General features: G+C 67.3%; 56 protein-coding genes (1 of these 56 cut by a window edge). 41 read left to right on the top strand and 15 right to left on the bottom strand.

Annotated elements, in window-relative coordinates:
- The first annotated feature begins 147 nt into the window (after window positions 1-147).
- The gene (locus M2299_RS01050; RefSeq protein ID WP_033831157.1) at window positions 148-888 is read left to right on the top strand and encodes a DNA/RNA non-specific endonuclease; all 741 of its coding nucleotides are present in this window, start codon (window positions 148-150) and stop codon (window positions 886-888) included.
- 81 nt (window positions 889-969) lie between these two features.
- Here the strand turns inward: M2299_RS01050 and M2299_RS01045 are convergent, their stop codons facing one another.
- Genes M2299_RS01045 through M2299_RS01030 form a run of 4 tightly spaced genes read right to left on the bottom strand, consistent with a single transcriptional unit; the run spans window position 970 to window position 3,027 of the window.
- A complete protein-coding gene (locus M2299_RS01045) occupies window positions 970-1,200 on the bottom strand; it encodes a hypothetical protein (protein WP_099842541.1) in 231 nt (76 codons plus the stop codon).
- The gene (locus tag M2299_RS01040) at window positions 1,197-1,628 is read right to left on the bottom strand and encodes a VOC family protein (protein ID WP_032974687.1); all 432 of its coding nucleotides are present in this window, start codon (window positions 1,626-1,628) and stop codon (window positions 1,197-1,199) included. The genes M2299_RS01045 and M2299_RS01040 overlap by 4 nt, the downstream gene beginning before the upstream one ends.
- An 11-nt stretch (window positions 1,629-1,639) precedes the next feature.
- Window positions 1,640-2,101 carry a helix-turn-helix transcriptional regulator gene (locus M2299_RS01035; RefSeq protein ID WP_280883679.1) on the bottom strand — a complete coding sequence of 154 codons (462 nt, stop codon included), beginning with the start codon at window positions 2,099-2,101 and terminating at the stop codon, window positions 1,640-1,642.
- Complete coding sequence (locus M2299_RS01030; protein ID WP_280883678.1) at window positions 2,098-3,027, bottom strand: LysR substrate-binding domain-containing protein; 930 nt, start codon at window positions 3,025-3,027, stop codon at window positions 2,098-2,100. The genes M2299_RS01035 and M2299_RS01030 overlap by 4 nt, the downstream gene beginning before the upstream one ends.
- 88 nt (window positions 3,028-3,115) lie before the next feature.
- Here M2299_RS01030 and M2299_RS01025 point away from each other — a divergent pair, with 88 nt between their 5' ends.
- From M2299_RS01025 to M2299_RS01000, 6 genes are read left to right on the top strand one after another with little or no spacing between them, the layout of a single operon-like run.
- A complete protein-coding gene (locus M2299_RS01025; protein WP_280883677.1) occupies window positions 3,116-3,640 on the top strand; it encodes a hypothetical protein in 525 nt (174 codons plus the stop codon).
- A 9-nt stretch (window positions 3,641-3,649) separates the two neighbouring features.
- Window positions 3,650-4,180, top strand: a complete 531-nt coding sequence (locus tag M2299_RS01020) for a hypothetical protein (RefSeq protein ID WP_280883676.1) — start codon at window positions 3,650-3,652, stop codon at window positions 4,178-4,180.
- The gene (locus M2299_RS01015; protein WP_280883675.1) at window positions 4,177-5,097 is read left to right on the top strand and encodes a hypothetical protein; all 921 of its coding nucleotides are present in this window, start codon (window positions 4,177-4,179) and stop codon (window positions 5,095-5,097) included. The genes M2299_RS01020 and M2299_RS01015 overlap by 4 nt, the downstream gene beginning before the upstream one ends.
- Window positions 5,098-5,125: 28 nt before the next feature.
- Window positions 5,126-5,662 (top strand): hypothetical protein, encoded by a 537-nt coding sequence (locus tag M2299_RS01010; RefSeq protein WP_280883674.1) that lies wholly within the window; start codon window positions 5,126-5,128, stop codon window positions 5,660-5,662.
- A complete protein-coding gene (locus tag M2299_RS01005; RefSeq protein WP_180831112.1) occupies window positions 5,655-5,981 on the top strand; it encodes a hypothetical protein in 327 nt (108 codons plus the stop codon). Before M2299_RS01010 ends, M2299_RS01005 begins: the two co-directional genes overlap by 8 nt.
- Window positions 5,978-6,967 carry an alpha/beta hydrolase gene (locus M2299_RS01000; protein ID WP_280883673.1) on the top strand — a complete coding sequence of 330 codons (990 nt, stop codon included), beginning with the start codon at window positions 5,978-5,980 and terminating at the stop codon, window positions 6,965-6,967. The genes M2299_RS01005 and M2299_RS01000 overlap by 4 nt, the downstream gene beginning before the upstream one ends.
- Window positions 6,968-7,018: 51 nt before the next feature.
- Here M2299_RS01000 and M2299_RS00995 read toward each other — a convergent pair whose 3' ends face one another.
- Entirely contained in the window at window positions 7,019-8,872 is a 1,854-nt protein-coding gene (locus M2299_RS00995; RefSeq protein ID WP_280883672.1) for an XVIPCD domain-containing protein, read from the bottom strand.
- Window positions 8,873-8,992: 120 nt separating this feature from the next.
- Between M2299_RS00995 and M2299_RS00990 the strand changes: the two genes are divergently transcribed.
- Together M2299_RS00990 and M2299_RS00985 are read left to right on the top strand one after the other, a co-directional pair.
- Window positions 8,993-11,188, top strand: coding sequence for a hypothetical protein (locus M2299_RS00990; protein ID WP_032974678.1), 2,196 nt, complete (start codon window positions 8,993-8,995; stop codon window positions 11,186-11,188).
- Window positions 11,189-11,268: 80 nt separating this feature from the next.
- Window positions 11,269-11,754 carry a TspO/MBR family protein gene (locus M2299_RS00985; protein WP_223485628.1) on the top strand — a complete coding sequence of 162 codons (486 nt, stop codon included), beginning with the start codon at window positions 11,269-11,271 and terminating at the stop codon, window positions 11,752-11,754.
- On the opposite strand, the gene M2299_RS00980 is transcribed toward M2299_RS00985, so the two are convergent.
- From M2299_RS00980 to M2299_RS00965, 4 genes are all read right to left on the bottom strand, one after another.
- Window positions 11,751-12,062 carry a hypothetical protein gene (locus tag M2299_RS00980; RefSeq protein ID WP_032974675.1) on the bottom strand — a complete coding sequence of 104 codons (312 nt, stop codon included), beginning with the start codon at window positions 12,060-12,062 and terminating at the stop codon, window positions 11,751-11,753. The two genes, M2299_RS00985 and M2299_RS00980, sit on opposite strands and share 4 nt — an antisense overlap.
- A gap of 71 nt (window positions 12,063-12,133) precedes the next feature.
- The gene (locus M2299_RS00975; RefSeq protein ID WP_099784212.1) at window positions 12,134-12,817 is read right to left on the bottom strand and encodes an NAD(P)H-binding protein; all 684 of its coding nucleotides are present in this window, start codon (window positions 12,815-12,817) and stop codon (window positions 12,134-12,136) included.
- A gap of 19 nt (window positions 12,818-12,836) precedes the next feature.
- Window positions 12,837-13,511 carry a ChrR family anti-sigma-E factor gene (locus M2299_RS00970; protein ID WP_223485630.1) on the bottom strand — a complete coding sequence of 225 codons (675 nt, stop codon included), beginning with the start codon at window positions 13,509-13,511 and terminating at the stop codon, window positions 12,837-12,839.
- A complete protein-coding gene (locus tag M2299_RS00965) occupies window positions 13,508-14,131 on the bottom strand; it encodes a sigma-70 family RNA polymerase sigma factor (RefSeq protein ID WP_223485632.1) in 624 nt (207 codons plus the stop codon). Before M2299_RS00965 ends, M2299_RS00970 begins: the two co-directional genes overlap by 4 nt.
- Before the next feature lie 144 nt (window positions 14,132-14,275).
- Here M2299_RS00965 and M2299_RS00960 point away from each other — a divergent pair, with 144 nt between their 5' ends.
- From M2299_RS00960 to M2299_RS00900, 13 genes are all read left to right on the top strand, one after another.
- The gene (locus M2299_RS00960) at window positions 14,276-15,043 is read left to right on the top strand and encodes a hypothetical protein (RefSeq protein WP_180831107.1); all 768 of its coding nucleotides are present in this window, start codon (window positions 14,276-14,278) and stop codon (window positions 15,041-15,043) included.
- 84 nt (window positions 15,044-15,127) lie between these two features.
- Window positions 15,128-16,084: an acyl-CoA desaturase gene (locus tag M2299_RS00955; protein ID WP_025874472.1), complete on the top strand. Its 957-nt coding sequence runs from the start codon at window positions 15,128-15,130 to the stop codon at window positions 16,082-16,084.
- A 1-nt stretch (window position 16,085) separates the two neighbouring features.
- A complete protein-coding gene (locus M2299_RS00950; protein WP_280883671.1) occupies window positions 16,086-17,363 on the top strand; it encodes an FAD-dependent oxidoreductase in 1,278 nt (425 codons plus the stop codon).
- Window positions 17,360-18,127, top strand: coding sequence for a DUF1365 domain-containing protein (locus tag M2299_RS00945; protein WP_280883670.1), 768 nt, complete (start codon window positions 17,360-17,362; stop codon window positions 18,125-18,127). The genes M2299_RS00950 and M2299_RS00945 overlap by 4 nt, the downstream gene beginning before the upstream one ends.
- Window positions 18,124-19,389, top strand: coding sequence for a cyclopropane-fatty-acyl-phospholipid synthase family protein (locus tag M2299_RS00940; protein ID WP_280883669.1), 1,266 nt, complete (start codon window positions 18,124-18,126; stop codon window positions 19,387-19,389). The genes M2299_RS00945 and M2299_RS00940 overlap by 4 nt, the downstream gene beginning before the upstream one ends.
- 1 nt (window position 19,390) lies before the next feature.
- Window positions 19,391-19,933: a DUF2878 domain-containing protein gene (locus M2299_RS00935; RefSeq protein ID WP_025874468.1), complete on the top strand. Its 543-nt coding sequence runs from the start codon at window positions 19,391-19,393 to the stop codon at window positions 19,931-19,933.
- Entirely contained in the window at window positions 19,933-20,709 is a 777-nt protein-coding gene (locus tag M2299_RS00930) for a DUF1295 domain-containing protein (protein WP_099784220.1), read from the top strand. Before M2299_RS00935 ends, M2299_RS00930 begins: the two co-directional genes overlap by 1 nt.
- Before the next feature lie 5 nt (window positions 20,710-20,714).
- Window positions 20,715-21,791 (top strand): class I SAM-dependent methyltransferase, encoded by a 1,077-nt coding sequence (locus M2299_RS00925; RefSeq protein ID WP_280883668.1) that lies wholly within the window; start codon window positions 20,715-20,717, stop codon window positions 21,789-21,791.
- A 14-nt stretch (window positions 21,792-21,805) separates the two neighbouring features.
- A complete protein-coding gene (locus tag M2299_RS00920; protein WP_032974662.1) occupies window positions 21,806-22,339 on the top strand; it encodes a lipocalin family protein in 534 nt (177 codons plus the stop codon).
- A gap of 201 nt (window positions 22,340-22,540) precedes the next feature.
- Entirely contained in the window at window positions 22,541-24,979 is a 2,439-nt protein-coding gene (locus M2299_RS00915; RefSeq protein ID WP_100436354.1) for an aminotransferase class V-fold PLP-dependent enzyme, read from the top strand.
- A gap of 218 nt (window positions 24,980-25,197) precedes the next feature.
- On the top strand, window positions 25,198-26,346 hold the full coding sequence (locus tag M2299_RS00910) for an SPFH domain-containing protein (protein WP_100436355.1): 1,149 nt from the start codon (window positions 25,198-25,200) through the stop codon (window positions 26,344-26,346).
- A gap of 24 nt (window positions 26,347-26,370) precedes the next feature.
- Entirely contained in the window at window positions 26,371-27,720 is a 1,350-nt protein-coding gene (locus M2299_RS00905; RefSeq protein WP_280883667.1) for a TFIIB-type zinc ribbon-containing protein, read from the top strand.
- On the top strand, window positions 27,717-27,977 hold the full coding sequence (locus M2299_RS00900) for a hypothetical protein (RefSeq protein ID WP_025874461.1): 261 nt from the start codon (window positions 27,717-27,719) through the stop codon (window positions 27,975-27,977). The genes M2299_RS00905 and M2299_RS00900 overlap by 4 nt, the downstream gene beginning before the upstream one ends.
- Window positions 27,978-28,068: 91 nt before the next feature.
- On the opposite strand, the gene M2299_RS00895 is transcribed toward M2299_RS00900, so the two are convergent.
- Complete coding sequence (locus M2299_RS00895; RefSeq protein ID WP_280883666.1) at window positions 28,069-28,851, bottom strand: CHAD domain-containing protein; 783 nt, start codon at window positions 28,849-28,851, stop codon at window positions 28,069-28,071.
- Between the two features lie 158 nt (window positions 28,852-29,009).
- On the opposite strand from M2299_RS00895, the gene M2299_RS00890 reads away from it, so the two are divergent.
- From M2299_RS00890 to M2299_RS00845, 10 genes are all read left to right on the top strand, one after another.
- Window positions 29,010-31,805, top strand: a complete 2,796-nt coding sequence (locus tag M2299_RS00890) for a PAS domain-containing protein (protein ID WP_280883665.1) — start codon at window positions 29,010-29,012, stop codon at window positions 31,803-31,805.
- A 144-nt stretch (window positions 31,806-31,949) separates the two neighbouring features.
- A complete protein-coding gene (gene paoA, locus M2299_RS00885) occupies window positions 31,950-32,594 on the top strand; it encodes an aldehyde dehydrogenase iron-sulfur subunit PaoA (RefSeq protein ID WP_032974655.1) in 645 nt (214 codons plus the stop codon).
- Window positions 32,591-33,547, top strand: a complete 957-nt coding sequence (locus tag M2299_RS00880) for a xanthine dehydrogenase family protein subunit M (RefSeq protein WP_223485648.1) — start codon at window positions 32,591-32,593, stop codon at window positions 33,545-33,547. Before paoA ends, M2299_RS00880 begins: the two co-directional genes overlap by 4 nt.
- Complete coding sequence (paoC, locus tag M2299_RS00875) at window positions 33,544-35,745, top strand: aldehyde oxidoreductase molybdenum-binding subunit PaoC (RefSeq protein ID WP_280883664.1); 2,202 nt, start codon at window positions 33,544-33,546, stop codon at window positions 35,743-35,745. The genes M2299_RS00880 and paoC overlap by 4 nt, the downstream gene beginning before the upstream one ends.
- Complete coding sequence (locus tag M2299_RS00870) at window positions 35,742-36,734, top strand: XdhC/CoxI family protein (protein ID WP_280883663.1); 993 nt, start codon at window positions 35,742-35,744, stop codon at window positions 36,732-36,734. Before paoC ends, M2299_RS00870 begins: the two co-directional genes overlap by 4 nt.
- Complete coding sequence (locus M2299_RS00865; RefSeq protein WP_280883662.1) at window positions 36,731-37,327, top strand: nucleotidyltransferase family protein; 597 nt, start codon at window positions 36,731-36,733, stop codon at window positions 37,325-37,327. Before M2299_RS00870 ends, M2299_RS00865 begins: the two co-directional genes overlap by 4 nt.
- Window positions 37,328-37,441: 114 nt before the next feature.
- Window positions 37,442-38,392: a cation diffusion facilitator family transporter gene (locus M2299_RS00860; protein WP_100436362.1), complete on the top strand. Its 951-nt coding sequence runs from the start codon at window positions 37,442-37,444 to the stop codon at window positions 38,390-38,392.
- Between the two features lie 70 nt (window positions 38,393-38,462).
- A complete protein-coding gene (locus tag M2299_RS00855; RefSeq protein ID WP_033831185.1) occupies window positions 38,463-39,098 on the top strand; it encodes a DNA-3-methyladenine glycosylase in 636 nt (211 codons plus the stop codon).
- Window positions 39,095-39,289, top strand: coding sequence for a hypothetical protein (locus tag M2299_RS00850; protein ID WP_025874451.1), 195 nt, complete (start codon window positions 39,095-39,097; stop codon window positions 39,287-39,289). The genes M2299_RS00855 and M2299_RS00850 overlap by 4 nt, the downstream gene beginning before the upstream one ends.
- 70 nt (window positions 39,290-39,359) lie before the next feature.
- Window positions 39,360-41,078 carry a PAS domain S-box protein gene (locus M2299_RS00845; protein WP_100436365.1) on the top strand — a complete coding sequence of 573 codons (1,719 nt, stop codon included), beginning with the start codon at window positions 39,360-39,362 and terminating at the stop codon, window positions 41,076-41,078.
- Here the strand turns inward: M2299_RS00845 and xth are convergent.
- From xth to M2299_RS00825, 4 genes are all read right to left on the bottom strand, one after another.
- Window positions 41,075-41,866 (bottom strand): exodeoxyribonuclease III, encoded by a 792-nt coding sequence (gene xth / locus M2299_RS00840; RefSeq protein ID WP_100436366.1) that lies wholly within the window; start codon window positions 41,864-41,866, stop codon window positions 41,075-41,077. The two genes, M2299_RS00845 and xth, sit on opposite strands and share 4 nt — an antisense overlap.
- Window positions 41,867-41,944: 78 nt before the next feature.
- Window positions 41,945-43,057 (bottom strand): crosslink repair DNA glycosylase YcaQ family protein, encoded by a 1,113-nt coding sequence (locus tag M2299_RS00835; RefSeq protein ID WP_099842561.1) that lies wholly within the window; start codon window positions 43,055-43,057, stop codon window positions 41,945-41,947.
- 65 nt (window positions 43,058-43,122) lie between these two features.
- The gene (locus M2299_RS00830; protein WP_051501603.1) at window positions 43,123-43,599 is read right to left on the bottom strand and encodes a hypothetical protein; all 477 of its coding nucleotides are present in this window, start codon (window positions 43,597-43,599) and stop codon (window positions 43,123-43,125) included.
- 1 nt (window position 43,600) lies between these two features.
- Window positions 43,601-44,101: a hypothetical protein gene (locus M2299_RS00825; RefSeq protein ID WP_025874446.1), complete on the bottom strand. Its 501-nt coding sequence runs from the start codon at window positions 44,099-44,101 to the stop codon at window positions 43,601-43,603.
- A gap of 268 nt (window positions 44,102-44,369) precedes the next feature.
- Here M2299_RS00825 and M2299_RS00820 point away from each other — a divergent pair, with 268 nt between their 5' ends.
- The 5 genes from M2299_RS00820 to M2299_RS00800 all read left to right on the top strand — a co-directional run bounded on the left by M2299_RS00820 (window position 44,370) and on the right by M2299_RS00800 (window position 50,737).
- Window positions 44,370-45,950, top strand: coding sequence for an AAA family ATPase (locus M2299_RS00820; RefSeq protein WP_280883661.1), 1,581 nt, complete (start codon window positions 44,370-44,372; stop codon window positions 45,948-45,950).
- 2 nt (window positions 45,951-45,952) lie between these two features.
- Window positions 45,953-46,930 carry a hypothetical protein gene (locus M2299_RS00815; protein WP_280883660.1) on the top strand — a complete coding sequence of 326 codons (978 nt, stop codon included), beginning with the start codon at window positions 45,953-45,955 and terminating at the stop codon, window positions 46,928-46,930.
- On the top strand, window positions 46,927-48,723 hold the full coding sequence (locus M2299_RS00810) for a hypothetical protein (RefSeq protein ID WP_280883659.1): 1,797 nt from the start codon (window positions 46,927-46,929) through the stop codon (window positions 48,721-48,723). The genes M2299_RS00815 and M2299_RS00810 overlap by 4 nt, the downstream gene beginning before the upstream one ends.
- A gap of 80 nt (window positions 48,724-48,803) precedes the next feature.
- The gene (locus M2299_RS00805) at window positions 48,804-49,385 is read left to right on the top strand and encodes a hypothetical protein (protein WP_099842564.1); all 582 of its coding nucleotides are present in this window, start codon (window positions 48,804-48,806) and stop codon (window positions 49,383-49,385) included.
- Window positions 49,382-50,737 (top strand): AMP-binding protein, encoded by a 1,356-nt coding sequence (locus tag M2299_RS00800; RefSeq protein WP_202881908.1) that lies wholly within the window; start codon window positions 49,382-49,384, stop codon window positions 50,735-50,737. Before M2299_RS00805 ends, M2299_RS00800 begins: the two co-directional genes overlap by 4 nt.
- A 10-nt stretch (window positions 50,738-50,747) precedes the next feature.
- Here the strand turns inward: M2299_RS00800 and M2299_RS00795 are convergent, their stop codons facing one another.
- Entirely contained in the window at window positions 50,748-51,419 is a 672-nt protein-coding gene (locus M2299_RS00795; RefSeq protein WP_100436630.1) for a TraX family protein, read from the bottom strand.
- Window positions 51,420-51,567: 148 nt separating this feature from the next.
- Between M2299_RS00795 and pip the strand changes: the two genes are divergently transcribed.
- The 4 genes from pip to M2299_RS00775 form a co-directional block, all read left to right on the top strand.
- Complete coding sequence (gene pip / locus M2299_RS00790; RefSeq protein ID WP_280883658.1) at window positions 51,568-52,515, top strand: prolyl aminopeptidase; 948 nt, start codon at window positions 51,568-51,570, stop codon at window positions 52,513-52,515.
- Between the two features lie 265 nt (window positions 52,516-52,780).
- A complete protein-coding gene (locus M2299_RS00785) occupies window positions 52,781-53,080 on the top strand; it encodes a hypothetical protein (RefSeq protein WP_025874438.1) in 300 nt (99 codons plus the stop codon).
- Between the two features lie 60 nt (window positions 53,081-53,140).
- Window positions 53,141-55,900, top strand: coding sequence for a magnesium-translocating P-type ATPase (mgtA, locus tag M2299_RS00780; protein ID WP_280883657.1), 2,760 nt, complete (start codon window positions 53,141-53,143; stop codon window positions 55,898-55,900).
- A gap of 25 nt (window positions 55,901-55,925) precedes the next feature.
- Window positions 55,926-56,404, top strand: the 5' portion of a protein-coding gene (locus M2299_RS00775; protein WP_059064285.1) for an MgtC/SapB family protein. 259 nt of this gene lie beyond the right edge of the window; the window shows 479 of its 738 coding nt (coding positions 1-479); the start codon lies at window positions 55,926-55,928; the stop codon falls past the right edge of the window.

Genomic DNA, 56,404 nt, shown 5'->3' with positions numbered 1-56,404 from the left:
ACGCCAGTGCGCGGTCGAGATCCCAGGCAATACCGGCTACGGCCGGGTCGCATCCCCAATACCTGTCACCGCATCGTCCTTCACACGGAATGGCCTGGCCTGCCGTGGTGGACGGCTGCGCCTTGCCCATATCCATGGAGATCCGCAATGCGCCTTGCCACGTTCTTCCTTGCCCTTGTTTTCAGCACTTTTGCCGGGGCCGCACATGCCCAGGTCGTGACCCTCAACAAGGGTGGGTTCGTATTGACCTATGACTGCAGCATCCACAGCGCGACCCGGTACGAATACACGTTGGTGGCTGACACCGGCTCGGCGGCCCGCCCGTCCAGCTTCTACAAGGACCCGGACCTGCCGGCAGGCTGCCTCGGCCAGACCAGCACCGCCTCCTATGCCAGCGTGCGGTCCGGCTATGACCGGGGACATCTGGTGACGTCCAATCACATGGACTACGACGCTACTTACATCCGCCGCGCCAACTACATGACCAACATCGTGCCGCAGGTGTCCAGCTTCAACCAGGGCATCTGGGTGAAGGCCGAGAACGTGGCCGAGTGCTACCGGGACATCGCCCCGGTCGACGTCTATGGCGGCGTTGTCTATGGCGATGCGTCCAATGACCATTTCCTGGCCAGCCATGGCATTCCGACCCCGGAATTCTTCTGGAAGACGATCATCACCAAGGATCCAAACACCGGCACCGCCAAGGCCATCAGCTGGATCATTCCCAATGAAACGGGTCTGGGCAGCCTGGACAGTTATCTGGTCACCATCGCGGATCTGGAAGAGCTGCTGGGTGCCAGCTACGTGGCGATCAACGCGCCGGCGTCGCTGAAGAACATGCTGCCCAGCGCCAGCTGGCCGCTGCCGAGCGGATGCGATCTGAGCTGAGCGCCGGATGGCCCGGCAGAGCCTTCTCCGCCGGGCCTGCGCTGCGTGAGGACCCTGCCTGATCTGCCTCTGCGCCCCGCGTCAGGGTGCGACGCCGGCGCGCGCGGCATCCGGCCTGCGGCGGTAATGCAACGCAAACAGATACAACCCGGTGAACAGCTGCAGGAACAACGGCGGCAGCGGCGAGTAGGTGAGCCAGTCCGGTGGTTCGCCCTGCCCCATCCAGCGCGCCACGAAGTTGGCGATCACTGTCAGGGTGAAGACGATAGACGTCCAGCGGTGCACCGGACGCGCCCAGCTGCCGGCCCTCACTGCGGCGTCCTCGCGGCAGTCTTCGCAGGGCGCTCGATCATCTTCCAGCCATTGCCGGACGGATCACGGAATCCGGCATCCACTGCACCATAGCGCTCCACCGGCTCCTGGGTGAATTCCACCCCACGTGCCAGCAGCCGCTCGTAGCTGGCGCGGCAATCGTCCACCGCCAGCACCAGCGGCGGCATCGCACCCTTGGCCACCATCTGCTGCAGGGTCAGCGCAGTGGCCGCATCGTGTACCGGCGGCCCCGGTTTGAACAGGCCAAGCTGGAAACCGCCCTCGCCGCCCGAATGCACCGTGAGCCAGCGATAGTCGCCGTTGCCGACATCGGTATGCACCTGGAAGCCGAGTGCGTTGACGTAGAAATCGAGTGCCGCATCCTGGTCGTGCACATACAGGCCGACCACATTCACCATGCCAGTCATAGGATCCTCCCTCAGGTGGGATCTACGCTAACAAGGCCGGTGCGGCGGCGCTTCTCCAAAACTGCGATCTTCAGGTCCGGGCGCCGTGCGGCACGCGCATGGCACTCCGGCACCGGGCCCTGCGCCGGGGCAGCGGTCCGCTCGCTGTCGCGGAGGGCGCCGGGGCTGTCGCCGGTGATGTCACGAAAGATGCGGCCAAAGGTGCCCAGGCTGGTCCACCCGGTCTGCAGTGCGATCTCGGTGATCGGCAGGTCGGTATCGCGCAGCAGGGCGACAGCGCGCTCGATGCGGCGGCTGAGCAGATAGCGGTGCGGCGGCACCCCGAAGGCGTCCTTGAAGGAGCGCGCGAAATGGGCCACGGAAACCGCACTGATCCCGGCCAGCCGCGCCACCGGCCAGTCTTCATGGCTGGCCCGGTCCATGTGGTCTTTTGCACGCAGCAGGCGGCGCAGCAGTTCCGGGCTCTGGGTCATGGCGTGGCCACCCTGCGCAGCAAGGATCGTGCAGCATGCCGGGCCGCCGCTGCCTCGGTGCACAGCCACTCACGGAAGTGCGCGACTTTCGGTGCGTTGCTGCGTCCTGCCGGACTGGCAAACCAGAAGCTGCGGCCATCGCTGGCCACGCCTTCGTGAGCCTGCACCAGGCGGCCCGCATCCAGCTCGGCCTTGAACAGGATCGGCGAGCCGATGGCGATGCCTTGGCCGGCGATCGCTGCGGCTACGTCCAGATGCTCGGCAGCGAAGTTGGTGGCGAAGCGCTCCGCCCCGGGTGCCGGTGTCTGCGCGAATGCCTGGAACCATAGCGCCCACCAGTCCGGACGCCCCAGCAATGGCACATCCGGCAGCCGCGCGCCGCCCAGGCCGGTGGCGGCTTCAAGCAGCGCGGGCGCGCACAGTGGCGTGAACACGCTGGGGAACAGCTCCACGGCGTGCAGCCCCGGCCAGTCGCCGTGACCGTTGCGGATGGCCGCATCGAAGCGCCCGCCTGCCAGGTCCTGCGACTCCGCCGACAGATCAAGCTCCAGCACCTGTTGCGGATGCCGGGCGCGGAAGCCACCCAGCCGCGGCGTCAGCCAACTCGTGCCCAACGTAGGCAGTGCGGTCAGGCGCAGGCGGGTGGCATCCATGTCGGCGGCGCGCATGAAACTGGCACGCAGGGCATCGAAGGCGCGGGTAGCCTCCTTTGCGACGCTGGCACCGGCCTCGGTCAGTTCGACGTGCTGGGCGTGGCGCAGGAACAGTCGTGCACCGGTCTGCTCTTCCAGGCGCCGGACGTGATAGCTGACCGATGCCGCCGTGGTGTCCAGTTCTTCCGCGGCCCGCGCAAAGCTGCCCAGCCGCGCCGCGGCCTCGAAGGCACGGATGGCAACGAGCGACGGCAGGTGGCGGTGGGCGACCATAAGTGTGGCTTAGCCTGAGCCTCGATATCCGCGTAGTCAATCCCCCATACGACGCCGAAGATGAGGCCTCGGACAACGGGGATCAGACATGCAGCGACGTGGATTTCTGGGCGGCCTTGCCGCGTTGTACGGTGCCGGCGCCTTCGGGCTGTGCCTGCCGCTGGGCGCCACCCCTCCCCATGCCGGCAGAGACCATGCCAATGACTGGCGTTGGCTGCAGGGCAACTGGAACGTGCGTCACCACCGGCTGCAGGAACGCCTGGTGGCCGACACGCGCTGGGTGGACTTCACCGGCATCAGTGCGGTCTGGCTGACCCTGGGCGGGCTGGGCACGATCGATGACAACCTGATGCAGCTGCCCGGCGGCGCCTACCGCGGCCTGGGTGTACGTGCCTTCGATCCGGCTTCCGCCACCTGGGCAATCTGGTGGCTGGATGGCCGCGCTCCCAGCCGCTTCGAAGCACCGGTGCGTGGCGGCTTCAGCGGTACAGGCGGCAGCTTCCGTGGTGCGGATTCCTTCAAGGGCCAGCCCATCCAGGTCTGGTTCCGCTGGCACGACATCCACGCTGCGCAGCCGTGGTGGGAGCAGGCATTCTCCGCGGACAACGGCTAGCACTGGGAAGTGAACTGGCGCAACTGGTTCACCCGCACGGCAGCGATACCCTCGCCGTTGCCGCTGCAGTCGGATGCGCCCCGCGACTTCGACTTCCTGGTCGGCCGTTGGACCGTGCAGCATCAGCGACTGCGCGAACGCCTGTCTGGCAGCAACCGCTGGGACCACTTCGATGGCACGCTGCACAACTGGCCGGTGCTGGGCGGCTTCGGCAACGTTGGCGACAACGTCATGAACTTCCCCGCTGCGACCGTACGCGGCATGGGCATCCGCGCATGGGATGCCAGCAGTGGCCAGTGGTCGAGCTGGTGGTTGGATGGCCGCGATCCCACGCGGATCGGCGCACCGGTCCGCGGCGGTTTTGTCGATGGCATCGGCACGTTCATGGGAGACGACCAGCTGCGGGGACAACCGATCAGAACGCGGGTGATCTGGTCGCGGATCACCTCGCGTTCCGCACGCTGGGAACAGGCGGCATCCACAGACGGCGGAGCGACCTGGGAGACCAACTGGATCAGCGATTTCGAGCGGCAGGCATGAATGCGCTTGCCTCACTGGTCGCGCTTGCGGTCGCGGTCGCTGGACTGCTGGGGGGTGATGCCAGCCGGGAGGCGTTGGCACTCGACCCTCACGCAGAGCGTTTCGCACCAGGCATCGCGTCGACCCGATACAGCGAAATCCGCCTGACGCTGAGCCCCGACGGACGCACGGCGCTCTGGTTCAGCCGTGACCGGCCTGGCGGCGAAGGTGGCCATGACATCTGGTTTTCGCATCTGCAGCACGGCCAGTGGAGTCCCGCGCGCCCGGTTCCGTTCAACACACCCGGCCGCGATTTCGACCCTGCGTTCACCGCCGATGGTCGCTTCGTGCTGTTCTGCTCCGATCGCCCCGGTGGCCTGGGCGGCGATGACCTGTACAGGGTGCCCGTGCAGGGCCTGCAGTTCGGTGCCGTTGAGCATCTCGGGTCTGCCGTCAACAGTCCCGCCAACGAGTTTGCGCCGATGCTCGCACCCGACGGTGGCACCCTGCTGTTCTCCAGCGACCGAGCAGGTGGCGCCGGTGGCCACGATCTGTATGTCGCGCGGGTGGACGATGGCCAACTGCAACCTGCGCGGCCGGTGGAAGGCGCGGTCAACACGGCCGCGCAGGAATTCGACGCCACCTTCCTGGGCGATGGCCGGACCATCGTTTTCGCACGCGCACAGGACTTCGGCAGTTCGCGGGTCGAGCAGTTCGCGGCACGCGCGTTCGGTGGCCGCTACGCGCCCGGCATGCGACTGCCCGCACCCGTCAACGACGGTGCGAGCGACAGCTATGGCGCCATGCTCGACTGGTCCCGCCCTGGCACGCTCACCTATTCAGCGCGTCGCGGCGATGGCGCCAGCCTGGACCTGTACCGGGTGAGCTATCGGCTGCCACCGTCCCTGTCGATTCCGGGGCCCCCGGTTCGTCGATAGAAAAAGAGCCCCCGAAGAGAGCATCCACATGCCTTCCGTACAACAGCTTGCCTGCCGCTGTGGCGAAGTGACGTTGAACCTGACCGGCACACCCATCGCCTGCGTCGACTGCTGCTGCAACAGCTGCCGCGCCGCAGGCCTGCGTCTGCAGCGCCTGCCCGGCGCCCAGCGGCTGCTCGGACCGCATGGAACTACCCGTTTCGTCATGTATCGCAAGGACCGGGTGGAGTTCCTGGCAGGAGTGGAGCGCCTGGCCGCGTTCCGCCTCTCAGCCGACGCCGGCACCCGTCGCGTGCTGGCCACCTGCTGCAACACGCCACTGTTTCTTGAACTGACCGGCGGCCACTGGCTTAGCCTGTATGGCGGGCTGTGGCCGGAGGATGCCCGGCCGCCGCTGCAGATGCGCACCATGGTGGGCGATCTGCCCGATCCCTCCGTGCTGCCCGCCGATGTACCCAACCTCAAGCAACACTCGCTGCGCTTCTATGCCCGATTGATGAAGGCCTGGATTGCGATGGGCCTGCGCAGCCCGGATATCCGCATTGAAGGACAGGTCCATGCCTAAGCCAGACAAGATCGAGATCGAGAGCATCACCTCGCCCGGCAGGACCCAGTGGGTCGACCGGGGCAAGTACAGCGCCATGCGCAGCGCCCTGCTCGGCGTGCTGCCGCAGACGCCGCCCGGGGTTTCCGTTGCCATTGCCAAGCAGTCATTGCTGCCGGCGCTGCCTGCAGATCTGTTCCCCGCAGGCGCAACCGCAGGCTGGTGGCTGAAGGCCGTGCAGCTGGATCTGGAAGCCAAGGGCGTGATCGAGCGCGCAGCGGGCAAGCCCGTGCGGTTGTTCAAGCATGCGGTCGTCGGTCGAACGGCGGTGACGTCATGAGCGGTCCATCCAACGATGCGCCTTCATCGTCGCGCAGGTCACTGCTGATCGGTGCTGGACTGTTGCTGGCCATGGGATGGCCGCCCAGCGTGCGCGGCGCCAGCGCGGGCCTGCGCGAGCCCATGGATGCGGCAGCATTCGCCGCCCGCCGGCGCTGGGTCCGCACACCGTTCGGGCGCATCGCCTGCGTGCAACAAGGGAAAGGTCCGGCCGCACTGTTCCTGCACGGGTTCCCGTTGAGCGGCTTCCAGTGGCGGCATGTGATCGCGCAGCTTTCCTCGTCCCGCCGCTGCATTGCACCGGATTTCATGGGCCTGGGCCACAGCGCGGTGGCGGCCACGCAGGACCTGTCTCCGCAGGCACAGAGCGACATGCTGGTTGCGTTGCTTGATGCGCTGTCCGTTGCGATGGTCGACCTGGTTGCCAATGACAGTGGCGGCACCGTGGCCCAGTTGTTCGCTGTGCAGCACCCGAGCCGCGTGCGCACGATGCTGCTGACCAACTGCGACGTGCACCAGAACAGCCCGCCGGTGCAGATGAAGAACTCGCTGGCCGCCGCACGCGCAGGCACCTATCACCAGAAGATTGTGCGCCACCTGCAGGATCGCGGTTACGCGCGATCAGCGGCCGGTATCGGTGGCTCGGCTTATGTGGATCCGGCACATTTCAGCGATGAGGCCATCGAATACAGTTTTCGCCCGCTGGTATCTTCGCCCCTGCGCCAGCAGCAGCTCAATGGCCACCTCGCGGCGTTCGAGCCCAATCCGCTGGTGGCCATCGAAGCCTCGCTGCAACGCAGTACGATTCCCACGCGCATGGTGTGGGGAACGGCCGATCCCCTCTTTCCGGGGCGCTGGGCCGAGTGGCTGCACCAGACGCTGCCGGCATCGCGCGGTATCCGCTGGGTGGAAGGCGGACGCCTGTTCTGGCCTGAGGAACAGCCTGAGCTGCTTGCCGATGAGGCCCGGGCGCTTTGGCGAGTCTGATTGGCCTGCCTGACCCGATGCGCCAGCCCCTGGGCTGGCGCCCCGCCCGACTCAACGCGCCATGGCCCGTGCAGCGTGTTCCTGGGACATCTGCTCCCGCTCCTGCTGCTGGCTCACCTGCTCAGAGCTTGCCGCCAGCGACTGGCCCTGCTGCAGCTCGCGCACGTGCTCGCTGACCGGCGTAGCCACTGCCTGCGCAGTATCGGTGCGGGCGATCTGACGATCGGCGGCGTGCGGCTGGCCCTGCACCGCGAACGCGTACCTGCCGTCGTCACTGAGCACGGCCTCGTCGATCCGCTGCATGCCCTTGGCCTTGGCCGCGACCAGCAGGGCCATGCCCAGCCGTTCGCTCATCTCGTCAGGCTGGCGCCCCATCGCCTGGTCGAGGCTGCTCACCGCGCCTTGGCTCTGCAGCCACATGCCGTGGTCCGGGCTGACGGTGTGCCGTGGGTCCTGCCGGGGCAGCAGCGGTGAGGGCGGCGCGAGCGACTGCAGGTGCTCGCCCTGCACGGCAGCATCGATCTTCTGCAGATCCTTGCCGCCCGCCGCGGCGATATGGAACAGGCGTTCGGCCATGCCATAGGTGGATTGCCCCTGGTTGCGCGCCAGCCCCAAGGCGAAGGCGTCCACATCCTGCTGCGGCCTGCCGTTGCCGTCCTCTGCAAGCACCTGCCACGATGGCCCCAGCATCGGGTTGTCCCCGACCATCGACTGGGTACGCTCCATCAGCATGCGCATCTGGGCCTCGCTGAAGCTCAGGGTAGTGAGCTCACCGGCCTTCACCGGTCCGCGATCACCGCTGGGGTCGCCGGACAGTGCCGCGTTGGCCATTCCGGCAATCTGCTCACCCTGCGCATGGCCGCGCAGGTCGAAGGTGAATTCATAGCGGCGCTGCGCCCTGTCTTCCTGCCCGTCGGCGTCGTAGGCGCTGACCCGGGTTGCCGGCAGGTTGCCGTTGTACTGCACGCTGCGCAGTTCGGTGCGGCTGCCGTCCTCGCGACTGACCTGCACCACGTCGCCGCTGTTGCGTGCACCCGCCAGGTCCAGGCCGTACGTGTCGCCATAGCCGACCTTCAGCCGCGTCTGCGAACTCATGCCCAGCCGCTCGACCGTCGCCAGATCCTGCACGCCCGGGGTCTGGCCGCTCAGGGTGCCGTTGTCGATGAACTGTTCATAGGCCTGGCGGCCTTCGGCTTGATCCAGGTCGAACGTGGCAGTGCGGACGGCAGCGTGACCGAGCGCGTCCTGCCGACCGGCAATCGCGCTGAACCTGCCGGCACTGAATCCCATGCCGTTGAAGGCTTCCACCGCCTCGTTCGGCCCGGTGGTGACGCGCACCCGGCCATCATCCAGGCGATCCACGCGGTAGCTGGCACCGCTCGCCTCGGTCGTCTGGCTCTGCATGGCGATGTTGCGGAAGCTGCCTTCCAGTGCGGTGCCGGTGAACTGCTGGCCATCCAGGGTGACGCTGGCCCCCTTGGGAATGGTCTGCGGATCGAACGGGTTGATGCGGGTGGGATCGACGTCCACCGCCTCGCTGGGCAGGCTGACCCTGTAGCGCCCGCGTACGCCGGTGCTGCTGGTGTCCTGGAAGCCGGCACCTTTCGCGCTTGCCCCGACCACCGACTCCATCGTGAGCAGGTAATCCCTGCCGCCATCGGGCGTCGGGCTGCCGGCCATGTTCAGCGACGTCCCCTGGAACTGCGATGCGAGACTGGACGCTGCGCGCTTGTGCTCGGTACCCACTTTCAACGCGCCGTCGCCCTCGTTCAACGTGACCGAGTAACCACCGGCGGCGGCCCGCACCTCGCTGTTGGCCGAGGTGTAGGTCGGATCGAACGACGCCGAGGCGGCATCGCGCGGCGCATCCTGGGTTGCGCCTTGCTTGCTGGTCTGGGCATTCATGCCGTGACCTCCTTGAACAGTGACGCGCTGATTATAGGACGCGGTGTGCGCAGCACGTTCACATCGCGCCGCAGCCGCATCCACGATAGTGATGGCCATCCCATTCCACGCCGAGGGTCCATGCCCCACTCCCTCGCCCGCCCGCAGCGATGGCGCCGTCACGGCCGCAAGCTGCTGCCATACCTGCTGGGCCTGTATCTGCTGTACCTGTTGGCGGGCAATGTTTTCCTCAATACGCCGCTGTTCGATCAGGTCACCAATCGCAAGCCGCACAAGTTCGTGATGACCACCGGCCCGGCGATCACGCTGCTGCCGGGGCATGTCATCGCCTGGAATGTGCAGATGCGCGGCCACGTCAATCACACGGTGTATGTGCTGCGCGCGGACCGCGCCAGTGCACGCTTGGCATTGCTGCCGCTGTTCCAGCGCGAGGTGCGCGTGCCGTCGCTGCACGCGACCGGGGTGGCCGCCGAGATCGCGCGCGTGGAGGAGGCCATTCCCTCACCACCGCGCGGCGATCGCGGCTGGACGTTGCGGTTCGATGCCATTCATAGCGAAACCATCCGCAGCGTCCGCGTGGGCAAGCTGCTGATCGTTGGCCAGGGCAGCGGCACGGTCGGTTTCGTGAAGCAACTGCGTGGTGGTCCCTCGGAACTGCTGGACTCGGAGGTGGCGTTCGCTGATGCCGACGTCAGCCTTGACGGCACCCAGCTGCTCGGCGACATGCAGTTGAAGACGCAGTTCTCCTACCCACGGCATTACCGCGATCAGGCACCCGGGCTGGCAAAGCTGGGGCTGCTGCATGCCGTGCTGGAGGTGCAGGCGCGCAGCCAGGGCCTGCGCCTGGATACGGACACGCAACGTCCTTCCATTGCCAGCGCCGCCGTGCCGGGGCAGCTGCAGGCCGCGATCACCCTGGACCAGGGCGCGCTTCAGCCCGGCAGCCATGCGGTCTGGCGGGTTCCCCTGCAGATGGGAGCTGGCGCCCCCGACCGCGGAACGCTGGCAGTGCAGCTGGATACCGCCCGCGATATCCGCCTGCAGGCGCGGTTGCCGCAGCGCGAGGGCACAGGCGCTGCGCTGGACGCGGATCTGACCATCACCGGCCGGCACATTCCATTCGCCGAACCCAGCGAGATGCTGGGCCGCACCTCCGGGACGGTCAAGGGCGAATGGACCTTCACCTCGCTCAACTGGATTCCCGCACTGTTCGTGCAGAAACCCTGGTTCCAGCTGCAGGGCGGTGGCGTGCTGCGCGCCGACCTGCGCCTGCAGAACGGCGAGCTGGCCGCTGGCAGCAGCGTCGACATTCCTGCAGCGCGGGCGGTGGCCGAAGTGGCCGGCGTGCACATGCAGGGAACGGCCAGCGCCCATGGCCAACTGCAGGCCGGGACGCCGACGCACGCAGTACTGGCAGTGAAGCTTCCCACGTTCAATGCGCGTGCAGGCGGCGCCAAGGGTGCCACGCTGTTCGATGGGCGCGACCTGGCACTGACACTCACCGGTGACGGTCGCCTGCGCGAGCTGCGCAAGGGCGTGCGCGCGCAGCTGCGCTTCGATGACGCAAGCATTCCAGACCTCACCGCCTACAACCGCTACCTGGGCAACGGCCAGGTGCGGCTGCTGGGAGGCGCTGGCCAGGTGAGCGGCGACGTTGAACTGGATACCCAGGGCCGGGTTGGCAATGGCAGTGTCCGCCTGCGCAGCCAACGCGCACGCCTGCAGGTGGCCGGGCTTGGCCTGCAGGGCGACGCCCGCGTTGATGGCAGGCTGCGGCGTGGCGATTTCAGCCAGCGCCGCTTCGATCTGGGCGGTAGCGTGATCGAGCTGCGCAACGTGCAGGTGGGTGAGCAGCAGCGTTCACAGCCGTGGTGGGGCCGGGTCACCATCGCCCGCGGTGACATCGATGCGCAGTCACCGTTCCAGGTGGACGCACGCGCGGATCTTGCCATGCGCGACGCGGGCCCGCTGCTGGCGTTGTTTGCCGAGCGCAGCGATTACCCGCGCTGGGCATTGTCGCTGCTCGACTCCGGCCAGGTGGATGCACATACGCGCCTGCGCTGGCGCGCCGGGCATCTGGTACTGGATGGACTGCAGGCGGAGAACGAGCGCCTTTCGCTGCGTGCGCGGCTGGATCTGCTGGACCAGCGCAAGCGGGGCGACCTCTACCTTCGCTGGGGCCTGCTGGGTGCCGGCATCGAGCTGGATGGGCAGCGCCGCCAATGGCATCTGGCCGGTGCGCGGGAATGGTTCGACGGTCGGCCTGCGTTGCTGCCCGGTGCTGCAGCGGCCAGCGACGGTGGCACTGCGGACTGACCTGAAGGCTGCATCCAGTCGCGACGCCTTTACGTACAACGCACTACCGCAGTTCGCGATAGTGCAGGAGGAAAGACACCATGAATGTCCGCAGGCAAGCAGTTGGCCTTCTGGGCTGGGCCATCGTCACTTTTCTGGCGGCCGCGCTCGGCGCGCGTGCCTCGATCTCGGCAGCGGATTTCTACACAAGCCTGGCGTTGCCGGCATGGGCACCGCCGGCCAGCGTGTTCGGTCCGGTGTGGACGGTGCTGTACGCATTGATGGCACTGGCGGCGTGGCTGGTGTGGCGCCAGGGCGGATGGCGCGCGGCCGCGCCTGCGCTGGCACTCTATCTGCTGCAGCTGGCCCTCAACGTGCTGTGGAGCTGGCTGTTCTTCGGCTGGAAACAGGGGGCGTCGGCGTTCGCTGACATCGCACTGTTGCTGGCGCTGATCGTGGCCACGATCGTCGCCTTCCATCGCGTGCGTCCGGCGGCGGCATGGCTGCTGCTGCCTTACCTGGCATGGGTGACGTTCGCCAGCGCGCTCAGCTACGCGGTGTGGCAGGCCAATCCGGCCGTGCTTTAGCCGGGCAATGCCTGAGGGCCTTGCGCTGCGGGCCGCCACTGGCGCAGCGCGCTGCCCCTGAAGGCCTGCTCACCGCAGCCGGTCGGGCAGCGCAGTACACGCGCGGCAGACGTGCTGACAAGCCCATCGCCCTCCTGCGCCTTGAATACGACCTCGCAGCACAGGCAGCGCGCCACCAGCGAATACAGATGGACGATGCGGCCGCTGCCGGGATCCTGCAGTGCATTGACATCCAGCAGGTCGAAACGGCCGTTTTCAGGCGCTGGGCGCGATGGGCGAAGCAGGGAAGACGATGGCTGCAGGTTCACGTCGATGCGTCACAGAAGGATGAGCGACGACTGTAGTAGGCGCGATGTGCAGCAGATGTGCACCGCACCCATCAGGCTGCAGCAGCGCCCCCCAGTCGGTTGATCTGCGCGCATTCCAGCACCGGCGGCGGGTCCGGCATCGTCGCCAGCACGATCATCGCGCGGCCGATGGCTTCGTTGCTGGTCACCAGTGAGGGCAGGACGCGGCCCGCCGCCGCCATCAGGGGACCGCCAAAGCGATACAGCGGCTTCAACGCCGCATGACGGGTGCCGGTGCCCGTCACCGGGCGCACCCCGGCGGGACGCAGCATGACGGTGCGCACCGCGAGCTGCGCCAATGCGGCCTCGGTCTCGCCCTTGATGCGCAGGGGCATGATCCGGCTGTGGGGATTGGCATGGGCGCCGGAGACGTACAGGAACCGGCCGTCCGGATTCGCCTCGGCCCATGCTGCAGCCACGGCAAGGGTGGCATCGAGCGTCACCTTCCGATACTCGTCCTCGGCGGTGCCGACCGGCGGTGCTCCGGCACAATAGAAACATGCATCGAATCCGGCCAGCTGCGGGCCCACACCACGGGCGTGTTGGAAATCGGCCAGCACGATCTGCTCGATACGCGCGTCGAGCCGGGCCTTGCCGCGGACCAGGGCAGCGGTGCGCGCCACCTGCGGTGAAGCGAGGCAGGCACGGGCAACGCCCTGCCCGACCAGTCCGGTCGCGCCGGTCAGCAGAATCCGCAGCGGGCGTGTTTCGTACATGCGTTGACCTTGAGGAAGCCTAGAGTTTCACGAAGCGCTGGATCCGGCGGGCCAGCCAACCACTGAATACCAGCGGCGCATCCAGCGCGGAAACGCAGATGCACGGTACGCCCGGCGCCGTTACCGGCTGGTGCTCGACGTCCTCGTCCAGGTCGGCAACATCGCCGGGCGCGAACAGACCCAGCGCATCATTGTAGGAACCCCGCAGGATCTGTGTCAGTTCGCTGCGTCCATGGCTGTGCATCGGCAGGCATTTGCCCGGCGCGATCTTCAGCATGATCAGCGACGGCATCTGCTCGGCACGGATGCAATGCACTCCCGGCGCCATCCAGCGCCAGTTCAGCCGGCCCAGCGAATCGCCGAAGTATGGATGCAGCGACGTCGGCAGATGATCCGGATCCGCCTCGGGGCGTTCGCGCGGCATCGACCGCAGCGGGCCTGGCACCGCGTCGGCCTGGGCCTCGACGAGCTGCGCAAGCATCGCTTCGCGCAGGCCCGCCCGCCGCGCCTCGTCCGCCACCGGCTGGGTCTGCTCCAGCAGTGCGGCACCGATGGCCTCCGCTTCGCGCAGCCGCTGGCGGCAGTGCGGGCACTGCTCCAGATGGGTGCCGGCGACGATGCTCAACGGTGCCGGCAGAGCACCGGCGGCGTAGCTCATCAGCGTCGACTCATGCAGGTGGTGGTGCGGATTCATGGTGCACCCCCGACCTTGGACTGCAACTGCAGGAACGCTCGTCGCAGGTGTGATTTGACCGTACCCAGCGGCATGCCCAGCGCCTGCGCGATCTCGCTGTGGCTCTTGGCCTCGAAGTAGGACATGCGAACCAGACGCGCCTGCGTGGCCGGCAGTTCATTGATGCGCTGGCGCAGGCGGGCATGGTCGGCAAACTGCTCGGCGCTGCTGCGCTCGCCGACGTCGGCGGCAGCGGCGTCTTCCACGGCTTCCTGCACCTGCATCCAGCTGCGTTCGCGACGCACGCGGTCGATGTGCAGGTTGCGGCCGATGCGATACAACCAGGTGCTCAGCGCACCCTGGGCAGGATCGAACTCGGTCGCGCGCAGCCACAGGCGCAGCAGGCATTCCTGGGCCAGCTCTTCGGCCACCGCTGCGGGTGCGCCAAGGCCACGCAGATAAATGCACAGGCGCGGCATGAAATGGTCGTAGATGCGCATGAAGCAGTCACGATCGCGCAGCCGGGCGACGCCATCCATCTCGCCGTTCCAGTTCGTTGGCTCGTTGCTGGGCTGCTGTGAACTGGACACGATCCGCGCGGTGTCGAAGGGATGGGAGGGACTGGCGGGAGGACGGTACATCGGCGGGGGCTGCCGTTGGGTGAAGAGGAGTCCTTCCCTCTACGCACGGTGGCGCCTGTTGGATGCACCCGGGATGGGTGCCAACGTGCATCCAGCCGGCGCCGTCGCGCGTACAGGCCCGCAAGCCTCCCATGGATCGCCCCGATGCGTCTTGCCTGGTTGCTGCTCTGCATGCCCTGCGCCGCTTCGGCCGCGCCGCTGCTGCGTTCGGAGGGCGTGGCCACCCTGGCCAACGGAGTCATTGCCTACCGCGAAGTGCATTGGCAGCGCGGCGCCGGCGATGGCAGCGAACGCTGGGTGGAATACCTTTGCCCTGCGGGCCAACCTTTCGCCCGCAAGCAGATGCCCGCCGCCACCCGGCCGCAGGTGCGGGGCTATGTGCTGCAGGACGCCCGCAGCGGCCAAGAGGCCGATGTGAGGGTCGACCCCGGCGTGGTCCGGGTCGACTGGAAGGAGGACACGTCCACGCCTTCCCGAACCAGGCAGCTGCCGCTGCCCCCGGATGCCGTGATCGACGCCGGCTTCGATGCCGCCGTGCGGGCCCACTGGCGGACGCTGCAGGGTGGAGCACCGGTCAGCCTGCCTTTTCTGGTGCCCGGCCGGCAACGCTTCTACCCCGTGCAGGTGCAGTACCAGGGCCCGGTGCGCTGGCAGGGGCTTTCCGCCCATGCGGTGAATGTCCGCCTTGATACCTGGTTCGGCGCGGTGGCCCCACGTCTGTCGCTGGTCTACGCCGATGCTGATCGCCGCCTGCTCGAGTTCCGTGGTACCAGCAACCTGCGCGATGCACGTGGCGATTATCCGCAGGTGACCGTGCGCTTCGCCGCGCCCGCAACCGAGCAGCCGGAGCAGCGCTGGCGCACTGAGCTGCAGCGACCGCTGGTAGCGAGCTGTGGTGTTACGACCAGGTGAACATGCAGTCTGATGCAATCCACTGCATCCAACCTGCACTGCAACGCGTAGAGGTAGGCAATCGACTCCCTCGGGCTTCCGTCCATGGCATCCGCAGCGCCTCCACTCCGCAGACGTTCGCGCCTGTTGCGCACCTTCCAGCGCTGGTTCGACACCGATGCCGGAAGCGAAGCGGCGATCGACGGCAGCCAGGGTGACCGCATCGACTGGCTGCGCGCCCTACCCTTCGCGCTGCTGCACGTGGCCTGCCTCGGGGTGATCTGGGTGGGCGTGTCCTGGACAGCGGTTGCCGTCGCAGTGTTCCTGTACGCGATCAGGATGTTCGCCATCACCGCGTTCTATCACCGCTACTTCTCGCACCGGACGTTCGAGGCATCGCGCACCGTGCAGTTCGTGTTCGCGGTCATCGGCGCCGCCAGCGTGCAGCGTGGCCCGCTCTGGTGGGCAGCGCACCACCGCCACCACCACCGCCACGCCGATCAACCGCAGGACCCGCATTCCCCGCGCCAGGGCGGGTTCTGGCGCAGCCATATGGGTTGGTTCCTCACCCGTAGTGCCTTTGCCACCGATCTGCAGCGCATTCCCGATCTGGCCCGCTACCCCGAGCTGCGCTGGTTGGACCGGTTCGACACCGTGGTTCCGGTGTTGCTGGCCGCTGCGCTGTATGGCGTGGGTGCGGTGCTCGAGCGTGTGGCGCCAGGCCTGCATACCTCCGGCCCGCAGCTGCTGGTCTGGGGCTTCTTCATCTCCACCGTGGTGTTGTTCCACGCCACGGTCACCATCAATTCGCTGGCGCACCGATTCGGCCGGCGCCGCTTCGAGACCCGTGATGACAGCCGCAACAACCTCTGGCTGGCGCTGCTGACCTTCGGCGAAGGCTGGCACAACAACCATCACTTCTTTCCCGGCACCGCCCGCCAGGGCTTCCGCTGGTGGGAGATCGACATCAGCTGGTATGGCCTGCGCGCAATGGCTGCGCTGGGCCTGGTGAAGGGCCTCAAGCCGATCCCGGCCTGGGTACTGGCCAAGGCGAGGCACTGACATGCGTATCGCGGTCATCGGTTCCGGCATCGCGGGTCTGGCCAGCGCGTGGTGGCTGGACGGCGAGCATGACGTCACCCTGTTCGAGGCCAACGACTACCTGGGCGGCCACACCCACACCCACGAGGTGACGGTGGACGGCCGCAGGATGGCGGTCGACACCGGGTTCATCGTCTTCAATCCGCACCATTACCCGCTGCTGTCGGCGTTGTTCGACGAACTGGGCGTGGACTCGCAGCCCACCACGATGAGTTTCTCGATGCACAGCGAGCGCAGCGGCGTGGAGTACAACGCCACATCGCTCGATGGCCTGTTCTGCCAGCGCCGCAACCTGCTCTCACCGCGTTTCTGGGGAATGCTGGCCGACCTGCGGCGCTTCTATCGCGACGCGCCCCTGCTGCTGGGCGAGGAGCAGGGCCCGACGCTGGGCCAGTACCTGCACAGCCAGCGCTATGGCGAGGCGTTCGTGCAGGAACATCTGCTGCCGATGGCCTCGGCGCTGTGGTCCTCGCCGACCGCGCAGGTGCTGGACTTCCCGGCCCGTTACCTGGTGCAGTTCATGGCCAATCACCAGATGCTGCAGATGACCGGGCGCGCGCCCTGGCGCGTGGTCAAGGGCGGCTCGGCGCGCTACGTGGACGCCCTGCGTGCGCGCTGGCGGGTGCACGAGCGGCTGGAATGCCCGGTACACGCGGTCGAACGCATGCTCTGGGGGGCACGCGTACACACCGCAACCGGCATTGAAGGCTTCGATGAAGTGATCCTGGCCTGCCATAGCGACCAGGCCCTTGCCCTGCTGGCCGACGCCGATCCTGTCGAGCATGCGGTGCTCGGCGCGATCCGCTACCAACCCAACGAGGCCGTACTGCACACTGACGCCTCCTTGCTGCCCGCCAACCGCAAGGCGTGGGCGGCGTGGAACGCGCATGTACCGCGCGACCCCACCGCACCCTGCACGGTCAGCTACTGCATGAACCTGTTGCAGGGGCTGCCCGGTGATACGCCGCTGGTGGTGACCCTCAACCGCAGCGAGGCCATCGATCCGGCCAAGGTGCTGCGCCGTTTGCAGTACGCGCATCCGGTGCATGATCCGGCTGCGGTGGACGCGCAGCGGCGCTGGGCCGAACTGCAGGGCCGGCGGCACACCTGGTTTGCGGGTGCGTACTGGGGCTGGGGCTTCCACGAAGATGGAATCCGCAGTGCCCGCCGCGTAGTGGATGCGCTGCAACTGCGCAATGCCGGCGCGCCGCCTCCCCTGCAGGTGGAGGTGGCCGCGTGAGCGCCAGCGCCCTCTACTTCGGGCAGGTGGTGCACCGCCGGCACCATCCGCATCCGCATGCCTTCCGCTACCCCATCGCGCAGCTGCTGCTGGACCTGGACGAGTTGGACCAGGTATTTGCCGGGCGCTGGCTGTGGTCGGTCGGGCGCCGCAACCTGGCAGAGTTCCGCCGCAGCGACTATCTCGGCGATCCCAGGACATCGCTTGCAGACGCCGTGCGTGACCATGCCGCGACCGTGCTGGGGCGGCGCCCGGACGGCCCGGTGCGGCTGTTGGCGCACCTGCGCTTCGGTGGCCACGTGTTCAATCCGGTCAGCTTCTATTACTGCTACCGGGCCGACGGCAGCACCCTGGACTGCATCGTCGCCGACATCACCAACACGCCGTGGAAGGAACGGCACGCCTATGTTCTGCCTGTTGAAAGCGCACAGCCGCAGGGGCGTGCCCTGCGCTGGCAGTTCGACAAAGCCTTCCACGTTTCCCCCTTCATGCCGATGGATTGCCGCTACGACTGGCGCTTCACCGCGCCCGGCGAGGACCTGCGCGTACATATGCAGGTCTGGCGCGACGGTGTCCGGCAGTTCGATGCCACCCAGGCCATGCAGCGACGCCCGCCTGATGGCCGCGGCCTGGCCCGGGTACTGGCGTTCTACCCGTTGATGACCGTGCAGGTGGTAGCCGCCATCCACTGGCAGGCACTGCGCCTGTGGCTGAAGCGCAATCCCGTGCATGACCACCCCGCTCTTGCCGAGAAACCGCGATGAACGAGCTGAATCCTTCCGTTGCCCTGCCCCGCCCCGGCGCGGTGGACGTATTCCTGCGCCGGAGGCTGCTGGCGGTACTGGCGCCGCTGCGCGAAGGCGGGCTGCGGGTACGCGACCCCTTGGGCGAGGTCATCCTCGGTGATCGTGCCAGCGCACTGCAGGCCACGGTGACCATCAGCGATATGGCGTTCTACCGCAAGGTGGCCGCGCAGGGCAGCGTCGGCGCGGGTGAGAGCTACATCCACGGCGATTGGCGCTGCGATGACCTGGTGGCCCTGGTGCGGCTGCTGGTACGCAACCGCGACCTGCTGGACGGCATGGAACGCGGGCCGGCGCGGATCGGTGGCTGGCTGCTGCGCGGCTGGAACCGCCTGCGGCGCAACAGCCGCGAAGGCAGTCGCCGCAACATCGCCGCCCACTACGATCTGGGCAATGACTTCTTCGCGCTGTTCCTGTCGCCGGACCTGATGTACTCCTCGGCGGTGTTCAGCGATGCCGGCGACTCGCTGGAAACCGCCTCGCGCCGCAAGCTGGACCGCATCTGCCAGCAGCTGCAGCTGCAACCCGGTGATCGCGTCGTCGAGATCGGTACCGGCTGGGGCGGGTTCGCCCTGCATGCCGCCCAGCACTACGGCTGCCATGTGACCACCACCACCATCTCCGCCGAACAGCACGCGCTTGCCGCCCAGCGTGTGGCCGAGGCGGGCCTGCAGGAGCGCGTGACCCTGCTGATGCAGGACTACCGTGATCTGCAGGGCCAGTTCGACAAGCTGGTGTCGATCGAGATGATCGAGGCCATCGGTGCCGAGTATCTGGACACCTACATGGCCACCCTGCAGCGGCTGCTGAAGCCCGATGGCGTGGCCCTGCTGCAGGCCATCACCATCGAGGACCAGCGCTATGAGCAGGCGCGTCGCAGCGTGGACTACATCAAGCGCTTCGTGTTTCCCGGCAGTTTCATCCCCTCGATCAACGCCATCCTGGCCGCCAAGACCCGGGCCTGCGACCTGCAGCTGATCGCCCAGCAGGATTTCGGCCACTCCTATGCCCTCACCCTGCGCGCCTGGCGGCAGCGCTTCCTCGCGCAGTTGCCGGCGGTACGTGCGCAGGGTTTCGATGACCGCTTCTGCAGGCTGTGGGAGTTCTATCTGGCCTACTGCGAGGGCGGCTTCCTGGAGCGCTCGATCGGCGTGTCCCATCTGCTGCTGGCACGCCCGGGCTACCGTCCCGAAACGGACGTCCATGGCCAACGGGCCGGCTGACATGCGCCGCACCTGGGTCAACGTAATCGGCAACCAGCTGGTATGGCTGTGCGCCGTTGCCGGAGCCGGCCGCGGCTGGCAATGGCCGGCCCTGCTGTCGGCCACACTCTATGTCGGCAGCCAGTTGCTTGCCTCGACGCGGCCACGCCTGGAGCTGCGCCTGCTGTTGCTCGCGCTGGGGTGTGCCTGGCTGGTGGATGGCAGCGCTGCAGCCAGCGGTGCTGTGCAGTACGCCGCCGCACCGCTTGGATGGGTGCCGCCACCGTGGATTTTCGCGCTGTGGGCGGCCTTTGCGATGACGCTGACGGCGTCGATGGCGTTCCTGCAGCGGCACTGGATGCTGCCGGTGGCCCTGGGTCTGCTGGCGCCGCTGGCGTATCTGTCCGCGGCGCGGGGTTTCCAGGCCGTACATTTCACCGCCCCGGCCTGGCTGGGCGTGGCAACACTGGCGCTGGGCTGGTGCGTGGCACTGTCGCTGCTGTGCGCCGTCGCCCGTCGCGGAACGCCCAGCAATCGTGACACCCCATTGATCGGAGCAGCCTGATGAGCATTCTGTGGTGGGTACTGCTGTACGCCGTGCTGATCATGGCCTGGGGTTGGACCTGGCAGCGCAGGCACCGCAACATCGGCATCGTCGATGTCCTGTGGGCAAAGGGCGTGGCGGCAGGCGCGCTGCTGCTTGCATGGCTGGGCGATGGCGCGCTGCAGCCACGCATCGCACTGGCCGTGCTCGGTGGCCTGTGGGGAAGTCGTCTCGCCCTGCATCTGTGGCGCCGCGTACGCAGCGAGGAGGAAGACGGTCGCTACCGCTATCTGCGCGAACACTGGCACGGCCACCAGGGCAGGATCTTCGGCTTCTTCATGGCGCAGGCGCTATTGGTGGTGCTGTTTGCGCTGCCGTTCACGGCCGTGGCCGGCAATCCCCACAGCGACATGCCTGGCTGGATCGCAGCGGCGGTCGTCGTGTGGCTGCTCAGCGTGGGCGGCGAAGCACTGGCCGACCGTCAGCTGGCACGCTTTCGTGCCGACCCGGCGAACAGGGGCCGGACCTGCCGCCAAGGACTGTGGCGGTACACGCGCCATCCCAATTACTTCTTCGAGTGGCTGCACTGGTTCACCTATGTACTGCTGGCAGCCGGCTCACCCTTGTGGTGGCTGGCCTGGTCCGGGCCGGTGCTGATGTACGTGTTCCTGCGCTACCTCAGTGGCGTTCCCTTCACCGAGAAACAGGCGCTGCGCAGTCGAGGCGATGACTATCGCGACTACCAGCGCAGTACCCCGATGTTCTTCCCCTGGTTTCCGCGCAGCCCCAAGGAGTGATCCCGATGAACAGCACCCCGTCCCTTGCTCCGGTTGCCGATACGGAAGCCGGCCTTACCGGTTGGGCCGAGCGTGGCTGGCTGCCCGATGCGGCGCTGCGCGCGGGCATACGCCGCCTGTGTGCGCAACGCCTGGCCGAGGAGTCGAGCGGCAGCATGGAGGAGCAGGCGCAGCGCTTCAGCCGCCGTATCGCCGAGCTCGCTGGCAGCCCACTGGCACTGCACGTGGATGCGGCCAACCGCCAGCATTACGAGGTGCCTGCCGCCTTCTTCCAGGGCTGCCTGGGGCATCGCCTGAAGTACAGCAGCTGCTACTACCGCACCGGCCGCGAGACGCTGGACCAGGCCGAGGATGCGATGCTGGAACTGTACGGGCAGCGCGCCGGATTGGCCGACGGCCAGGACATTCTTGAGCTGGGCTGCGGCTGGGGCTCGCTGACGCTGTGGATGGCCGAGCGCTACCCGAACGCGCGCATCACCGCGGTGTCCAACTCGCACAGCCAGCGCAGCCATATCCTGGCGCAGTGCGAGGCGCGCGGGTTCGGCAACGTCGAGGTACTCACCCGGGACGTCAACCAGCTGGACCTGCCTGCCGCTGCATTTGATCGCTGCGTGTCGGTGGAGATGTTCGAGCATGTCCGCAACTACGACCGCCTGCTGGGCCGCATTGCCCGCTGGCTGAAGCCGGACGGTGCGCTGTTCGTGCACATTTTCGCCCATCGCACGTTGATGTATCCGTTCGAGACCGAGGGCGATGACAACTGGATGGGCCGGCATTTCTTCACCGGCGGCCTGATGCCGGCAGCGGACACGCTGCTGCACTTCCAGCGCGACCTGGTGCTGGACCAGCGCTGGCTGCTGGACGGCACGCACTACCAGCGCACGGCCAACCATTGGCTGGCCAACCAGGATGCCGCCCGTGAGCAGCTGCTGCCGGTGCTGGCACAGACCTATGGCGACGAAGTGGCGGCACGCATCTGGTGGCAGCGCTGGCGCATGTTCTGGATGGCCTGCGCCGAACTGTTCGGCTACGACGACGGCCAGCAATGGCTGGTCGCCCACTACCTGTTCCGCCCGCGTTGAAGGAGACCGCCCTCATGCGTATCGCATCGCTGTTCCCGCTGCTGGCCGTTGCCCTGTTCGGCGCAGGCTGCAGCAGCCACGACACCCGCCCCATCCCGCTGCCTCCGAAGGTGGACGTGCCGCGCTTCATGGGCGACTGGTACGTCATCGCCCATATTCCGTCCCGACCCGAGCGCGAGGCCTTCGACGCGGTGGAAAGCTACGCGCTGCAGGCCGATGGCCGCATCCAGACCACTTTCACCTATCGCAAGGGCAGCTTCCAGTCGCCACAGAAGTCGATGCACCCGGTGGGCCGTGTGGAAAAACACGGCAATGGTGCGGTCTGGGGCATGCAGTTCATCTGGCCCATCCAGGCCGAATACCTGATTGCCTGGCTGGATGAGGGCTACACCCAGACCATCGTGGCCCGCAGCAAGCGTGACTACGTGTGGTACATGGCGCGCACGCCGCAGGTGAGCGAGGCGGACTACCAGCAGGCGGTCGCCCGCATCCAGGCAATGGGATACGACACCGGCAAGCTGCGCCGGGTGCCGCAGTCGGTGCGCTGAGCCTGCGCGAAGCGATGCTGCAGAACAGAATGATGCAAGCGCCGAATCGGCCGTTGCCCCATGAATGGGGGAATATAGGGCTGCCCGGCCTTTCACGGATTATCAATCCCGCTTTATGTGATTAATATCACTTAAAGACATTTACTCCCATGCAATAAAGGCGGCGAAGATTCACCGGCCTCCGGCCACAGGGAGCGTGCCATGCAGGATGTCTCGCCGCATCAGTGCAAGGTTGTATCCGAACGGAAATGGTCTCTCAGCACGTTCATGGAGTTCTATGAGCGCGTACTGAGCCAGCGCATTTTCGGTCCCTACGGAAAGCTGCTGGCCGAGGAGATCGCTGGCGACATCCGGGCCGGTTTCAACGCGTCCGACGTCCTGGAGGTCGCCTGCGGCACCGGGGTCATCACCGCGAACCTTTACCAGCACCTGAGCAGGCCGCTGGGCCTACGGTTGGTCGCCACCGATCTCTCAGCGATCGCCGTGAACGTGGCACGCAGCGTGCTGAGCGATGAGGTGCAGCGCAACGTGCCCCTCCTTGCCGATGTGGACATGGCGGAGCTGCCCTTCGCCGACGCCAGCTTCGACGTCATCGTCTGCGGGTTCGGCCTGATGTTCCCGCCGGACAAGGCGCGCGTCGCCCGCGAGTTCAGGCGCGTGCTCCGCCCTGGCGGACGGATCTACGCCACGGCATTCCACTACAACCAACTGTTCGAGCTGGCCCGCGAGCAGTCACGGCAGCACTTCGGCATGCCCTCCCGGCTGATGGACGCGGCCCTGAGCCTGACCGACCCGTCGCCCATCACTCGCGCGTTCGCGGTCGAAGGACTTTCCCCGCGCGAGGGCGAGATGGCTGAACTGCGGCCCCTCGCGTTTGCCATGGGCGACGCCGATGTGCGCGAGTTCCTGTTCAACGCCTGCATCCTTCTGGAGGAGTTCAACCAGTGCGACGCCCCCAGCAGGGAGCGCTATCTGGACGCGATGCTGGACGCCGTCCATGCAGCAGTGCCAGACCGGCGTTACCAGGTGGAAGCCTGGTTGTTGCGCGGCTGTGTCGATGCTGCACACACTCCAGCGCAGGCCGCCCTCCGGGCGCCGGATTTCTCACCCCTGCTGGCGTTCCACCTGCCGCTGCAGCAGGATGCGCGCGCGATGCGCGGCTTCGAAAGCGCTCGTGCACAGTTCCTCGCCGACCACCCCGATTATCCCCATGATCAGGTCGAGGCCATGCGCCAGCAGGAATATGCGCGGCTGGATGAGCAACAGGTGACCTATCTGGATCACGTGGGCGGAGCATTGCCACCCGACAGCCTGCTTGAGCAGGATTACCAGGCACTCAAGCGGACGATTCTCGGCAATCCGCACAGCGGATCGAAAGCATCCCAGGACGCACTTCATGGGGCGTGCGAGCAGATCCACGCCTTCTTCGGAACCACGCCGGAGGAGTACGAAATACTGTTCACCGCCAATGCCAGCAGCGCAATCCGTTTGGTGGCCGAGTCATTCCCGTTCCAGGCCGGGTCGCAGGCACTGCTGACCAAGGACAATCACACCTCGGTACACGGCTTGCGCGAGTACGCCACGGCGAAGGGCGCACAGGTGAAGTACATTCCGCTGGATGACGAGCTGCTGTTGCATGAAGGGCTGATGTGGCGCGCGTTGCAGCGGCTGCAGCCCGGCGCCCCGCATCTGCTCGCCTTTCCCGCGCAATCCAATGCGACCGGCGCCCGGCACGATCTGGCCTGGATCGAGCGGGCCCAGGCGCATGGCGCGACGGTGCTGTGTGACGCGGCGGCCCTGGTGCCGCAATACCGGCTTGACTGCGGCCGTCATCACCCCGATTTCGTGGTGGCATCGTTCTACAAGATCTTCGGTTACCCCACCGGCGCAGGTTGCCTGCTCGCCAGGCGGGCCGCACTCGACCTGCTGAAACCGCCGTCGTTTGCCGGTGGTGGCGTGTGCTACTACTCCGGGCCATGGTCACCCACCGATCGCCTGCTGTACCGCGATGCGGGGCAGCGATTCGAAGTCGGCACGCCCAACTACGCCGCCTTCCCGGCCATCGCCAGAGGCTTTGCATTCGTGGCTGCGCTGGGCGGAGTGGAAGCGGTCGCGTTGCGCTCGCGTGCGTTGGCCGAGTGGCTGCAGGCGCAGCTGTCATCGCTTCGCCACCACATCGGCGGCGCGTTGCCGCTGTGCCAGATCTATGGCCCGCCCGCTGCGCAGCGGGGCGCGACGCTGATGCTGAACTTCTTCGACTGCTATGGCTCCATCCTGCCGCACGCCCGCATCAAGCGCGCCGCAGACCGGTTCGGCATCACCCTGCGCAATGGCTGCTTCTGCAACCTGGGCGCCGTCCAGCAGGCGACCTACGCGACCGCAGGCGCCGAACACTGTGAACTGGACAAGACCGGAAAGATTCTCGACTGCACCACATTCGACGAGAAGATCCTGGAGAAGGGTGATTGCGGTGCCGTCAGGATTTCGTTCGGGCTGGGATCGAATTTCACCGATGCGTATCGCTTCCTGCTGTTCGCCACCTGCCTGCTGGACACAGATGCTTCAGGCCTGGAATGTGTGATGGAGCAATCATCGGCACCGGCTCCGGAACCCCGGGTTGCCAGCACTGTGCAGGCTTGAATCGCTGCGGGGCCGTGCCCAGGCCGGACTGTCGCATTGCGGCGATGGGCTCCGGAACGGGTGCCGCTGATCGGCCAGGCCTGATCAACCGCAGCCTGGCCTGTGACGCGAGATGAATGGGGGTCCACCCGGCCGCTAGCCGCATGCAGCCTGCCTCCTCTATAGTCAGCCGAGCACGACAGGCGTGGTGCCTGTCCGGCAACTACAGGGAGTGGGTCATGGGTCTGGTACAAGCGGTGAAGGGTGCAGTCGGCGGCGTGCTGGCCGACCAGTGGAAGGACTTCTACACCGTGCCGACCGGCCTGCCGTCCACGGCAGCCCTGTTCGCGGCGGTGCCGCAGGGCACCAATGCCGGGCGCGGTTCGAACACCAGCGGCTCCTCCAACATCATCAGCAACGGTTCGAAGATCGTGGTGCCCGAGGGCTACGGCCTGCTGCTGTTGCAGGATGGCGCGATCACTGCCTTCGTGGCCGAGCCGGGTGGCTACGAATGGCGCTCGGACGATCTGAACTCGCAGTCGATCTTCGCCGGCGACGGCCTGGTCAGCACCTTCATCAAGCAGAGCTGGGAGCGCTTCAAGTTCGGCGGCCAGCCGGGCTCGCAGCAGGCCGCCTTCTTTGTTTCGCTGAAGGAACTGCCTGACAACCGCTTCGGCACCCAGTCGGAAATCTACTGGGACGACGGTTTCCTCAACACCCAGGTCGGCGCGGTCACCCGTGGTTCGTACACGCTGAAGATCGTCGACCCGATCCTGTTCGTGAAGAACTTCGTTCCGGCCAGCTACCTGCGGCCGGGCCAGGTGTTCGACTTCACCGACCTGGACAATGCTGCTGCCAGCCAGCTGTTCAATGAAGTGGTGGGTTCGCTGGCGCCGGCGTTCAGCCTGTACACCAACGATCCGGGCAAGGGCAACCGCATCACCAAGCTGCAGCAGGATTCGCTGGGCTTTGCGCAGAGCCTGTCGGCCGCCGTCGAACAGGGCTACCAGTGGAAGTCCGATCGTGGCCTGGCCATCGTCAAGACCGCCATCGTCTCGATCGAGTACGACGCCAACACCCGCGAGCTGCTGAAGACCGTGCAGCGCGCCGATGCGCTGTCCGGCTCGCGTGGCAATTCCAACCTGCAGGCCAGCGTCGCCCAGGGCATCCAGTCCGCCGGTGAGAACGGCGGTGCCGCCGGGCTTGTCGGCGTGGGCATGGCATCGGGCATGTTCGGCGCGGGCAACCTGCAGCAGCCGGCAACCCCGGCCGCCCCTGCCGCCGACGACCCGGTGGCCAAGCTGAAGAAGGCCAAGGAAATGCTCGACCTGGGCCTGATCACCCAGACCGACTACGACGCGCTGAAGGCCAAGGCGCTGGGACTGTAAGAAGACGCAGGACGCGCAACCACCATGTCCGATCCCAGAAACACGCCTCCGCCGCTGCCCGGTTCCGCTTCAGCACCCCCGCCCCTGCCGGCGGCGGTGCTGGACGGCCCCGGTTCGCCGCAGGATGTTCCTCCCCTGCCCGGCAGCTTCCCGCTGGATACTTCCAAGCTGCCTGAGGCCATCCGCAACGAAGTCGAGGCGCCCGACCCGGTCGCCATCGACACCGCTGCGGCCGAACTGAAAGACGGCCTCAACCGCTGCCCCAAGTGCGGCGCCACCGACATACGGCCCAAGCTGGGCACCGACATCCTGGTCTGCCTGTACTGCCGTCACCAATGGCATGGCGCGCGGGTGGAGGAGGAATTCGGGCTGGGCGAAGCCATCGACCAGCTGCGTGGCACCGTCATCGCATCGGGTGCACGCGATATCGATGCCGACACCTCCGCACTGATGACCTTCAAGTGCACCGGTTGCGGCGCCGAAGTCACGGTCAACACCGAAAGCACGATGACGGCGCGCTGCCACTGGTGCCGGCATGTGTTCGGCGTGAACGAACAGATCGCCAACGGCGCGGTGCCCGACGCCGTGCTGCCGTTCCATATCAAGAAGGAGGATGCGGTCGCGCGCATCCGCCAGTTCGTCGACAAGCGCCGGATGTTCGCGCTCAAGGCGTTCAAGGAGCAGTTCACCCCGGAAAACGTGGTGGGCGTGTACCTGCCCTACATGATCGTCGACGGCAATGTCAGCGCAGCGGTGGCTGGCAAGGGTGAGATCAAGACCCGCGAGTACACGCGTGGCACCGAGAAGAACAAGCAGACCTACTACGACGCGGATATCTACCAGGTGGAACGCCAGGTCGATTTCACCGTGGACGACCTGCCGCTGGAATCCTCTGCCGAGCGCGGCAACCTGGACACGCGCGCCAACACCAACAACATCATCAACACGATTCTGCCGTTCGACACCAAGAACGCGGTGAAGTGGAACGCCTCGTACCTGGCAGGGTTCACTTCGGAAAAGCGCAACCTGGACGTCGAAAAGCTGCGGCCGCGCCTGGAAGACCAGCTGCTGTCGATCGCCCGCGCGCAGGTGGGAGGCACGGTGCGCCGTTACGACCGTGGCGTGCGCTGGGAACAGGAGCAACTGGAAGTGCACGGCACCCGCTGGGTGGCCATGTACCTGCCGGTGTGGCTGTATTCGTACCACCAGCCCGGCAAGAACGGCGGCATGCTGCACTACATCGCGGTGAACGGCCGGACCGGTGAAACCATGGGCAGCGTGCCGGTGCAGCAGTGGAAGATGCTGCTGGCGGCGCTGACCGCAGGTACGATCATCGAAGCCCTCGCAATTGCCTTCCTGGTGGCCAGCACATGAGTGATGACAGTGGTCTTTGGTTGTTGGCCGCAGGCCCGGCCGGCGCAACTGCGCTGTACTGGGCGCTGTACCGCTTCTACCGCAATACCGACAAATCGCATTCGTTCGAGCACGAGACCGAGATCGATGCCAAGCCGGTGACCGGCTCGGATCGCCGGGTCGATTCGATCTCGGGCACGCAGGAAAAGCGGATCCGCGGCGACAACGTGTATGAGTATCGAAAGCGGGTGGCGCGGGTGAGCAGCGGAGACGATTGAACGCTCCGCCAGCGCTTCGGGGGCTGGGATCATCCCAGCCTTCGAAGCAAACCGGAACGTCAGGTGGCCGTACGTCCCGATGCCCCTCGATTCAGTCCGGCGCCACCTCTCCGTTGATCTGCTGCATCACTGAGCGCTTGCCGTCACTGGCAGGCATCGCTCGCACCAGGTTGCGCAGCAGCCGCAGGTCCTGCTGCCGGCCAAGCTCGTCGCTGAGCCGATGCAGCGCCTTGTAACGATGCCCCGAGGCGTGCAGCGACCTGCTGTGCGACACGTGCAGCTGCAGGTCGCAGGCGATATCCAGTTGCATGCGCAGCCTGCGCACGCGTCGGCGCCAGCGGTGGACCGCCACGGCACCGCCGTCGCGTTTCGCCCGTGCGGCAGCCTTGTCCACGCGGCGCCAGCTGCGCTCAAGATTCTGGCGCAGCGGGCCACGCCGCAGCTGATGCCAGGGTTGGACCGCCAACTGCTGCTGCACCACTGCCAGGACACGCAGGCGGCGTGCAAACCCCGGGTCACGCTGCAGGGTCGCCTGCAGCAACCTCTCACGACGCAGGACCAGCATCCGGATGACGCCGTTCCATCGCGGATCGGCAACCCGCTCCTGCAGTTGCCGGGCGACCTCGACCACCACATGCGCATCACGGAGGCGGGACAGGCCATCACCCAGGCGCTTCAATCCCAGGTCGGCAGCCTCGATGTCCAGCGCTGCGTGCTCCAGCAGCGCCAACAGGGACCGCAATCGGCGGATGGCCTTGCGCGCGGAATGGATGGCCGGGTGCGGGTCGGATGCCGACGACAACGCCGCAGCGATCGCGGCACACTCATGCAGCGCTCTCTGGCGAAAGGCCTCGCCGGCTTCTGCTGCGGACATCGATGTTCCCTGCCGGGATGGGAGCCGCAGTGTAGCCTGCTCCCCGTCGGGCACCGGCACCACGCAGCCGTGACGCGGCGCTGCCTAGACTTGCGCCCCTTCGCCCGTGCTGACCCCGCCACGCTGGCGCAGCACCCCTCCTCCCGCTCGAGATCAACGTGACGTCCCTGCCCTCATTTGCCACCCGCGACAGCCGGGCCACCGACAGCGTCAACATGGCACTGGCCGCCGGGGCCATCGTCGGCACCTGGTTCTGGGACGTCCAGGCCGACCAGCTCACGGTCGATGAAGCCCTGGCCCGCGCCTTCGGCCTGGACCCGGCAATGGCGCAGCGGAAACTGCACCTGCAGGACGTACTGGGCGCCGTGCATCCCGATGACCTGCCCGCGCTGTCGGCGGCGATTGAGCAGACCGTGCAGACGGGCGGGCGCTTTGCCCACCAGTACCGCGCGCGCGCCACCGATGGCAGCTACCACTGGCTGGAAAGCATCGGCAGGGTCGATCTGGATGCCCAGGGCCGCGCGCTGGGTTTCCCGGGCGTGCTGATCGACATCGATGAGCGCCTGCGCGTCGAGGCCGAGCGCGACCAGGCGCAGGCGCTGCTGCGCTCGTTCGTGGAGGCGGCACCGGGCGTGATGTATGCCAAGGACCGGCAAGGCCGGCTGCTGATCGGCAACCACGGCACCACCGAGCTGATCGGCCTGCCGCCGGGAGAATATATCGGGCGCACCGATGCCGAGCTGTTGGGCGACCCCGCCCAGGCGGCGTCGGTGATGGCGACCGACGAGCGCATCATGTCCAGCGGCAACAGCGAGCAGCTGGAGGAGGAAGTGAGCTTCCCCGATGGTCGCCGGGCCTGGTGGCTGTCGACCAAATCGCCGCTGCGCGACGCCGATGGCGCCGTGATCGGCCTGGTCGGTACGTCGCTGGACATTACCGACCGCAAGGCCGCCGAAGCCGAGCGTCGTGATATCGAAGAACGCTACCGGCTGGCCGCACAGGCCACCAACGATGCCATCTGGGATTGGCGCATCGCCGATGGCCAGGTGATCTGGAACGAAGCGCTGGCCAGCCTGTTCGGCCACACGGAAAAGAACACGACCGCGCAATGGTGGCTGCAGCACATCCACCCCGATGACCGCGCACGCATCGATCACGGCATCCACGCCGTGATAGACGGGAACGGCAGCGGCTGGACGGACGAGTACCGTTTCCAGCGCGCGGATGGCAGTTATGCGTCGGTGCTGGATCGCGGAACGGTCCTGCGCGACGCTGATGGCACCCCGCTGCGGATGATCGGGGCCATGCTGGATCTCTCCGGTCGGAAGGCCGCCGAAGCGGCGCTGGCCGACAGCGAAGAGCGCCTGCGGCTGGCCACCGAAGCAGGCGAGCAAGGGTTCTGGGACGTGGACATGGTGCAGGACGTGCTGATCTGGCCGGCGCGCACCAAGGCCATGTTCGGCATCTCCGCCGGTGCGCCGGTGACCATGGACGACTTCCGTGCCGGACTGCACCCGGACGACCGCGCGGCAACCCTGGCCGCGTTCGCCGCCGCCTGCGATCCCGAGCAACGCAAGACCTATGACGTGGAATACCGCACCGTCGGCAAGGAGGATGGCATCGTCCGCTGGGTCGCCGCCAAGGGCCGCGGCATCTTCGAGTTCGGCAGGTGCGTGCGCGTGCTGGGCGTGGCCATCGACATCACCGCGCGGAAGGCCGCCGACGCGCGCCTGCAGGAGCTGAACGGGCAGCTGGAGGCACGTGTTCGGGCCGAAGTCGCCGAGCGCCTGCGGGTGGAAGAGGCGCTTCGGCAGAGCCGCAAGATGGAGGCGGTCGGCCAGCTGACCGGTGGTATCGCCCACGACTTCAACAACATGCTGGCGACGGTGATCGGGCCGCTCGACCTGCTGGCGCTGCGCCTCGGCGACAGCGACGCGCGCGCCAGCCGGTACATTGAAATGGCCCTTGATGGCGCGCAGCGCGCCGCCCAGCTGACCCAGCGCCTGCTTGCGTTCTCGCGCCAGCAACCGCTGCAGCCGGTGGCGATGGATGCCAACCGCCTGGTGGCCGGCATGACCGACCTGCTGGTGCATTCCCTCGGCAGCAGCATCATCCTTGAAACCGCACTCGGCGCGGGCCTGTGGTGGACCCATGCCGACGCCAACCAGCTGGAGAACGTGGTCCTGAACCTGGCGGTCAACGCGCGTGATGCGATGCCCTCCGGCGGCCGATTGAAGATCGAGACCCGCAACCAGCGCGTCGACCTCGACACCGCATCGGCGCATGCCGGCGTGCCTGCAGGCGACTACGTCGTGATCGCGGTGACCGACGACGGCAACGGGATGACGCCGGAGGTGATGGCGCGCGCGTTCGATCCGTTCTTCACCACCAAGCAGGTCGGCCAGGGCACCGGGCTCGGGCTGTCGCAGGTGTATGGCTTCGTCCAGCAATCGGCCGGGCATGTGAAACTCGATTCCGCGCCCGGCAAAGGGACGCGGGTACAGGTCTACCTGCCGCGGCTGCTGGCCGACGTCGACATGCCCGCTGCCGCATCGGATGACGATGCGCCGGCCCTGCACGGCGGGCGCGAGCACATTCTCGTCGTGGACGATGATGCGGCCGTCCGCGCGTTCTCGGTCGATGCCCTCACTGAACTCGGCTATCGGGTACTGGCCGCAGATGGCGCCGCCAGCGCCTTGGCGCTGCTGCAGGCCCATCCAGAGGTCGCGCTGTTGTTTACCGACGTGGTGATGCCCGAGGTCAATGGACGGCAGCTGGCCGAGCAGGCACGCGCGCGCCATCCGCAGCTGAAGGTGCTGTTCGCCACCGGCAACAGCCGCAACGCGCTGGTCGACAACAACGTGCTGGATGCGCAGGTTCACTTGATCGGCAAACCGTTCACCATCGGCGAACTGGCCTCGCGGGTAAGGATCGCGCTGGCCGGCGATGGCTGAAGGCCACCACGCAGGTTGCGCCGCAGCCGGCAGCGGATGAATGCGCGACCGGGTCATGCTTCACCGCATGCCTACCGCGGCACCGCCATGCTGTCCCGGCATTGAATCCGCCAGCCAGCCTGCCGCAGCCAGCGAGGAGCCACGATGAGCCCACCGTCACACCTTCCCCTTTCGCGCCGGGAACTGCTGAAGTTGAGCGCGGGATCGGCCACCACCATGGCCCTGCCTGCGGTGGTCGCTGCGGCGGAGCCGGACCGGACCGGTGCACGGGCACCGGAACTGATGCAGGTGGACTTCGAGGTCAACGGAACAGCGCGATCGCTGCGGCTGGACACCCGCGTCACCCTGCTCGACGCCCTGCGTGAGCACCTGCACCTGACCGGCAGCAAGAAGGGCTGCGACCACGGCCAGTGCGGTGCCTGCACCGTGCTGGTGGACGGCCGGCGCATCAATGCCTGCCTGACGCTGGCGGTGATGCACCAGGGCGCGAAGATCACCACCATCGAAGGCCTCGGCACGCCAGACCGGCTGCACGCGATGCAGGCGGCCTTCGTCAAGCATGACGGTTTCCAGTGCGGCTACTGCACCCCGGGGCAGATCTGCTCGGCCGTCGCCGTGCTGCAGGAAATCAAGGCCGGCATACCGAGCCACGTCAGCGCCGCGTTGGACGCGCCCAGCGCCTTCACTGCCGAAGAACTGCGCGAGCGCATGAGCGGCAACATCTGCCGGTGCGGTGCCTATTCCAACATCATCGAGGCCATCCAGGACGTCGGGGAGGCCAGCGCATGAGAGCTTTCAGCTACGAGCGCGCCCGGTCTCCCGCCGAGGCGGCAGCGGCAGCGGCGCGTACCCAGGGCGCTCGGTTCATTGCCGGCGGCACCAACCTGCTGGACCTGATGAAACTGGAGATCGAGACGCCCGCCCACCTGATCGACGTCAACGGGCTGGACCTGGACACCATCGAGCCCACCAGCGAGGGAGGCCTGCGCGTCGGCGCGCTGGTACGCAATACCGATCTGGCGGCCGACCGGCGCATCCGGCGCGACTATGCGGTGCTGACCCGCGCACTGGTGTCCGGCGCATCGGGTCAACTGCGCAACAAGGCCACCACCGCCGGCAACCTGCTGCAACGCACCCGCTGCCCCTATTTCTACGACACCGCACAGCCCTGCAACAAGCGGCTGCCCGGCAGTGGCTGCGGCGCGCGCGAAGGTTTCAGCCGGCAATTGGCCGTGATCGGTGCCAGCGAGCACTGCATCGCCACCCATCCCAGCGACATGGCGGTGGCGATGATGGCGCTGGATGCATCGGTGGAGACCGTCCGCGCCGACGGATCGCGCCGGAACATCACGCTGGACGCCCTGTATCGCGCTCCTGGCCGTACGCCGCATATCGACACCGTGCTGGACAAGGGCGAGCTGATCGCCGCCGTGATCCTGCCGCCGCCCCCGGGTGGCGTGCACGTGTACCGGAAGGTACGCGACCGTGCATCGTATGCGTTCGCCCTGGTGTCGGTGGCGGCGATCCTGCGGCCCGACGGCAGCGGCCGGATCGCCCTTGGCGGTGTCGCGCACAAGCCGTGGCACAGCGCTGCGGCCGATGCGGCCCTGCCGCAGGGCGCCGGCGCCGTGATGTCGGTGCTGCTGCAGGGTGCTGCGCCCACCGCACAGAACGCCTTCAAACTGGCGCTGGCCGAACGCACATTGGCTTCCATCCTGCAGGACGTGAGGGCCGAGGCATGAAATTCGACACCCCCGCAGGCCGCAATCCGATCGATGCGCAGACCGTCATCGGCAAGCCGCACGATCGCATCGACGGCCCGTTGAAGGTCACCGGCAAGGCCACCTACGCACACGAATGGCATGACGCCACCCCGTCCGCCCCCGCCTATGGCGTGGTGGTCGGGGCGGGCATTGCCACCGGCACCGTGACCCGCATGGAGCTGGACGCAGCGCGGCGCTCGCCCGGCGTTCTGGCCATCGTCACCGCCGACACCGCCGGCCCGCTGCATCCGGTCAAGCGCAACGCCGCGCCGCTGCTGGGTGGTCCGAAGGTGCACCACTATCACCAGGCACTGGCGGTGGTGGTGGCCGAAACGTTCGAACAGGCCCGGGCTGCGGCCGGACAGATCCGCATCCGCTATGCCCCGCAGCGCGGCCACTTCGATCTGGCCGACGCCAAGCAGGCAGGCGCTTCCCTGCAGACGCCGGAGCCCGATGCGCGCGTCGGCGATTTCGAGAAGGCCTTCAGCCAGGCGGCGGTTACGCTCGATGCGACCTACCACACCCCGGACCAGTCGCACGCAATGATGGAGCCGCACGCGACGATGGCCGCCTGGGAAGGCGACCAGCTGACGGTGTGGACCTCCAACCAGATGATCGACTGGGGCCGCACCGATCTGGCCCGCACCCTGGGCATCGCCAAGGACAAGGTGCGGCTGTTGTCGCCCTACATCGGCGGCGGCTTTGGCGGAAAGCTGTTCCTGCGCTCCGATGCGCTGCTGGCTGCGCTCGCCGCACGCGCTGCCAAGCGGCCGGTGAAAGTGGCCCTGCAGCGGCCGCTGATCGCCAACAACACCACGCACCGCCCGGCCACGCTGCAGCGCATCCGGCTGGGCGCAACGCCGGAAGGAAGCCTGACCGCCATCGGTCACGAATCATGGTCGGGCAACCTGCCAGGCGGCTCGCCGGAGGAAGCGGTGCAGCAGACCCGCTTGCTGTATGCGGGGCCCAACCGCTTGGCCGCACTGCGCCTGGCCACCCTCGACCTGCCCGAAGGCAATGCCATGCGCGCGCCGGGCGAAACGCCGGGACTGATGGCGCTGGAAATCGCCATGGACGAAATGGCCATCAAGCTCGGCCTGGACCCGATCGAATTCCGTATCCGCAACGACACCCAGGTCGACCCGTCCAATCCCGAGCGCCCCTTTTCACAGCGGCAGCTGGTGCAGTGCCTGCGCACGGGCGCCGAACGGTTCGGCTGGCAGCGGCGCAGCGTCACCCCGGGCGCCGTGCGCGATGGGCGCTGGCTGGTCGGCATGGGCGTGGCCGCAGGCTTCCGCAACAACCTGGTGATGAAATCCGGCGCACGCGTGCGCCTGGCCGCTGATGGCCAGGTCACCGTGGAAACCGACATGACCGACATCGGCACCGGCAGCTACACCATCATCGGCCAGACGGCCGCGGAAATGCTCGGCGTTCCGTTGCAGCAGGTCACGGTCAAGCTGGGCGATTCCCGTTATCCCGTGGCTGCCGGTTCCGGTGGCCAGTGGGGCGCCAACAGCTCCACCGCAGGCGTCTACGCCGCATGCATGGCACTGCGTACGAAGGTCGCGCAGGCGCTGGGAATGGACCCGGCGGCAGCGCAGTTCGAAGCCGGCAGGGTGACCGCAGGGGGCCGCAGCCGCGCCCTTGCCGATGCCGCTCAGGCCGGCGAGCTGGTGGCCGAAGACAGCATCGAGTTCGACACGCTGCAGGAGAAGTACCAGCAATCCACCTTCGCCGCGCATTTCGTCGAGGTGGGCGTGGATGTGGCCTCGGGCGAAAGCCGGATCCGCCGCATGCTGGCCGTGTGCGCAGCCGGCCGCATCCTCAACCCGAAGACCGCGCGCAGCCAGGTGATCGGCGCGATGACGATGGGCATCGGCGCAGCGCTGTCGGAGGAACTGGTGGTGGATCGGCGGCTGGGGTTCTTCGTCAATCATGACCTGGCCGGCTACGAAGTACCCGTACATGCCGACGTGCCGCACCAGGAGGTGGTGTTCCTCGATGAAAGCGATGCGGTGTCGTCGCCGATGAAGGCCAAGGGCGTTGGCGAGCTGGGCCTGTGCGGCGTAAGCGCGGCAGTGGCCAACGCGGTGTACAACGCGACCGGAATCCGCGTGCGCGACTATCCACTGACCCTGGACAAGCTGCTCGCCGGCCTGCCGGACATCGCATGACCAGTGCGCTGCACCCTGCCCCGTTGGATCTGGACGGTGGCAACCCGCGCCCGGTGCTGCAGGCTGCCGCCGACGCGGCGCGAGCCCGTCGTCCGGCTGCGTTGGCAGTGGTGCTGCAGACGGAAGGGTCCAGCTACAGCCGCGCGGGCACCTGTGCGCTGTTCGAACCGGGTCGACAGGTGGGCTGGCTGAGTGGCGGCTGCCTGGAACCGGAGCTGGCGCGACAGGCCGCCAACGCGGTGGATGCCGGGCGCATTGCATGGATGGAGATCGACAGCCGAGACGACGCTGCGCTGTTCTCCGGCAATGCCACCGGATGCCGGGGTCGCCAGTGGCTGGCACTGCTTCCGTTGCCGCAGCTCGGCGGCATCGAACAGCTTCTCGATGCGTGGCTGCAAGGGCCGCACACGCTGCACCTGGCACTGCAGGCTGATGGCCGGCTGGACGCCCGCTGCGCCGGCTTCACCTTCACCCGCACGGTGCCCCCGGCCGCCCTGCAGCCGCTGGACGGCAGCCACCGCTGGCGGCTGCAGTGGCACCGGTCGCCTGTCGTGCACGTGCACGGAGCAGGCCCGGAGGCCGCGCTTCTGCTACCCCTGCTGGACCAGCTGGGCTGGTGCGCGCATGTCGAGGAGCCGCGACCCCGTTGGCGCGAGCACCTGCCCCTTGCCGCTGGTTCGTATTCTTCTTCAGCTGCCGCCGGCGCGGCCGATGCCGCACTCGTGATGCATCACAATTTCGAGCTCGACCGTGACGCGCTCGAACGGCTGGCAGGCTCGCGCGTGCCCTTCATCGGGCTGTTGGGGCCACGCCGTCGCAAGGACGACCTTTTCAGCGTACTGGATACCCATACGCGCCGTGCGCTGGAACCGCGCCTGCGCTCACCGATCGGCCTGCCCCTGGGCGGACGTGGTCCCGAAGCGATTGCCTTGAGCATTGCCGCGCAGCTGCAGGCATGGCGGCACGGAACGCCCCTGGCCACGCCATGACCGGGCATGCGGCCGTGGTGCTCGCAGCCGGGTGCAGCCAGCGCCTGGGGCAGCCCAAGCAGCTGCTGCGCGCGGGCGGAGAGACGCTGTTGCGACGCAGCGTGCGGCTGGCGCTGGAAACCTTGCCGGACACGCTGGTGGTGGTACTGCCCCAGCACCCCCGCTTCGAAGAAGAACTGCACGGTCTGCCGGCACAGCGGCTGCGCAATCCCAACCCCGGGCTCGGCATCGGCGGCAGCCTGTCGCTGGCCGCTACCCACGTGCACAGCGCCGCCAGGGTGCTGGTGATGATCTGCGATCAACCGACGCTGCGCGTGGAGCACCTGCGTGCGCTGCTGGGCGCGGCAACCGCTGCGCCGTCCGGCTGCGCGGCCACGGTACTGGGCGACACCATCGGCGTGCCGGCGGTGGTGCCGGGCACTTGGTTTGCCGGCACAGGACCGCAACCTGCAGACGGGGGATTTGGCCGGCGGCTGCGGCAGACCGAAGGCATTGCGCGCTGCTCCGGCGCCGGGCTGGAATGCGATATCGATACCCCCGAAGACCTGCGCCGCGCGCGCGCGCTCGGCTGGCTGGATCCTGCGTCCGCCTGAGGGCGGCGGCAGTTGAACTGGCCAGGCCGCGCTGCGCGGGCGCTCGGCATACACGCTGCGCGGACGCTCCGCCGCGCAGGATGGAGCGCCCGCTACCTGCCAGCGTTCCCGCACATGGCCGCACCCTCAGGCTCCCGCCTTGTCATCTACGCCGCGCTGGCCGGCAACCTCGCCATCGCCGTTGCCAAGTTCATCGCCGCCGGCCTGTCCGGCAGTTCGGCGATGCTCAGCGAAGGCGTGCATTCGCTGGTCGATACCCTCAACGAGGTGCTGCTGCTGTACGGTCTGCGCCGTGCCGAAAAGGCTCCCGACACCCTGCACCCGTTCGGCTACGGCCGCGAGCTGTACTTCTGGAGCTTCATCGTCGCCCTGCTGGTCTTTGCCGCCGGCGCCGGGGTGTCGGCCTATGAGGGCATCCAGCACATCCGCCAGCCGGAACCGGCCACCAACCACGCCATCAGCTACAGCGTGCTGGGCATTTCCATCCTGTTCGAAGGCGCCTCCTGGTGGGTTGCACTGCGCGAGTTCCGGCGCAGCAAGGGCACGCTGGGCTATTTCGAGGCGTTCCGCCGCAGCAAGGACCCCTCCACCTTCACCGTACTGCTGGAGGACAGTGCCGCCCTGCTCGGCCTCGGCTTTGCCCTGGTCGGGTTGCTGGCCGCGCAGCTGCTGGAAATGCCGATACTGGATGGGGTCGCCTCGTTGTGCATTGCCGGCGTGCTGGCGCTGACCGCATTCCTGCTGGCGCGGGAAACCAAGGGCCTGCTGGTAGGCGAACCTGCGCACCCGGCCGTTGCCCAACGCATCATGGCGGTGGCCGTGACCGATCCGGACCTGCGCCGTGCCAATGGCGTGACCACCATGCAGATGGGCCCGGAGCAGGTGGTGGCCATGCTCAGTGCCGAATTCGAGGACGACCGCACCACCCCGCAGATCGAAGCCTGCATCACCCGCATCGAGGGTGCGGTGAAGCAGGAGTTCCCGGAACTGGTGGCGCTGTTCGTGAAACCGCAGACGCCGGAAGTCTTCGCCAGACGGCGCGCGGCGCTGGCTGACCCGGAGTGAATCAATGGCGGCGGCTTCACCCGCTGCACGCCACACTGAAGCAGGCTTGGGAAGCGAGCACTGCCGCAACATGATGGATTGGCTGCCGGATACCTGGATACCGATACCCCGCACCTTCTACCGGCGCCCGTCGACGGTGGTTGCACCGGACCTGCTCAACAAGCTGCTGGTGCGCAGCGACGGCCGTGCAGCGCGTATCGTCGAAGTCGAAGCCTACGCCGGCAGTGAGGATCCGGCTGCCCATTCGTATCGTGGCAGAACCGCACGCAACGCCAGCATGTTTGGCGAGGCCGGGCACCTGTACGTGTATTTCACCTACGGCATGCACTGGGGCAGCAATGTGGTCTGCGGCGAGGTCGGCGAGGGTGTTGCGGTACTGCTGCGCGCGGCAGAGCCGGTTGCCGGACAGGAACGGATGTACCCGCTGCGGCCAGCTGCCCGCCACGATCACGACCTCGCCAGCGGTCCCGGCAAACTGTCGCAGGCGTTCGGCCTGGACCGGCGCGTTGATGGCGCCGATCTGGTCACCGCCAGCCACGGCATCACCCTCGTGGATGACGGCACGCGGCCCCCCGATGATCCGGTGGTAGGCCCACGCATCGGCATCACCCGGGCAGTGGATTTTCCTTGGCGCTGGCATGTTCGCGATCATCGTCACGTTTCAGTGCGCCCTGCCCGTGCCTCAACGCGAAGGAGCCCCCGATGACACCTCTCGACAAACCGCTGCGCCGTGAACTGACCATCGCCGGCCAGGCCTATACGCTGACCCTGGACCCGAGCGGACTGAAGCTGGTCGAGAAGGGACGGCGGAAGGGCCTGGAGCTGCGCTGGGAAGACCTCGTCTCCGGGGACGCCGCGTTGGCCAGCGCCCTGCAGGCGTCCCTGCAACAGCCATGAGCGGGCGCATCACGACGGCGTCACTGCCGTACGCAGGGCGCTAACAGACCGGGTACTAGCGTGGACAGCCATGGATGAGGCCACCCGACTTCGCGAAATCGAACGGCTGGGCGTGCTCGATACGCCGCCCGAGCCGGTGTTCGATGCCATCGTCGCCGCCGCGCGCGCCGCCACCGGCATGCCCATCGGCCTGGTCTCCATCGTTGCCGAACAACGGCAATGGTTCAAATCCAGCATCGGCCTGGGCGATGTCAGCGAAACGCCGCGCTCCATCTCGTTCTGTACCTACGCCATCGAACAGGACGCGCTGCTGGAGATTCCGGATGCGCGGCAGGATCCGCGCTTCGCCCACAACCCGTTGGTCACCGCCGGGCCCAGGGTGCGCCACTATGCCGGCATCCCTTTGGCCACTGCCCATGGCGCGCGCATCGGCACGCTGTGCCTGCTCGACACCCTGCCTGGCGTGCTGTCACCGTCGCAACGTGAGCTGATGGTCCATCTTGGCCGGGTTACCACCCAGGTGCTGGAGCAGCGCAGTGCGCTGTTGCGGCAGATCGACCAGGCACAGGCGCTGCATCGCGATCTCAAGCGCAGCGAGGACTTCCTGGAACGTACCAACACTGCCGCCAAGGTCGGCGGCTGGGAGCTGGAGCTGGCCACCCGCGAAGTGCGCTGGACGCGCGAGACCAAGCAGATCCACGGCGTGCGTTCCAGCTACCAGCCGACATTCGAATCGGCCTTGTCGTTCTATCGTCCGGACAGCCGCAGCATCATCCAGGCGGCGGTGCAGCGCTGCACCGAACAGGGCACGCCCTGGGAAGTGCAGCTGCCGATGACCACCGCCGATGGCCGCAGCATCTGGACCCGCGTGGTGGGCACCCGGCAACAGGTGGAGGGCCTGCCACGGCTGGTCGGTGCCATCCAGGACATCACCGAAGAACGCGCGGTGGTGGACGCGCTGGAAGCCAGCGAGGTGCGTTATCGCCGTCTCTTCCACTACAGCCTGGGCCTGATCTGCACGCACACGCTGGACGGCACCGTGACATCGGTGAATCCGGCAGCCGTGCAGTCGCTGGGCTACCCGGAAAGCGAGATGGTTGGCCGCAGCCTGTGCGACGTGATGCCGCCGGAAAAGCGCGAGGCGTTCAAGGCCTACCTGCGGCGCATCGAAGCCAACCATACCGACGCAGGCGTGATCGAACTGCTCGCCGCCGATGGCACCCGCCGCTACTGGGCCTACAACAACGTACTGGACACCGAGACCCATCCCCCGTTTGTGCTCGGCCACGCCCAGGACGTGACCGCGCTGCGCCTGCAGGAAGAGCGCTTGCGCGAACTGTCGCTGAAGGATCCGCTGACCCAGTGCCACAACCGCCGGTACCTGCATCGGCTCGACGACGTCGCCTCACGGTCGTGGGCCTGCCTGGTGTTCGACCTGGATCACTTCAAACAGGTCAACGACACCCTGGGGCACCGTCGTGGCGACACGGTGCTGGTCGAGTTCGCCGACTTCCTGCGCGCGCCGCTGCAGGCCAATGAGGCGGCAGTGCGGTTGGGCGGAGACGAGTTCTTGGTGGCGCTGATCGAACCGGCGGCCGGGCGGCTGGCTGCGCTGGAAGCCTGGTATGCGGGCAACGCCGCGCGTGCTCCCACCGCGTTCTCGATGGGCGCCGCCGTCAACGTCCCCGGCGAACCCGTGGCGGAAACCATCCACAAGGCCGACAGCCGGCTGTATCGCACGCGGGCCAGGGTACGTCGCGAGATGCGTCCGCCGGGCAGCGCCGACTAGCGGGTAACGGTGACCCACACAGGGGCATGATCGCTGGCCTTCTCCTGCAGCCGCACCCAACGATCGACACCGGCATCCTCAAGCCCTTTGGCCAGTACCGGGTTCAGCAGCAGATGATCGATGCGCAGGCCGCGATCGCGTTCGGCGTGCTGGCGGAAATAGTCCCAGAAGGTGTAGATGCGCTGGTCGCCATGAACCGCGCGCAGGGCGTCGGTCCACCCCTGCGCCAGCAGCTGCTGGAAGGCATCGCGGACCTCCGGCTGCATGAGCGCATCGCGCCGCCACGAGGCCGGGTCGTACACATCCTCGTCGTCTGGAATGACATTGAAATCCCCCAGCAACAGTGCCGGGTGCGGAAGATCGACCAGGGTGCGCGCATGGCGGATCAGCCGCTGCATCCATCGCAGCTTGTAGTCGAACTTCAGCCCCGGCTGGGGATTGCCGTTGGGCAGGTACAGCGCCGCAACCACAACGCCATGCACACCAGCTTCCAGGTACCGGCTCTGCGTATCGGCCGGTTCGCCGGGCAGGCGACGCCGGCTTTCGATCGGCATGGCATCGCGGGCCAGTATCGCCACCCCGTTCCAGCGCGCCTCACCCAGCCACAGCGCGCCATACCCTGCCCGCTCCAGCGCGTCGACTGGAAAGGCGGCATCGACCGCCTTCAGCTCCTGCAGTGCCACCACGTCGGGCGCTTCACGCTGCAACCAGGACAGCAGATGCGGCAAGCGCGTGCCGATGCCATTGACGTTGAACGTGGCAATGCGCAGTGTCTTGCGGCGAGCCATTGCGGAAGTACCCGAGCGGCGGGTCTGCAGTATTGGCGAGGCGGCATGCAGGCAGCGTGGAGGACGCCGCACGCAGGATCACGGCGTTGCCGGGCCCGTCCCTGGCAGGAAGTTCGCCATCCGCTCCAGCTCGTCCTCCAGCGCATTGCTGAATGCCACGTCCCTTGGTGCGCTGCCGTCGACATAACCGAAGCTGGGCTGCAGCTGCCCATCCTTCGCCGCGACATTGGCCCAGCCGATCACCTGGTCGCGCCACAACAGCGGCAGCGCGTAGTAGCCGAAGCGACGCTTGGCCGCCGGGGTGTAGGCCTCGAACCGGTACACCCAGCCCCAGAGCAGTTCGAACCGTCGCCGATCCCAGGCCACCGGATCGAACGGTGCGAGCAGCCGCACCTGTTCATCGGCCTGGTATCTCCGCGAACGGGGGTTCTCGTCGGCCGGCCAGTACCAGGTGGTTCCATCGATGCTGCAGCCCGCCAGCTGCTCGCGCGCCAACCGCAGTGCCTGCTGGATCTCCTCCGCCAGATGCGGTGCGCCGTAGCCCAGCAGCCGCGCCAGATAGGTGAGGCTCGCCGAAGGCAACGGCGCGTACTTGCGCACCACCAGATCGATCAGTGCGGTGGCACGCTGCAGGCGTGCGGCCTTGCCGCCATCGGCCGGGGCATGTGCCGCAACCGCATAGATGCGGGTACCGCTGTCACGACGATGGATGCGCAGCATGCCGCGATAGTGCATGCCATCCAGCAGGTGGGTGCTGGCATTGCTGGTGCCGCCCCAGTAGTTGGTCACCCGGCCATGCGCGAACGCCTGGTCGACTTCGCGCGGATGCACCGCACCCCGCTCCTGCACGAACGCCAGCACGTCGGCCGCCTTGCGCCGCGTGCTCGCGTCCCATGGCCTGCGGGACACCCGGGGATGCATCAGGGACAGGTGTTCACGCGGCAGGAAGCCGTAGTTGACCAGGAAGTCTTCCTCGATCGGCAGTCGGCTGTAGCGGCGCTCCAGATCCCCGGCCCGGTAGCCCTTCACCCGGTGCCGCAGGGTCAGGTCCTGGGCGCGTGCGGGCGCACGGATGGGGTCGGCCTGCACGAAGCCCAGCCGACGGATCGCTGTCAGCAACGTGGTAGGCGTGAACAGCGTGCGGGCTACGGCGTAGCGGCGCAGATCATCGAGGGTCGGCGAGGTCGGCATGGGCCGATTGTAGGACTGCCGGCTGCCCCGCTGCAGGACGTCATCCGCGCAAGGCGCGCCTGGCCTTACTCGGCCACGATACGGGCATCGTCACCGGTGCCGTCCACGATGACCCGGCTGCCGACCTGCAGGCCTGCGACCTGTTCACGCAACTGCGTGGTTGACAGCACACGACCCTCGTCCAGGCGCACCTTCACCATGTAGCGGGTGGTGGGGCCTTCGCCGGCGATCTTCTCGCCGATGGAGCCACCGATCTTGTCGCCACTGTTGGCGGCGACATTGGTGACCACATAGCCTGCTTCGGTCTGCCCGGCACTGCTGAGGCCGACACCCGCCAGAACACCGCCGATCTTGCCCAGCCGCTCGCCGATGCTGCGACCGCGCTTGGTGCGTTCGGAGGTATCCTCGCCTCGATTCTCGATCGGCTGCATGTCTTCGACCACCCCATGCCGAGGCTTGGCCCAGGCCGTCGGCATCAACAGTGATGCGCCGATCGCCAGGGCCAGCAGTCCGGCAACACGGAAGGGGGTGTGCTGTCTCATGTCAGTGTCCTTGGTTGCGGGAAGCGGTCGGGGTTGACCTGCCTGGGCGACGCGCGTCCGGGCCGACGATATCGGTATCGCAATGGGGCCCGCGGTGCTGCCAGCGCCGTACCACGCCATCACGGTCGGCGATGTAGGTGATGTCGCAGCGGTGTTGCTCGGCATGGTGCACGTCCTCGACGATGATCGGTGCGAACACCGGACGCTCGCCGCTGGTACCGGTCGGTTCCATGTACAGGAACTCGCCACCGCCCACCTTCACCTGCTCGGTGTAGGCCGGTACGACCGTGCGCCAGGTGTAGCGTGTTTCCAGCGTTGCATCGTCTTCCTCGATCTGCACCCGGCCGCCATCCACGCGCAGCTGCATCAACAGCTGCGATGCCTCGCGCCCGATCCATCCATCGGCGCTCGCTCTGGCGGCGGCGCCCAGCGTCTGCGCGCCTGCAGCACCGGCCGCAGCCAGCAGGGCGCAGGCGAGAGCGCCCGGCAGGAATCCTTTCATGTGCACTCGAACAGCTCCCGGCTGGGGATGTATCGCGCGCGCCTGCCTTCCCCAGCAGAACACGCCATCCAATAGTGTCGCTATCGCCTCAGTCTAGGCCTCGAACACCCAGGCAACCATCGGAAACGTCCACGAAACTGCGTAGGGAAATTCCTAGAAGCGGCGTCTCGGGATCTGCGACTGGCCGCACCGCCAGCGCTCGCTGCGCACCGGATCCGCTGGCCCGCCGCTTACAATCTCCCCAGCAGGCCACAGCCAAGGGAATCGCGTGCCACCGTTCAACCTGTTCCAGCGCCTGTCGCAGGCGCCGACCAACCCGCGCACCGACACTACACCGCGCACATTCGATGTGGCCGAGCTGTACGAAGGGCCGGTGCGCCTGCAGGACGATGCAGCCGCCGCGCCGCTGCGGCTGGACGAGAAACTGCGCCAGGCCTACTTCTGGATCGTCAACAACGCGATCATCAGCCCGCACTACGACATCGAGTACCACGAAGGCCCCTCCGCCTCGTTCGCGGTGGGTGACACACGGCGGCCGCTGACCCTGCCATCGGCGCAGAGCTATTCCAGTTACGTGCTGCTGCCGCTGCTGACCTTCGCCACCCGCCGCAAGTGCCTGTTCGTGGGTGGGCCAGGGCGCGGCAAGACCGCCAGCGCGATCCTGATGGGCGTCCTGGCCGGCTATCCGGTCCGCGAGGTGCGCCGGGCGATGCAGCACGGGCACCCGCAGATGACCATCGCCGATCTGCTCGGCAACCCCCTGCCCGCCGACCTGGTGGCCGCGCAGGACATGGCGGACATCCGCATTGCCTGGCGGTCATGGCTGGGGATGCGGGTGAAGATCATCGACGAATACAACCGCATTCCCACCCGCACGCAGAGCGCGCTGCTGACGGTGATGGGCGACAACTACGCCGAGATCCTCAACCACGTCTACGAATGCCCGGAATCGGCCTGGTACCTGACCGCCAATGATGATCGCGGCGGCGGTACCTACCAGGTGATCGAAGCCCTGCGCGACCGCATCGACGTGGTGGTGCAGGCACTGGCATTCAACCCGCGGTTCCTGGAAGAGATGCTGCTGCGCATCGAGCAGGACATCCGCCCGGAAGAGGTCGTGCCGCGTGACATCATCTTCAGCGAGGCCGAGGGCGACCAGCTGCTGCAGGAGATCCGCGCGGTCGACGTACCGCAGGACGTGCGCCGCCGCATCGAATTCTTCAGCAGCCAGTTCGAGCTGATGGAAACCGCCGGCGCCCAGTTCGAGTACCTGACCAAGGATACCGTGCGCCTGGCCGGCACCGAATGGGCGCAGGCAACCGCTGCCGACAGCGGCCGCGATCGCATGAAGGACCTGGGTTGCCAGACCCGCAACGGCCTGTCGGTGCGCAACCTGATGACCCTGCTGATGTTCGCCAAGGCCATGGCGTACTTCCGCGGCAGCCCTGCCGTTGCCCTGGAGGATGTGCGCCAGGTACTGCCCTTCGTGCTGAACGACAAGCTGCAACCGGATCTTGATGCTCCCTTCTTCGCCCTGCCGGAGAATGCGCCCTATCGCAGCGATCGGCTCAGCTGGCTGCGCTGGCTGCTCGATGCCTCCAATGCCGAATATGACCAGCTGGATCTGGATCGCGACGATCCGGTGGGCGAGCTGTCGGCACAGTTCCAGCAGGGCCTGGATGGGATGACCGAGACGGAAACGCGCAAGCGCCTGACCCGCATCGAGCGTCTGGTGGACGAACGGGTGAAGGGACGCAAGCTGTACGGCCATCTGTACGACGACCTGCTGAAGCTGAAGTACCTGCACCAGCGCTACACCAACTACCTGCATTGGCTGCGGGCACGCTGATCGTGGTTTCCGCCGTTCTCGCCGAGCTGCTGGCCGCGCGCCGTTCCGTGCTGAACCAGGCCGTGGCCGATGCCCGCCACCGCTGGCCCGGCCTGGACATGGCCGCCTTCAGCGCGTTCGTCATCCAGACCATCGACCCCCTCTGCCAGGCCATCCAGCGCCACCACCCGTCGGCAACGCAGAGCACGTGCGAGGCCGCCTTCGAGATCGGTCTGGAGCTGGTGGCGCAGGGCCATGCCGGCCCGAAGGCGCGTCTCCCGTGGGTCGAGCAGGCCTGGCGCTCGCTGGCCCCGGCCCTCGCCCCGTTGCTGGCCCACGCTCCGCGCGAGACCCTCGGCACCATCAGCAATGCGGTGGTGCGGCTGGGCGCCAGTCCGGACGTTCGCGTCGCGCAGTGGATCGATGCGATGGCCGCGCATGCAGGCGGGTGTACATCCTTGCCGGAACTGCGCGACATCGGGGCGCTCTGTGCCTGGCAGGCGGGGATGGTGCAGCTGCGCCGCCCTGCCCTTGCCCGTATCGATGCCCTGCCCACGAATACGGTCGCCGCCGTGCTGGGCATCGATGCGGGTGATCTGGCCTCGGTCCGGGTCCAGCTTGAGCAGGACCGCTGGTGGAATCCGCGGCAGGGCAGCGTCGACCTGCGCGGGCATCGTGTCGGCAGCTTCAGCGGCCTGGACGGCGCGTTTCCGGCACCGCCACAGGTTCGTGCAGCGACCGAGGGCTTCGTGGTCGAAAGTGCAGGCGGGTACTTCCTGCTGCTCGCCGATGCCTTCGGTGCCGTCCTGCTGCCTGCCAGCGCCGCCGAATACGCAGCGGGCAGCAGCAGCGGACCGGCGCCGGATGTGACCGCCCGCTTGGGCGTGCAGTGGATGGCGCCGGCGTTGTCCAAGGACGACCTGTGTGCCGTCTCCGGTGCGTCGGGCATCGCCCTGTTCTCGCCGTGGTCGCACCATGTGCACGTGTTGCCACCCCAATGAGTGCCCCGGTCGCTGATCCGCTGCAGCCCTGGCGCGAGGCCTGGCCACAGGCACTGGCCACATGGAGCCGTTTCACCCGGCTGCAGGACCCGAAGCTGTGCCATTCGCGCATGCAGGCGGCCGCCGAGGGCCTGACCGGCAGCTTCGCGGCCATCCGCCTCGCCGACCAGCGCATCGTCATCGACCTGGAAGAAGTACAGCGCCTGCAGCTGCAACCCTACGCGCTGGAGATCCTCGCCCACGAGATCGGCCACCACGTGCTGGCGCCTGCCACCGCCAGCGACCATGCACGGCTGCTGGCGCGCATCCGCCGTGCGCTGCCGACGCTGGAAGCGCATGCACCGATGGTCGCCAACCTCTACACCGACCTGCTCATCAACGATCGCCTGCAGCGCCAGAGCGGGCTGCGCATGGATGCGATCTATCGACGCCTGGCCGGACAACCGGCGCAGGCCAGCTCGCCGGTCTGGCAGCTGTACATGGGCATCTACGAGGAACTGTGGCAGCAGCCGCGCGGCACGCTGGGGGGCTCGACCGACGACAGCGCATTGCAGGGCGATGCCTGGCTCGGTGCACGCGTCGTGCGCGTCTACGCCAGCGACTGGATGATCGGCGCTGGCCGCTTCGCCACGCTGCTGCTGCCCTGGCTGCTGGAATCACAGCAGGATGCGCGGGTGGATGCCCTGATGGATACCCGGCACGCCGGCCAGGGAAGCCAACCGGTCGGCCTTGGGCAACTGGAGGACGACGAGCTGGCGCCGGCGCCGCACCCTGCATCCGACCCACGCATCACCGGCGATGAGCGCGGCGGCGGCGCACCGCAGAAGAGCGATCTGCCTGCGGATGCGCTCGCTGGGGACCCTGCGCACTCTGCAGGACAGATGCGCGAGCCGTTCGAGTACGGGCAGATCCTGCGCGCGGCCGGCCTGGACCTGGATGACCATCAGATCGCCGTGCGTTACTACCGCGAGCGCGCGCTGCCACACCTGATCCGCTATCCGTCGCGGCCGCAGCCGCAGGCCCAGGAGCCGCTGCCGGAGGGGCTGCAGCCCTGGGAAGCCGGCGATGCACTGGACGCAGTGGACTGGCTGCAATCGGTGCTGCAGTCACCCCATGTGATTCCCGGGCTGACGACGGTACAGCGTGTGCACGGGCTGGCACCCGGCCGTGAACCCGCTGTCGAACCGGTGGACCTGGATCTGTACGTGGACAGTTCTGGTTCGATGCCCAACCCGCAGGCATGGACCTCGTTCCTGACCCTGGCCGGCGCCATCATCGCGCTGTCGGCGCTGCGCGTGGGTGCACGCGTACAGGCCACGCTGTGGAGCGGCACCGGGCAGCACCTGCACACCGACGGCTTCGTGCGTTCGGAAGACGACATCCTCAAGGTGCTTACCGGCTATTTCGGTGGCGCCACCGCGTTTCCGATCCACCGGTTGCGTGACACCTACGCAGAGCGTCCGCCGCATGCACGGGCGGTGCATATCCTGCACATCTCCGACGACGGCATCACCACGATGTTCGACAAGGATGAGCGCGGCAACAGCGGCTGGGACGTGGCCGCCAAAGCGCTGCGTGTGGCCGGCGGTGGCGGCACCATGGCACTGAACCTGTTCAGCCCGCTGCCGTCCCGCATCGCCAATGCCGGCAACGCGGGATGGACCGGCGATCTGCTGCGCGCACGCGACGCGGGATGGAACATCCATGTGGTGCGCGACATGGCCGACCTGCTGCAGTTCGCGCGCGCCTTCAGCCAGCAGCACTACGGCCCTGGCGGCATGCGCGTGCAGTGATGATCGTGCTCTGCCTTGCGCCCGCGCACCTCTGACGATTGCCCTTCCACCCAGCTATATGCCAAGTCTGGAACCTGACCATGCTCTCCGGCCCCTCCCTTGACGTTCTGCTGCGGCGCCTGCTGGACATGCCGCCCGATTTCCTCGAGCCACCGCGCCGCGCCGGCAGCGGTCGGCTGCACGTCGCGGCGGTGGTGGGCGATGTGTTTGCCGCACGCTCGCTGCACCTGCCCCCTGCACTGCGGGCAACGCTGTCGGGTGATCTGGCCGGCGTGGATGCAAACCAGCTCTCGCTTTCAGCGGTGACCGCATGGCTGATGGCAGATGCGTACTGGAATGCACTGGCTATCGCCCCGGAGGCGTGGATGCCCCTGTTCGCCGAAGCAGTGCCAGCGCTGGCGGCCAGTACCAGCGCAGACCGGTTCGTGTTCGATCCGGAGCGCCGCGAAGAACTGGTGCGTACCGTGGTGGCCCGGCTGGGCCTGCTGCCGCAGGGTGAAACAGCGGCCCAGGCGACCGATCGCCTGGCCCGGGTCAGCGGCGTGGAACGGCAGCGCCTGCTCGATGCCAGCCGCGCCGCTGAAGCGCGCGCGCGTGCCATCCGCGAGGCCTTGGCGCGCAAGGCGGCCGAAGAGTCTGCGGACAAGTGGACCCGCGAGTGAGCCGCGAGCCGACCGATGCCGATCGCTATCCCACGCTGAGCGCGGCGGGCCTGGCGATGCTGCAGCAGATGCGCGAGCACCCGGCGGCGCCGATCTTCCGCAATGCCAGCGGCAACCGCCTGCTTGCCGATGAGGTGACGGCATTGCGTGGCTACGAACGGGAGATCGCCTGCGCGCGCTTCGAGTGGACGCCAGATCAACCGCCACCGTGGCTGCAGGCGCATGTCACCGAGGTGTTTGCGCAGGTGCCGTACTACCGCGCGCAGGCGATGCCAGCTTCCTTCACCGACATTGCACCGGTCCACCGTGGCGACCTCGCAGCGGACATCGCCCGTTTCGTGCCAGACCCGGTACCGCTGGAGCGGATGATCAATTTCCGCACCACCGGCACCACCGGCCATCCACTGGTACTGCCATCGCATCCGGTGGTGGCGGCACGCTATCTGGCCCATCACAAGCGCGCCTTGCAGCGCTTCGGCATCACCCTGGCGCACGGCCGCGGCCAGATGGGGGTGATGTTGCTGGGCATGCAGCAGCGGTGCTTCACCTATGTTTCGGTGACACCGACGATGGACGAATCCGGCCTGGCCAAGATCAACCTGCATCCCGATGACTGGCGCCATCCTGAGGACCGCGCACGCTACATCGACCAGATGCAGCCGGAAGTGATCGCCGGCGATCCGATTTCCTTCGCAGCGCTGCTGGAATTGCCCGTACGGCACCGGCCGCAGGCGCTGCTGTCGGTATCGATGGCGCTGTCTCCGGGCCTGCGCCAGGCCCTGGCCGCGCGCTTTGGCTGCGCGGTGCTCGATCTGTATTCGATGAACGAAGCGGGCCCGCTGGCCGTGTATGACGATGCAGCCGGCGGCCACGTACTGCTGCAGCCGCGCATGTATGTGGAAATTCTCGGGCCCGACGGGGCACCGTTGCCGCCCGGGGAGATCGGTGAGATCACGCTCAGCGGCGGATTCAACTTCTGCCTGCCGCTGCTGCGCTACCGCACCGGCGACCGCGGCGCGCTGGCCATGGCCGGCGATACGCCGATGATCGTCGGCCTGCAGGGGCGACGTCCGGTACGCTATCTGACCGCCGACCAGCAGTGGATCAACAACATCGACCTGACCCATGCGCTGGCTGCGCTGCCGTTGTCACGATACGTGGTGCATCAGCACAGCGATGGCCGCGTTGCATTGTCGTTGCCACCTGCAGAGCTGGGCTACTCCGCCGAGGCGATCCGCTGCCTGCGCGCGGTGTTGCGAGGACAGCCGGTGGATGTCATTGCGCTGCAGCGCGAAGACAAGGTTCTGCAGTACTCCAGCGACGTAGCCGGGAGCAGTTCGCCGCCGCGATGAGTGCCCTGCGTCAGCGCAGCCAGTGCGCATAGGCGGCCAGCACCGCCAGGTGCGCCACGTAGTAGACGTAGAACGCCCAGCGCCATCGTGGCAGCCGCCACTGCACGGGCGCGGCCGCCAGCGCCAGCGGGATGGCCAGCAATGCCCATCCATTGCCATTGACCCAGCACAGCCCACCGAATCCGAACGCCAGCAGCCAGTAGGCCCGGTGGCGGAATGCGATCCAGCCCAGCATCACGAATGCCACGCCCACCCATTGGTAATCCACGAAGAACGGCAGCAGCCCACCCGCCACCAGCAGCAACAGTTGCCGGTTATTGGCCAGCGCGTGCACCGCTACAGCGGCCAGGCCGAAGGTCAACAGGATGTTCAGCGGCAGCCAGTAGCCGAAGGCCAGCACATGGAAGGGTTGCGCGACCAGCCCCCACATCCCGAGCCGGCGGATCGACTTGCGCAGGTCCGCATCCGGTTGCGCGAGGTTGCAGGCCATCACCAGTGCGAACAGCGGGAAGGCGATGCGCCCCAGCTCGCTGACCACCGGTACATAGCCGCCGAAAACCACTTTGGCGACATGATCGCCGGTCATCGACAGCAGCGCGAGCCACTTCAGCAGCTCGCGGGCGCCGCTGCCGAGGGCGCTGCGCGCCGGGGAGTATCGTGCAGCGACGTCCTGCGCGCTCATGCCATCCATCCTCTGCGTCCTGCAGGGTCGATATCGCCAGGAATCGGCGGCCTTACCCCTTGAACGCAAAGAATACTTGAACCTGGGGCGGATGACGCTGGTCGATGTGCCCCGCTATCCTTGTAGTCCCTGCTTGTGAGGCACCGCCATGCGCACGCTGTACCCGCCGATTACCCCGTACCGCGAACACACGCTGCCCGTGGATGCACTGCACACCCTGCATGTCGAGGAGTGCGGCACGCCCGATGGCATTCCGGTGGTGTACCTGCATGGCGGTCCGGGCGCTGGCATCTCGCCCACTCACCGCCGCTTCTTCGACCCCAGGCGCTACCGCATCGTGCTGATCGATCAGCGCGGCAGCGGCCGCTCCACGCCCTTCGGCGAGCTTCGCGACAACACCACGCAGCATCTGGTGGCCGACATCGAGAAGATCCGCCAACACCTGGGCATCGAGCGCTGGCTGGTCTACGGCGGCTCCTGGGGTTCGACCCTGTCGCTGGCCTATGCACAGGCGCATCCCGACCGCGCCACCGGGCTGATCGTGCGCGGCGTGTTCCTGGGGCGCGAGGAAGAGAACCGCTGGTTCGCCGAGCTCAACGGCGGTGCGCGCTGGATCTTCCCGGAGCGCTGGGATCGCTACCAGGCGCACATTCCGGAAAGCGAGCGCGGCAACATGCTCGACGCGTACTGGAAACGCCTGGACCACGCCGACGAAGCCATCCGCATCGCCGCGGCACAGGCGTGGCTGGGCTGGGAAGACAATGCCGCCACGCTGCTGCACGACGTCGACGCGGTGTCCGCTACCGATCCGCTCGATACACTGGCCAAGGCACGCATCGAGGCCCACTACTTCCGCCACAACACTTTCCTCGATCAAGGCCAGCTGCTGCGCGACATCGATCGCATCCGCCATCTGCCGGGTGTCATCGTGCAGGGGCGCTACGACATCATCTGCCCGCCGCGCAGTGCCTGGGACCTGGCACAGGCGTGGCCGGAAGCCCGGCTGGAGATGGTCATCGCCGGCCACAGTGCCAACGAAGCGGCCACGACCGATGCCCTGGTGCGGGCCACCGACGCTTTCGCGGACCGCAGCTGAACAAAAGGGGCCAACGGCCCCTTTTTCTATACCAAGGTATAGCCGGGCTAACCCACGGGCCTCTAGGCCTGCTGAATACGAGCGCGGACAATAGCGCCACTGGCCAGCGACTGGCCGCCCCACGCGGAGACGCAGATGGATCCCGACCCTGCCGGGCGCAACGCGCGCCCCAGCCTGCCTATTTGTTCACTGCTGGCGACTGACGGCCGGTTCCTGTCCGTGTAAGCGATGGGAGCCCCGGGCAGCGCCTGCCCGGAGGAATCCCATGTCCTACAAGATTCTCTACATCACCGTGCGCCGCCTGATCGGTGAGCGCGATGTTTCCGCCCTGCGCAGCCTGCTGCTGCAGCACGGCCCTGTCCTGTTCGCCCGTTCGCTGGCCCTCGGCTCGCCACGGGTGGTGGCCGACGCACTGTCGCTGCTGCCGATCAGCGAGCGCATCAACGTGCTGCGCCACCTGCCCTACCCGCTGCGCGATGCGATGAAGCCGCTGTGCATCGGCGGCAGCCAACGCTTGCGCATGCAGCCCTGGTCGCCATCGGTGCTGGCCATGCGCCACGCCTGATACCCCCCCTTCCGCTCCACGCGCCGGCTGCGCCCGGCGCCGCTCCAAGAGGACCTTCCCATGAGCCTGCTCAACGCCTGGTTCAACGCCTTCCTGCGCAGCCGTCGCGCGGGCAACCTGTTCGGTCGTCGCGCGATGCCCGAAGCCGGGTATGGCCGTGGCAGCACGCAGGCCGCGCCCACCGCGCTCACTGCTGGACTGCTCGCGCTTGCACAGGGCAGCGAAGCCGATGCGCTGGCCACCCTGCAGTCACATGTCGATGGTCTCAGCCCGCACGAGGCCGAAGAGCGCCTGCTGCGCTTCGGCCCCAACGAGGTCGATCACGAGAAGCCACTGCCGTGGTGGCGCCATCTGTGGCAGTGCTATCGCAACCCGTTCAACCTGCTGCTGACGGTGCTGGCGGCCGTGTCCTGGCTGACCGAAGACGCCAAGGCGACGGTGGTGATCGGCGCGATGGTGGCGCTGTCCACCCTGATCCGCTTCGTGCAGGAGGGGCGCTCCAATCGCGCCGCCGAACGGCTGAAGGCACTGGTAGGCAACACCGCCCGCGTGCTGCGCCGCGCTGCGGGCACCGAGGCGGCGGAGGTGGCCGACCAGTATTTCGGCGCACAGCTGCACAGCCGGCGGCCGGCACGGCTGCTGGACCTGCCCATCCGCGACCTGGTACCGGGTGACCATATCGTGCTGTCGGCCGGCGATATGATCCCGGCCGACTGCCGCGTGCTCGCCGCCAAGGATCTGTTTGTTGCACAGGCGGCGATGACCGGCGAATCGCTGCCGGTGGAAAAGTTCGTGCAGCCGGGCAACGCCGACGCCGGCCTGATGGAACAGGCCAACCTGTTGTTCATGGGTACCAATGTGGTGTCCGGCACGGCAACAGCACTGGTGCTGGCCACCGGCAACACCAGCTACTTCGGCACCCTCGCCCAGCGCAGCAGTGCCAGCGATCGCGCGCCGACGGCATTCCAGGCCGGGGTCAACAGTGTCAGCTGGCTGCTGATCCGCTTTGCCCTGGTGATGGTGCCGTTCGTGCTGCTGGTCAATGGCTGGACCAAGGGCGACTGGACCGAAGCATTCCTGTTCGCGCTGTCGGTGGCAGTCGGCCTGACCCCGGAAATGCTGCCGATGATCGTCACCTCCACCCTGGCCAAGGGCGCGGTGCTGCTGTCGCGGCGCAAGGTGATCGTCAAGCGCCTGGACGCGATCCAGAACTTCGGTGCGATGGAAGTGCTGTGTACCGACAAGACCGGCACCCTCACCCAGGACAAGATCGCGCTGGAGCGGCACACCGATGTGTTCGGGCAGGATTCGGAGGATGTGCTGACCTTCGCCTACCTCAACAGCCACTTCCAGACCGGCCTGATCAACCTGCTGGATCGTGCGGTGCTGGAGCATGTGGAGCTGCAGAGCTCGCTGCGCCTGTCGCAGGACTACCGCAAGGTCGATGAGATTCCGTTCGACTTCGAGCGCCGTCGCATGTCGGTGGTGGTCTCCGAGCGCGAGGACCATCACGAATTGATCTGCAAGGGCGCGGTGGAGGAGATGCTGGCGGTGTGCAGCACCGTGCGCGAGAACGGCCGGGACATGCCGCTGGACGCGCAGCGCCTGGCCCGGGTGCGGCAGACCACCGAGGAACTGAACGAACAGGGCCTGCGCGTGGTGGCGGTGGCGATGAAAGAAACCTCCGCCAGCCAGACGGTCTACTCGCAGGCCGACGAGCGGGATCTGACCCTGGTGGGCTATGTGGCCTTCCTCGATCCGCCGAAGGAATCCGCTGCTCAAGCACTGCAGGCGCTGGCCGCGCATGGTGTGGAAGTGAAAGTGTTCACCGGCGACAACGAACTGGTCACCGCGAGGATATGCGCCCAGGTCGGCCTGGACGCCGACACGATCGTGACCGGCCCGCAGATCGAGCGCATGGACGACGCTGCCGTGGCGCGTGCACTGCAGGAGCACCGCGTGTTCGCCCGCCTCACGCCCCTGCACAAGGAACGGCTGGTGCGCGAGCTGCGCGCGCAGGGCAAGGTGGTCGGCTTTCTCGGCGATGGCATCAACGATGCTCCCGCACTGCGCGCCGCCGATATCGGCATCAGCGTGGACAGTGCGGTGGACATCGCCAAGGAGGCCGCCGACATCATCCTGCTGGAAAAGAACCTGATGGTGCTGGAGGAAGGTGTCATCCAGGGGCGGCGCACCTTCAGCAACATGCTCAAGTACATCCGCATGACCGCCAGCTCCAATTTCGGCAACGTGTTCTCGGTGCTGGTGGCCTCGGCGTTCCTGCCCTTCCTGCCGATGTTGCCGCTGCAGCTGCTGGTGCAGAACCTGCTGTATGACATCTCGCAGATCGCCATTCCGTTCGACAACGTGGATGAGGAGCTGGTGCGCAGGCCGCTGAAGTGGAACCCGGCGGACATCGGCCGCTTCATGGCGTTCTTCGGTCCGATCAGCTCGATCTTCGACCTCAGCTGCTTCGCCCTGATGTGGTACGTGTTCGATGCACGCACGCCGGCCGACCAGGGCCTGTTCCAGTCGGGCTGGTTCGTGGTCGGGCTGCTGACCCAGACGCTGATCGTGCACATGATCCGCACGCCCAAGGTACCGTTCCTGCAGAGCATCGCCGCGCCGCCGCTGCTGCTGATGACCGGGGCGATCATGGCCATCGGCGTGATCCTGCCGATGAGCCCGCTGGCCGGCTACTTCAAGCTGCAAGCATTGCCGGCCGGCTACTGGCCGTTCCTGGTGGCGATCCTGTTCGGCTATGCGGTGCTGACCACCGCGCTGAAGAAGCTCTACATCCGTCGCTACGGCTGGCAGTAAGCGCATCGGCGCAGGGAGAACCCTCATGGACTTCAACCCCCACCTGCCCGCGTTCAACGCGGGCGCCACCCTCAGCTCGCTGATCAGCCTGTCCGTCGCCTTCGTGTTGGGTGCACTGATCGGCCTGGAGCGGCAGTTCCGCCAGCGCACCGCCGGCCTGCGCACCAATACGCTGGTAGCGGTGGGCGCAGCGGTGTTCGTCGACCTGGCCGTGCGCTTCCACGACCTGTACGGCGGGCCACCGTCACCACTGCACGTGGTGGCCTACGTGATCTCCGGCGTCGGCTTCCTCGGTGCCGGCGCGATCATGAAGGATGGCGCCCAGGTGTCGGGCCTGAACACCGCCGCCACGCTGTGGGGCTCGGCGGCGGTCGGCGCCTGCGCCGGCATCAAGCTGCTGCCTGAAGCGGTACTGGCTGCGGTGTTCGTGCTGGCTGCCAACACCCTGCTGCGGCCGGTGGTGAACCGCATCCAGCGGCAACCGCTGCCGGAGGCGTTCAGCGA

Source organism: Stenotrophomonas sp. 1278 (genome assembly GCF_029892765.1).
Lineage (GTDB): Bacteria > Pseudomonadota > Gammaproteobacteria > Xanthomonadales > Xanthomonadaceae > Stenotrophomonas > Stenotrophomonas indicatrix.
This window is presented reverse-complemented; position numbering and strand designations above follow the sequence as displayed.

Bases quoted from the DNA above. Each gene is read 5' to 3' on its own strand.
- M2299_RS01050 (WP_033831157.1), top strand. From the start codon at position 148: ATGCGCCTTGCCACGTTCTTCCTTGCCCTTGTTTTCAGCACTTTTGCC.
- M2299_RS01040 (WP_032974687.1), bottom strand. From the start codon at position 1,628: ATGACTGGCATGGTGAATGTGGTCGGCCTGTATGTGCACGACCAGGAT.
- M2299_RS01035 (WP_280883679.1), bottom strand. From the start codon at position 2,101: ATGACCCAGAGCCCGGAACTGCTGCGCCGCCTGCTGCGTGCAAAAGAC.
- M2299_RS01030 (WP_280883678.1), bottom strand. From the start codon at position 3,027: ATGGTCGCCCACCGCCACCTGCCGTCGCTCGTTGCCATCCGTGCCTTC.
- M2299_RS01025 (WP_280883677.1), top strand. From the start codon at position 3,116: ATGCAGCGACGTGGATTTCTGGGCGGCCTTGCCGCGTTGTACGGTGCC.
- M2299_RS01015 (WP_280883675.1), top strand. From the start codon at position 4,177: ATGAATGCGCTTGCCTCACTGGTCGCGCTTGCGGTCGCGGTCGCTGGA.
- M2299_RS01010 (WP_280883674.1), top strand. From the start codon at position 5,126: ATGCCTTCCGTACAACAGCTTGCCTGCCGCTGTGGCGAAGTGACGTTG.
- M2299_RS01005 (WP_180831112.1), top strand. From the start codon at position 5,655: ATGCCTAAGCCAGACAAGATCGAGATCGAGAGCATCACCTCGCCCGGC.
- M2299_RS01000 (WP_280883673.1), top strand. From the start codon at position 5,978: ATGAGCGGTCCATCCAACGATGCGCCTTCATCGTCGCGCAGGTCACTG.
- M2299_RS00995 (WP_280883672.1), bottom strand. From the start codon at position 8,872: ATGAATGCCCAGACCAGCAAGCAAGGCGCAACCCAGGATGCGCCGCGC.
- M2299_RS00990 (WP_032974678.1), top strand. From the start codon at position 8,993: ATGCCCCACTCCCTCGCCCGCCCGCAGCGATGGCGCCGTCACGGCCGC.
- M2299_RS00985 (WP_223485628.1), top strand. From the start codon at position 11,269: ATGAATGTCCGCAGGCAAGCAGTTGGCCTTCTGGGCTGGGCCATCGTC.
- M2299_RS00975 (WP_099784212.1), bottom strand. From the start codon at position 12,817: ATGTACGAAACACGCCCGCTGCGGATTCTGCTGACCGGCGCGACCGGA.
- M2299_RS00970 (WP_223485630.1), bottom strand. From the start codon at position 13,511: ATGAATCCGCACCACCACCTGCATGAGTCGACGCTGATGAGCTACGCC.
- M2299_RS00965 (WP_223485632.1), bottom strand. From the start codon at position 14,131: ATGTACCGTCCTCCCGCCAGTCCCTCCCATCCCTTCGACACCGCGCGG.
- M2299_RS00960 (WP_180831107.1), top strand. From the start codon at position 14,276: ATGCGTCTTGCCTGGTTGCTGCTCTGCATGCCCTGCGCCGCTTCGGCC.
- M2299_RS00955 (WP_025874472.1), top strand. From the start codon at position 15,128: ATGGCATCCGCAGCGCCTCCACTCCGCAGACGTTCGCGCCTGTTGCGC.
- M2299_RS00950 (WP_280883671.1), top strand. From the start codon at position 16,086: ATGCGTATCGCGGTCATCGGTTCCGGCATCGCGGGTCTGGCCAGCGCG.
- M2299_RS00940 (WP_280883669.1), top strand. From the start codon at position 18,124: ATGAACGAGCTGAATCCTTCCGTTGCCCTGCCCCGCCCCGGCGCGGTG.
- M2299_RS00935 (WP_025874468.1), top strand. From the start codon at position 19,391: ATGCGCCGCACCTGGGTCAACGTAATCGGCAACCAGCTGGTATGGCTG.
- M2299_RS00930 (WP_099784220.1), top strand. From the start codon at position 19,933: ATGAGCATTCTGTGGTGGGTACTGCTGTACGCCGTGCTGATCATGGCC.
- M2299_RS00925 (WP_280883668.1), top strand. From the start codon at position 20,715: ATGAACAGCACCCCGTCCCTTGCTCCGGTTGCCGATACGGAAGCCGGC.
- M2299_RS00920 (WP_032974662.1), top strand. From the start codon at position 21,806: ATGCGTATCGCATCGCTGTTCCCGCTGCTGGCCGTTGCCCTGTTCGGC.
- M2299_RS00915 (WP_100436354.1), top strand. From the start codon at position 22,541: ATGCAGGATGTCTCGCCGCATCAGTGCAAGGTTGTATCCGAACGGAAA.
- M2299_RS00910 (WP_100436355.1), top strand. From the start codon at position 25,198: ATGGGTCTGGTACAAGCGGTGAAGGGTGCAGTCGGCGGCGTGCTGGCC.
- M2299_RS00905 (WP_280883667.1), top strand. From the start codon at position 26,371: ATGTCCGATCCCAGAAACACGCCTCCGCCGCTGCCCGGTTCCGCTTCA.
- M2299_RS00900 (WP_025874461.1), top strand. From the start codon at position 27,717: ATGAGTGATGACAGTGGTCTTTGGTTGTTGGCCGCAGGCCCGGCCGGC.
- M2299_RS00895 (WP_280883666.1), bottom strand. From the start codon at position 28,851: ATGTCCGCAGCAGAAGCCGGCGAGGCCTTTCGCCAGAGAGCGCTGCAT.
- paoA (WP_032974655.1), top strand. From the start codon at position 31,950: ATGAGCCCACCGTCACACCTTCCCCTTTCGCGCCGGGAACTGCTGAAG.
- M2299_RS00880 (WP_223485648.1), top strand. From the start codon at position 32,591: ATGAGAGCTTTCAGCTACGAGCGCGCCCGGTCTCCCGCCGAGGCGGCA.
- paoC (WP_280883664.1), top strand. From the start codon at position 33,544: ATGAAATTCGACACCCCCGCAGGCCGCAATCCGATCGATGCGCAGACC.
- M2299_RS00870 (WP_280883663.1), top strand. From the start codon at position 35,742: ATGACCAGTGCGCTGCACCCTGCCCCGTTGGATCTGGACGGTGGCAAC.
- M2299_RS00865 (WP_280883662.1), top strand. From the start codon at position 36,731: ATGACCGGGCATGCGGCCGTGGTGCTCGCAGCCGGGTGCAGCCAGCGC.
- M2299_RS00860 (WP_100436362.1), top strand. From the start codon at position 37,442: ATGGCCGCACCCTCAGGCTCCCGCCTTGTCATCTACGCCGCGCTGGCC.
- M2299_RS00855 (WP_033831185.1), top strand. From the start codon at position 38,463: ATGATGGATTGGCTGCCGGATACCTGGATACCGATACCCCGCACCTTC.
- M2299_RS00850 (WP_025874451.1), top strand. From the start codon at position 39,095: ATGACACCTCTCGACAAACCGCTGCGCCGTGAACTGACCATCGCCGGC.
- M2299_RS00845 (WP_100436365.1), top strand. From the start codon at position 39,360: ATGGATGAGGCCACCCGACTTCGCGAAATCGAACGGCTGGGCGTGCTC.
- xth (WP_100436366.1), bottom strand. From the start codon at position 41,866: ATGGCTCGCCGCAAGACACTGCGCATTGCCACGTTCAACGTCAATGGC.
- M2299_RS00835 (WP_099842561.1), bottom strand. From the start codon at position 43,057: ATGCCGACCTCGCCGACCCTCGATGATCTGCGCCGCTACGCCGTAGCC.
- M2299_RS00830 (WP_051501603.1), bottom strand. From the start codon at position 43,599: ATGAGACAGCACACCCCCTTCCGTGTTGCCGGACTGCTGGCCCTGGCG.
- M2299_RS00825 (WP_025874446.1), bottom strand. From the start codon at position 44,101: ATGAAAGGATTCCTGCCGGGCGCTCTCGCCTGCGCCCTGCTGGCTGCG.
- M2299_RS00810 (WP_280883659.1), top strand. From the start codon at position 46,927: ATGAGTGCCCCGGTCGCTGATCCGCTGCAGCCCTGGCGCGAGGCCTGG.
- M2299_RS00805 (WP_099842564.1), top strand. From the start codon at position 48,804: ATGCTCTCCGGCCCCTCCCTTGACGTTCTGCTGCGGCGCCTGCTGGAC.
- M2299_RS00795 (WP_100436630.1), bottom strand. From the start codon at position 51,419: ATGAGCGCGCAGGACGTCGCTGCACGATACTCCCCGGCGCGCAGCGCC.
- pip (WP_280883658.1), top strand. From the start codon at position 51,568: ATGCGCACGCTGTACCCGCCGATTACCCCGTACCGCGAACACACGCTG.
- M2299_RS00785 (WP_025874438.1), top strand. From the start codon at position 52,781: ATGTCCTACAAGATTCTCTACATCACCGTGCGCCGCCTGATCGGTGAG.
- mgtA (WP_280883657.1), top strand. From the start codon at position 53,141: ATGAGCCTGCTCAACGCCTGGTTCAACGCCTTCCTGCGCAGCCGTCGC.